This is a genomic window from Pseudooceanicola aestuariicola, from assembly GCF_045763785.1.
Lineage (GTDB): Bacteria > Pseudomonadota > Alphaproteobacteria > Rhodobacterales > Rhodobacteraceae > Pseudooceanicola.
Window position 1 is genome coordinate 1 of the sequence record NZ_JBJGSF010000007.1, and the last position, 55,065, is coordinate 55,065.

The following is a 55,065-nucleotide window of genomic DNA, read 5'->3' on the forward strand; positions in this document are numbered from 1 at the left end:
GACAGCGGCATCGGGTCGATGATCGACGCCAACATGGAAGAAGAAGCAGCCCGCCTTCAGGCCCTGCAGGTTCAGCAGCAGCTGGCCACGCAGTCGCTGTCGATCGCGAACTCTTCGCCTCAGAATATCCTGAGCCTCTTCCGCTAACCCGGAGTTGCATTTTTCGAACATTAGAGGTCGCAGCCCCTGCGACCTCTTTTCGACGACTACCGTTAAAGTTGTGTATTCTTGTTCTTGGTGAATCCTTGCAATACACAGTTATTACACTGTTTTTGACTATTCTTGCCAATTCTTGAATAGTCCATTCCACGTGCCAGACAGGCAACACCACACCAAATAATTGAAAAATTGTTTATACATTAGCGACAATCTTTGGTAGGTTGATGCCACGGGCAGGCCCGTCTTTTCGACAGAAGTCGTCAAACGATAAAAATAAATCGGAGCAGTAGAGATGTCCTCTATCCTTACGAACCACAGCGCGATGACCGCGCTGTCGACCCTTAGGCAGATCAATAACAATCTGACCGACACGCAGGGTCGTATCTCGACCGGTCTTAAGATCGCATCGGGTAAAGATAACGCAGCCTATTTCTCGATTTCCAAGACCATGTCCGGTGACTCCGGCATGTTCAAAGCAATCGACGAAACCCTGACGCTGCAGAAAAACGCCGTTTCCACCGCCCGTCTGGGTGCGGAAACCCTGGTCGATCTGGCCAAAGATTTTGCTGAACGCGTTGCTTTTGCGCAGGGCGGTACCGAAGAGGTCCGCGCCGACGTTCAGGCTGAACTGGATGAGCTGGCCGCACGTATGTCGACGACCATCGCCCAGTCGACGTTCAACGGGACCGACTATGTGAACACTGCAGCCGCAGTGACGCTGGTCACCGGGATCAGCCGCGCCGCCGGCGGCACGATTTCGACCACGACGATGACCTTCAACCAGCAGGACCTTGGTGCCATCCAAGCCGCGCTGGACGCGATCGACATGACCGCTGCGGATTCCGCAGGCGCTCAGGTCACCGCACTGCAAACCGCCGAAGCACAGCTGTCTGCCGCCGTGGCCGCCGCGACGTCGCTTGGTATTGCCGAACGGTCCATCGAAACCCAGAAAGAATTCCTTGCTGAACTGACCGACCGTCTGGACAGCGGCATCGGGTCGATGATCGACGCTAATATGGAAGAAGAAGCCGCCAAGCTTCAGGCGCAGCAGGTCCAGCAGCAGCTGGCCACACAGTCGCTGTCTATCGCGAACTCGTCGCCGCAGAATATTCTGAGCCTCTTCCAGTAACGCGTCTGGCACACGCAGTCACAGAGGGCCGGGACTCATCGGCCCTTTGAAACAACCTCGGATCAACCGAGGGATCGAACCCTAAAACAATAAAAGCGCAGAACGCGCACAACGAGGACAGGCAAGATGAGCATCGCTGCGTACAAGCGTACGATCAGGGAAAGTGAGTCCCCCCGACAGATCGAGCGGAGGGTTTTCCTCCGTGTGACTAGCGAACTTGAAAAGCAGGCTCAGGAATTCGACGGCGCATCCGCCAAGGAAACGCGCGCCGATTTGCTGGCCATCGGACTGCGGTCGACGATCGCGGAAAACCTGAAACTCTGGTCGACGATCAAACATGATCTGTCACAACCGGACAACGGTCTGCCGTTGCAACTCAAAGCCGGGCTGATTTCGCTGGCGCTGTTCGTCGAACGGCAAACGGCCACCGTGCTGGGCGGCGGGTCCGGGCTGGGTATTCTGGTGTCGATCAACCAAAGCCTGATTTCTGGCCTTTCCGGTCAGTCTCCGGGTCCGAGGGGGTGAACAATGGCGCTTCAACTGACCCTCAAGCCCTTTGAACGTCTGGTGATCAACGGCTGTGTCGTGCGCAATTCGACACGCAAGTCGACCATCGTCATTGAAACCAAGGCTGACGTCGTGCGCGGACAGGACCTGCTGTCCAAAAAGGCCGCCGTCACCCCGGTGAACCAAGTCTATTTCCTGGTTCAGACCGCGCTGACGGATCCGTCGCTGCAAGACAAGCTGCGCAAACCGATTCAACAGCAACTTGCCGCATTGGCGACAACATTTGGCCCTCCCACCGTGCATTGTGTGTTTGAGGCCGCGAACTTTGTCAGCCAGGGCGATTTCTACAAGGCGCTTCGGTCGCTGCGTCCGCTGATGAAACGCGAGGCTGAAATTCTGGGCGCAAACGTTCCGCGTCCGGGTGGTCTGAATGGCGATCCTGCGCAGCAGGACGTCGGTAAAGAAGAGGAGCGGCGGTACGCCGTCAAATAGGATGATACCAATCTCTGGTCTTTCGTCTCTTGTCGGGCTGAACCTGGTCGATGCGACCCGTGACAGCCAGCTTGAAGCTATTCGATCCTCGGCGCGTGACAGCCGGGCGATCGAGTATTTCAAAAAGAACATCAAGAACGTCGAGACGGTCGACCAGTTGATCGATGATCCTGACCTCTATGGCTTTGTCATGCGGGCCTTCGACCTAGAAGACCAGATGTTCGGCAAGGCCATGATCAAAAAGATCCTCGAAAGCAATATCGAGGAATCCGATGCCTTGGTGAACCGCCTGACCGATCCCCGGTTCCGCGAAATGTACAACGAACTGGGGTTCCAGGCGGACGGGCAGGGCAACATCAATACCATTCTGCGCAGCTGGCAGGACCGTATGGTTGACCGCTACGTCGAACGGAAGTTCATGAACTCGGCCGAGGAACAGAACCCCACCGTCGCCACGGCGCTGGAATTCCGCGCCAAGGCCGCCGATATCTCGAACGTGTATGAGATCCTGTCGGACAGTGGCCTGACGCAGTTCTTCCAGACCGCGCTTGGCCTGCCGTCGCAGATGTCCGGGCTGGACATCGACAAACAGGCGGCGATCCTTGAATCCAAGATGGATCTGGAAGACCTCAAAGACCCCGAGTACGTCGAGAAGATGATCCGCAAATACGTCGCCATTTCCGACGCGCTTAGCGGGACGGGCACCGCCAACAACGGTGCGCTTCAGATGCTGACGGCCAATGCGAACAACGCGTCGCAGAACATCATTTCGATCACGATGAACATGGATCGCGTCGGATATTCCGCGTCGCGTTACTTCTAAGATCAGACACTAAACCGAGCGAACTGGCCCTTAGATAAAGTCTTCGTCGTCCGCCATCGGCAGGGCGATGACCTCTTCGTCGGCCAGTTCCTTGGCGTAATCCACCATGCCCGCCTGTGCGTCGCGCACGTCGCGACCACGCACCGGGCCCATGGTGTTCATCTCTTCTTCCAGCATATCGCGGGACCGGCCCGGAAGGGCCGCAAGGAAGACGTCGCGCACCTCTTTCTTGGCACCGCGCAGGGCGATGGGCAGGGCATTGCCCGGCGCGCCACGCATCACGCGGGCCAGATCCATCGCCTCCAGCTTGGCCAGATCGTCAAAGGTGAACATCTTGCCCTTGATCGCGCCAAAGGTTTCCGGAATGCGGCCTTCCAGCGTTTCCGACAGTTCCTGAAACGCGACGACGTCCAGCTTGTTGAACAGGTCCGCCATCTTCTGCTGCATCTCGTTCGCGGTCGGCTGGGCCGGGGCGCTGATGATGTCGGTCTGAAGCGTTTCTTCGATCTGCTTCATCATGTGGTGCGGCACGGCTTCCATACGGATCATCCGTTCGACCACGTTTTCCATCTTTTCCTGACCCAGCAGCGGCAGCACCTTGGCGGCCACGTCGGTTTTCACGTTCGACAGGATCGCCGCGACGGTCTGTTCGTGTTCGTTCTTCAGGTAGTTCGCGATGACGTTTTCCGACAATGACGAGAAGCGCGCCCAGAGGTCCTTTTCCATAAGCGGGCCGCGGATGTCCTTGAGGATACCATCGACCTGTTCGGTGGGCAGGAAGGCGCGCAGCATTTCTTCGGCCACGCTGAACGACCCGACCACGCTGCCACCATTGGCCAGCCCTTCGACGAAATCCGACATGACCTGTTCGACCTGTTCGGCCTCGATCACGCCAAGGCCCGACATGGCGCGGGTCATGGTCTGAATTTCTTCGTTCGACAGGCGCTGCATCATGTCGGACCCGCGCTGTTCGCCAAGGCACAGGAACAGGATCGCCGCCTTCTCCGGGCCCTTCAGCGGACGCTTGGTCGGCAGACGGCGTTCGGTCGTTTTGCGTTGTACTTCGGTAACGGCCATGGCGTTTCCTTTCCTATCCCCCGCCCGCAATGGGCAGATAACTTTCCATCAGCGATCCGGCCAGCATGTACCAGCCGTCGATGAGGACGAAGAAGATGACTTTGAAGGGCAGCGAAATCAGGACGGGCGGCAGCATCATCATGCCGGCGCTCATCAGGATCGATGCGATGATTAGGTCGATGGCCACGAAGGGCAGGTAGATCAGAAAGCCGATGGAAAAGGCCCGGCGCAGTTCTGAAATCATGAAGGCCGGCACAAGGCTGCGCCACGTGGGCAGCCCGTCTTCGTTGAACCCGGTATTTTCGTCCAGTTCTTCGCCTGCGCTGCGCGCCGCGATGTCCTGAAACAGCGCCAAGTCCTTGTCGCGCACGTTGGCGGCCATGAAGGTGCGGAAGGGTTCCGCCGTGCGTTCCAGCGCCTGTTCTTCGGTGATCGTGTTGTTGATCAGCGGACGGATGCCCATTTCCCAGGCGTCTTCGAACACCGGCTGCATGACGAAAAAGGTCATGAACAGCGCCATGGACGACAGCACCATGTTGGGCGGCGTCTGGTTCAGGCCAAGCGCCGACCGCAGCATAGAAAAGACGATGACGAACCGGGTGAAGGAGGTCATCACCACCAGAAGGCCCGGCGCGATCGACAACACCGTCATCGCGGCGATCAGCTGAAGGATACGGCCTGACAGGGTGGCGCGTTCGTCGGATCCCGGGGCGGCGTCGGACAGCGCGTCGGTGATCGACGACAGGAACGACCCGCCGTCCTGCGCCATCAGGGGTGTGCTGAATCCAATCAGCCCCACCGCCAGAAGCGTCGGGGCAAGGACACGGACGGTGGCAGCCGTCCGCATCGCTTATTTCTCCGACACGTAGTCTTTGACGATCTCGATCAGGGACACGCCGATGCGGTCTTCGTCCAGTTTGACGAGGTCCCCGCGCGCGACCAGACGGTCGTTGATGACGATATCGACCGGTTCCCCGATCTTCTTGTCCAATTCGATGATCGACCCGCGCGACAGCTTCAGCAGTTGCGAAATCGGCATGCGGGTCTTGCCCAGAACGATCTGCACGTTCAGGCCGACGTTCATCATCGCGTCGATGTTATAGCCAGACCCATCTTTGGGCGCGGACATCATCGCATCCATCACCGTTTCGGCGGCCTCGCCCTGAGGCGCGGCGGCAGGAGCTTCGGTTTCGGTGTCTTCTGGTTTATCGGTGTCTTCTGCCACGGGTTACTCCAATTCCGATTTCCGACGCGCCATGGCGTCTTGGGTGGCATCCCTCAGCGCCCTTAGCGTGCGGTCGCACAGTTCGGTCAGGCTGAATTCCATGCCGCCGTGATCCCATTCCACCCGTGTGTCGCCGGGGCGCAGGCGGTGATCGGCCTGAATCTGAATGCGGCCCGCAAAGCCCGAGGCCTGCACCTGCTGTTCGATTGCCACGCTCATCTCTCCGGCCACTTCGGCCGGGATGTGGATGCGCAGGGACGACGCCCCAAGCGCCATCTTGATCGCCTTCTTGATCTCGCCTTCGGTCCGGATGATCGCGGTCTGGGTCAGGATTTCCGGCAGCAACTGGCGCGCGACGGTCAGTACGTAATCCAGAACCTGCGCCTCTAGCGCGGCCTGATGCTGGTCGGACTTGGTCAGGATTTCCTGCAGCTTGGGTGCCAGCATCACCAGCGTATCGGCGGTCTTGGAGGCGGTGGTGTCCTGATGTTCGACAGACGCCTCGGCGCGGCCTGCCATGCGGCCGTCCTCATAGGCGGCGGCGCTGGCCTTTTGCACAGCCTCTTCCAAATCCTCGGGCGTATAGATCGCCCGTTTTTCGTGGATACGCTTGCGGGCTTCGAATTCCTCTTCTTCATCGAAGTCGCGATCAAAGACAAAGCTCATGGATTACAACCCCTCGGCTAGCCAGGTCTTCACGACCTTAAGCGAGTCATCAGGCTGAGATTCCACCAATCCCGTGACGGTGTTCAGCCATCCTTTGTGGACCCCGCCATGCACGGCGCTGATGTTGATGATGTCGTCTGGTCCGGCAAAGCCCATCGGTTCCAGCGCAGGCTGACCCATCTGCTGCACGCGGCGGGGACGGGGGGCCTGTGCGGGGGCGGGCAGCCCCTCGGCCTGCTTGTCGGCTTCCAGCGCGGCGACCTCGCCATCTTCGCCTTCAGCGGGCTCGGCTTTTTCGTCGTCGCCTTCGGTCTTTTCGATCATCATCGATGCGACCACCGGCTTGACGCCAAACCGCAGGATCGCAGCCAAGGCGATCAGGACAAAGACCGCGCGCAGGATCGACATCAGGTTATCCTTGATGATCTGCACAAAGCTGGTGCTGACCGGTTCGCCCACATCCATCGAATAATCCATGAAGCGCAGGCTATCGACGGAAATGCTGTCGCCACGTTCTTCGTTGAACCCAATGGCGGCCTGCACCAGTTGGTTCAGGCGGGCCAACTCTTCGGGGCTACGCTCTTCGTAGGCGACATCGCCATTGTCCTGAACGTTGTAGATGCCGTTCACCAGCACAGCGACCGAGATGCGTTCGATCTCTCCGGGTTCGCGGATCGTTTCGCTTTGCGTGTTGCCGATTTCGTAGTTCACCACCTCGTCCGTCTTGGACAAAGAGTTCTGGCTGGTCGCCGTGCCGTTTTCCGCGAGCGAGGCGGGAATATCGTCGTTCACGCCAACTTCGCCAGAATCCCGGTCGGTGTCTTCGCGGGTTTCTTCGCGCGTTTCGGTGGACCGCACGACGCGCTGTTCGGGATCATAGCTTTGGGCGCGGATCACTTGGCGTTCGGTCGTCAGATCGACACTGACCTGCACCCGCGCGTTACCCGCGCCCACACGGGCGGTCAGGATTTCGCGGACGTTGTTGGCGATGCGATCCTCGACCGAGGCGCGCAGGGCCTGCTGGGTGACCTCGGCGACATCCGTGCCCTCTTCGGCCAGAATGGTATCGCCGCTGGCGGTCAGAACGGTGACGCGGCCGGGGGCCATTTCCGGCACCGCGGACGACACCAGCGCACGGATCGACTGCGCCTGACGCACGGTGATCTGAACGCCGGGGCGGGCGCGGATGATAACCGACCCGGTGGGCTGCGGACGCTCGCGGGAAAAGGCTTCACGCTCGGGCAGAACCAGATGGACGCGGGCGGCATCCACACCGTCCAGCGTCTGGATCGACCGCGCCAGTTCGCCTTCCAGCGCGCGCAGGCGATTGATTTTCTGCATGAAGCTGTTCATGCCAAGGCCGCTGGCCTCATCGAACAGCTCCCACCCGGCGGTGCCGTCGCTGACCAAGCCCTGACCAGCCAATTCCATCCGAGCGCGGGCAAGGTCTTCTTGCGGCACGGAGAGGATCGACCCGGAGGCATCGACGCGGATGTTGAACCCGGCGCCTTCCAGCGCGCTGACCATGCGCGACGCCTCTGACGCCGTCAGATCACGATACAGGGTGGAATAGCTTGGCTGCATCAATGTGCGCACGCCAAAGAAGGTCGCAAGGACAAGTACAGCGCCCGTCACGCCAAGGGCGATCAAACGCCCCTGACCCAATGCCCTGAGATTTTCAAGCAAGGCTTGCACTGCTGTCCCCAAACTCTTTGCCCTTTTGACCAAGAATAGGCCAATCTATTCTTGAAAGGCAAGCTAACTTTACAGTTTATACTTGCCAATCTACGCTCAAATCGGCATGTTTCACAAGAAATAACCACGCACTGTTCTTGGTCAGGTGCGGAAATGGCAACGGGCAGACTTGGGGAAAGAAATGAAGAAGCGGGTCGTCTCTCTGGTCCTCGTGACGGTCGTGGGCATTATCGCCCTGATCGGCGGACTGGTCGCGGCGATGGGCTTTGATGACGCGCTGGCGCTGGTCACCGGCGGCGACGAACCCGCAGCCATCGAAGTGACCAAGGCCGAAGGCAACCCCACGGATGAGGTCGAGATCACCCATTCCTCTGCGGATGGTGAGGCATCAATCATCGTGACGCCCTTCAAGGAAATCATCGTCAACATCCACGCCACCACCGCGACGGGCCGTCAGACGACGCGGTTCCTGAAGTTGAACACCGCGCTGGTCTATGACGAAAACCGCCCCGGCGCGTCCTACATCGAAGAGCGCAAGGTCTTTGTCCGCGAGTCCTTTCAGGATTACCTGCGCCAACTCTCAGAACGTGACGTGCAGGGCAGCGCCGGTCTGGCGACGCTCAAGGCCGAATTGCTGCGCCGCGCCCGGTCTGTGGCCGACAGCGACGCGCCCCGTGAAATCCTTATCTCTGACCTGATCGTGCAGTAACCATGTGTGCAGCTAAAGCCAAATCCCAGCTTCCTGCCAGTGCCCCGGTTGAGGAAGAAATCATCCAGAAGGCCAAGCGGTCGTATGAACGCCTGCCCATCCTCGAGGTGATCTTGGAACGCTTTGCGCTGGCCGTCGGCCCGGCGCTGAAATCCTACGTGGGTGCCATCTGCGAAGCGAACATCGACGGTATCGAATACCTGCCCACGGGCGACGCGCTGGAAAAGGTGCCCAGCCCGGCGCTGATCTCGGTCGTGGAAGAAATCGAATGGGACGGCCCCTTTGCGCTGGTGCTGGACCCGACGCTGCTGATTTCGGTACTGGAACTGACCTTTGGCGGCCGCATGGCCGATCGCACCAACTGGGCCCCGCGCAGCTTTACCGCCATCGAAAAGAAGATCGGGTCCGAGGTTACGGCGCTGATCCTTGCCGAACTGGCGGAAACCTTCGCCCAGCTAACCACCGTGGCCTTTACCGTGTCGCATATGGAAACCAACGCGCAGGCGATGGTGCTGGCCCCGCCGAACACCGGCTGCGTCAAGGTTCGCATCCACATCACGATGGATGACCGCGACGGGTATTTCTATCTGGTCGCGCCCTTCAACGCCCTGTCGTCGATCCGCGGCATGCTGGTTCAGCCCTTCCACGGCGGATCGCTTGGCGGTGACAAAAGCTGGCGGCGCAACCTGACCGAGGTGATTTCGGATACCGAAGTGCTGGTCAGCGCGCATCTGCACGACAGCAAGGTGCCCTTGCAGGACATCCTAAGCTGGAAAAAGGGCGACGTTCTGGACCTTGGGATCGAACAGGATCAGCCCGTCACGCTGATGTGCAGCGGGCACGCCATGTACACCGCCCAGACCGGCAAACGCAAAAACGGGCGCATCGCGCTGAAAATCACCGAGCAGCTGAAAGACGAAGAGGAAATGACCAATGTCCTACCTGATTGATGTGGCCATCCTTGTGCTTTTGGTTGGAACGCTTGGGTACGCCTATCTGGTAGATCGCCGCGTCAAGGCGCTGCTGGCGGTGTTGAAAGACATGGGTCCGGTCGTCGGCCAGTTTTCGGAAGCGGTGGATAAATCGGAAAACTCTGTCTCGATGCTGCGGTCCGTTGCTGAAAAAGTACGCAACCCGATCCCGCTGCCTCAGGCCGAGGAAGAGCCGCAGGTCGTGTCCTTCCGCACCAGCCGCGAGAAGGTCAAGAAACCCGCAGGCGTCACCAAGGTGTCGGGCAAATCCGATCTGGTGCGCGGCTTTTTTGAAACCGCACGGGCTCGCAACTAATGGCCATTCGTCCCTTTCCCATGCTGCTGATCGCGCTGGCCAGCGTCGGCGTGGCCAAGCTGGGCTTTGCGCTGGCTGAAGGCGACGCGCCGCTGCCCGCCGGGGACAGCCTGTTTTCCAGCGCCGCCATCGCCGCCAGCCCCGAACCCGAGGATGAGGCCGCCGAAGACGCCGATGGTGACCGAGATTTGCCGCAGGCCTGCGCCATGCCCGAAGAAATGCTGCAGATCATCAACACCGAACGCCAGTTTCTGGAAGAGCAGAAGGCCAATCTGGCCCGCCGCGAAGCCGAGGTCGCGCTGGCATCGGAAAAGCTGCAATTGGAACAGGCCCGTCTGGATGAATTGAAGGGCGCGCTGGACGACATGTTCGCCAAGATCGAAGCGGCCAAGACCGACGATGTCCAACGCCTTGTATCGCTGTATTCGAACATGAAGCCCAAAGACGCGGCCGCGATCATGAACGATCTGGATATCGAGGTGACGGTGATGGTTCTGGGCACGATGTCCGAACGCAACGCCGCGCCGATTCTTGCCAGCCTGAACCCTGTGCGGGCGCGGGCGATTTCGCGCATCATCTTGGAACGTTCCAAGCTGCCGGGCGATCAGCGTCTGGACAATATCGTTCTGGACTAAGCGCCCGGTTCTTTCAGCTTTAACCGCGCGGCATAGCTTTGGCGGATATGAAAGGCGGCAAGGTCTTCAGCCTTGGTGACATCCCGTGCTGCAATCGCCTCGGCAATATTTCGGTGTTCGTCGATCACGGCGCGGCGGCGGTCCAGATCGACAAGCGACGTGCCGCGCCGGTCAGCGGCCACGATATCCTCTAGCGTGCCAGAAAATTTCATCAGATAGCGGTTGTGCGCGCAGGCCCGGATCATGCCGTGAAATTCGCGGTTGTGCCGGATCATTGCGGCGCGGTCGTCGATCAGCCCCGGCTCTGCCGCGACCAGACGCATCAGCTGGTCCAGCTCAGGCCCCGAGGCATTGCGCGCGGCCAGCCCGGCCAGCATCCGTTCCAATCCTTCGCGGGCGACGAAGATTTCCTTCAGCGCCTCGCTGTCGATGGACGCAACCACCAGCCCGCGCCGGGGATGTTCGGCCAAAAGCCCCTCGGACTGCAGGCGCAACAGGCCTTCGCGGGCGGGCGTGCGGCTGATCTTCAACCACTCTGCCGTCTTGTATTCGGAAATCCGATCCCCGGGCGCCAGCGTGCCATCGCCAATCGCGTCGCGCACGGCCTCATAGGCGTGTTGCGCAAGGTTCGGGTTGCTGGATCTGGACAAGGCGGCCCCCTTAGGTGGTGGCGGTAATCTAGGGCAGGGCGCGATTGCGGGTCAAACCCAAAGGCGGCTTTTCGGTATACCGTTTGTCCTAGCGCGGGGTAAATCCCGACAGCGTCAGGTCCAGAAACTGATCCGCGACCTCTTCGACCGTCATCTTGCCTTCGGGCTTGTGCCACCGCGGGGTGTAGTTCAGCCAGCTTAGGATCATCCGCGTCATCATCCCCGGATCCGCGTCGATCAACTGGCCCGTGTCGATGGCTTTGACGATCTCGGCCTTCAGCCGCCCTTCGTAATCGTCGCGCAGGGCAATGACCGCATCCCGATCCGCAATCGCATCGATCGACCAGAAAATCCGCGACCCCACGACCCAGCCCGCACGATCCCGGTCCATATGTCGCCCACTGGCGCGGACAAAGGCGCGGATACGCTCTAACGGTTGGTCTTCGGCTATGTCCTGCAAGGCCTCGGCGATCGTGTCGTTTAGACGGGACATGCGATATTCCACCACCGACCGCAGCAGCGTTTCCTTGTCGGTAAAGTGGTAATACAGCGCGGCTTTGGTCATCCCGCAGTGTTCGGCCACGTCCCGCAGCGACGTGCCCTCATACCCCATCCGGGCGAACAGGTCGGTCGCGACGCTAAGGATCTGCGCCCGGCGCTGTTTGCCGGGCATCTTGGGGGTCGCGCTGGTGCCGCCGTCGCTCATATTGTGGGTCCGTCCCTTGCAGGCCCCAAGTCTACCCTGTTCACCCGCCACGGGAAAGCCCAAGGCGCAGCGGGGCAGTTGACCGCCCGGTAAGCAAGCGATACTGCTAGGTCAAAATGGTATGCCATTTTGTCCGCACCGCGGAAGGAGGAGCGATGGATTTTTCCCTGACCGACGAACAGCAGATGTTGAAAGACCTCTGCGCCCGCTTCAGGACCGATTTCGTCCGACCGCTGGAATCCAAGGTTCTGGCCCGCGAGGCGAACGGCGGATCGAACTCTTTGACGCCCGAAGAACAAGAGTATCTGGACGGCCGCGCCAAGGACCTGGGCCTGTATGGTCTGGACAGCCCCGAGGAATACGGCGGTGCGAACCTTGATTGCACGACGATGGTCGGCGTCTGGGAAGAACTAAGCCAGACCTGCATCGAATACACCTTCCCGCCCGACAGCCCCAATCTGCGAATGCTGATCCAGACGGCGAACGAAGAACAGCGCGCCAAGTATCTGGAACCCTACAGCCGAGGAGAGCTGATCAGCGCCATCGCGATTTCCGAACCCGGCGGCGGCGGCGATCCGGCGGCGATGACAGCCCGCGCGGTGCTGGACGGAGACGAATGGGTCATCAATGGTCGCAAGATCTGGATCTCAAAGGCCGACAAGGCGGATTTCACCATCCTGATGGCCTCGACCAACCCCGCCAAGGGCGCGCGCGGCGGCATCAGCGCCTTTATCGTCGACCGCGACACGCCGGGATACATCCTGCAGCGCCGGATCCCGATGCTGGGCGGGCGCACCACGCATGAAATCGTGATGGACAACCTGCGCCTGCCGAAATCCGCGCTTCTGGGCGAAGAGGGCAACGGCTTTGGCCCCATGCAACTGCGGCTGAACACGCGGCGGGTGCAGATGGGCGCGTGGTGTGCGGGGAAAACCCGCTATGCCCTTGATCTGATGAAGGATTGGGTGAAACAGCGAAAAACCTTTGGCGACCTTCTGGCCAATCGTCAGGCGATCCAATGGTGGATTGCGGATGCCGAAATGCAGCTGCACGCCCTGCGCCTGATGATCTACAACACCGCCGACAAGGTGGACCGCGGTGAACAGGCGCGGACCGAGTGTTCGATGGTGAAACTGATGGCCACCGAACTGGCGTGGGACACGATCGACAAGGCGATGCAGGCGCATGGCGGGATGGGGATGACACGCGAACTTCCCCTTGCCATGATGGCGAACCATGTCCGCCTGATGCGCGTCTATGAAGGGCCGAGCGAGGTGCACCGCATGTTGATCGCGCGTCACGCGCTGCAAGACAGAATACCGGGCCTGTAAGCCCCGAGGGAGGAAAAATGAGCGACGTAACTATCACCCGCGACGGCCATATCGGCATTGTCGAACTGCACCGCGGCCCCAACAACTTTGTCGATATTGCCGCGATTGCCGCGCTTGGCGACGCCTATGACGAACTGGACGCGGACCGAGAGATCCGGGCGCTGGTCCTGTGTTCCGAAGGCAAGCATTTCTGCGCCGGCGCGAACCTTGCCGAACGGGTCAAGGACGACAATGACACCATCACCCAAGAGGCCGGACGCCACCTGTATCAAGAGGCGCACCGCCTTGTGTCCAACGCCAAACCCGTCGTCGCCGCCGTTCAGGGCGCGGCCGTGGGCGCGGGCATCGGGCTGGCGCTGACCGCCGATTTCCGGGTGGGCTGCGAGGCGTCGCGCCTGTCGGCCAACTTTGCCCGGCAGGGCTATCATCCGGGCTTTGGCACCACCTTCACGTTGCCCCGCATCGTCGGCCAGCAAAAGGCCGCATGGATGTTCATGACCGGCGAACGCGTACCGGGGGATGAGGCGCTGCAAATCGGGTTGCTGGACCGCTTGGTCGATGCCGACGCCGTCCGCGACACGGCAATCGAGATGGCGCGCGACATCGCGACCTCTGGCCCGCTGGCGGTTCAGGGCGTGCGCCGGACGCTTCGGATGGGCTTTGCCGACGGCTTCAAACAGGCGACCTATACCGAACATTTCGAACAAAGCCTTGTCCGCCCGACCCATGATTTCAAGGAAGGCGTCGTCGCGATGAACGAACGGCGCACCCCGAATTTCAAAGGGTACTAAGGCTTGGACGGCGTCACGCTTCCGCCGGACCTGACCGCCCCGGACCCGGACTTTGACGCGCTGGACCAGTCAGCCCGGCGCCATGTCACCGGGCCCGAGGGACGGCGCATCCACTGGGCCGAATGGGGGCCTGCGGACGCGACGCCCTTGGTTCTGCTGCACGGCGCCTATGGGTCGTGGCCGCATTTCATTCGTAATATCAACGCCTTCTCAAATGACCACCGGGTGCTTGTGCCCGATATTCCGGGCTACGGCCTGTCGGACCTACCCGCGCCACTGTCCATTGCCGCCATTGGCGAAGCCGTGGCCGACGGGTTAGTAGAGCTGATCGGCAACAGGCCCTATCGGCTGTTCGGGTTTTCCTTCGGCGGGGCAATTGGCGGGCGGCTGATGCTGCATCACCGCGATCAGATCACCCATGCCATGCTGGCCGCCCCCGCGGGCATCGCCACCGCCAAAGTTCCCCCGATGAAGGGCGTCCGCTTTAAACAGGGGGAGGAGCTGGTGCAGGCGCTGGCCTTCAACCTGCGCTCCATCATGTTCGCGCGGGATGAAACGGTCACACCACAGGTCATCGCACTGCAACACCGCGTGTCCATGGCCGCGCGGCTGCGGGTCGAACGCGTCGATTGGGGCGAGGGGCTGCGCGCCCCCGTCACCGATTTCCCCGGCCACCTGTCGGTGATCTGGGGCGCGGCCGACAGCTTTGTCGGTCCTGCCGAAATGCCTGACCGTCCCACATGGATCAAACGCTGGAACCCTCGCGCGGCGACCCATGTGATCGATAACGCCGGGCACTGGGTCCAATACGAGGCCGCCGATCAAGTCAACGACCTGCTGCGCGCCCATATCATGCTGTGACCGCCAAGCGCCCTCGACAAGACTGCGAAAAACACTGACCATCCGGTAAGTAGAATTGCGATTCTGCCAAGGGAGGAATGGCCATGCGCATGGAAAACCGGATCGGGCTGGTGACAGCCGCAGCCTCGGGGATGGGTCGGGCCGGAGCGATACGGTTCGCCCGCGAAGGGGCCAAGGTCGCCGTCGTGGACATCGACGCGGACGGAGTTGATGCGGTAGTCAAACAGATCACCGACGCAGGCGGAGAGGCCATCGGCCTGACCGGAGACCTGACCGACGACGCCTTTTCCAAATCCATCGTGCATGACACCGTCGCGGCCTTTGGCGGCATCGATTTCGCCTGGCTGCACGCGGGCCATCCCGGCCCTGCCAAGGTCGAAGGCATGGACATGGCCACATGGGACATCGCGGTCGATCTGAACCTGCGGACCATCGCCCTTACCACGGCCGAAGCGCTGCCCGAGATGCGCAAACGCGACAACGCCGCGCTGCTCTACACCGCGTCGATCGCGGGGATCAAAGGATCGGACCGCAGCCCTGTCTATTCCGCGATGAAATTCGGCGTCGTTGGCTGGACCCGGTCGCTGGCGCAGCGCGTCGCCAAGGATGGCATCCGCGCCAATGTGATCTGCCCCGGCGGGGTCGATACGCCCATGCTGCGCACCTTTGTCGCGCGGCCCGATCAGGACAGCACCCAAGGCATGGACGTCGAAGAGGTGCTGGCCACCCGCCGCGCCGCCTATCCCCTTGGCCGCCCGTCCCAGCCCGATGAACAGGCCAACGCCGCGCTGTTCCTTCTGTCGTCCGAGGCGTCCTATGTCAGCGGATCGGTTCTGGCCGTCGATGGGGCGATGACCGCCTAAAGCGTGTCTTCCAGCGCGTGGCGCAACCGGTCAAAGCGCAGCGCGAACCACGCCACCACGCACAGCGTCACCATCACGCCCGCGATCAGCGGCGGGCGCATCCCCCAGATGTCCGACGCCGCGCCCATCACCAGCGCGCCAAGCGCGGGCGACCCGCGCACCGACAACCCCCAGATGCCCAGCACCCGGCCGCGCACGTCCTCGGCCACGATAATCTGCGTCAGCGTCTGGGCCGAGATCGCGCCCACCACCATCGCAGCCCCCGCCAGCATCGCCAAAGGCAGTGCCATCCACACATGCCACGACGCTGAAAATGCCAGCAATACCAAACACATCGCCGCCTGTGATCCCAGCATGATCCGCGCCAGCCCGCGCGCCGATCCGCGCCCCGCCAGCCACAGCCCGCCGATCACCGCCCCGATCCCAAGGGCCGAGGTCAACGCCGCAAAATCCCCCGACGATCCGTTGAAAATCTGCGCCGCCCAGCCCGGCAAAAGCTCCACCACCGGGCGCACCATCAGGCCCGCGACGACCGTCAGCAACAACAACACGTTCACCCCCGGCGTCGTCACCGCGTGGCGCACGCCGACCATCGTCTCCGCCATGAAACTGCCGCCCGCGCGCTTCTTAGGCTGGTTGTGGATCGTCACCTGCGTCAGGCACAGGGCAAAGATCGCAAAGGTCACCGCGTTGACCATATAGGTGGTCCCCAGCCCGCCAATTGCGATCAACACGCCTGCGACCGCGGGGCCCACAAACCGCGCCAGATTGAAAGTGACCGAGTTGATGGCAATCGCCGTGTTCAACCATTGCGTCGTCACAAGGCCTGAGGTGATGGCAAGGCGAAACGGCTGCAGGAACCCGGTGACCGTGCCGTGGAACAGGGTGATCAGGAACAGCGGCCAGATCGACAGCATGTCCATCTGGTACAGCGCAGCCAGAACAACCGCCTGCATCAGCCCAAGGATCTGCCCGATTTTCAGAACGTGAAGCCTGTTCCACCGATCCGCCGCGGCGCCAGAAAACGGCCCCAGCAGCACGCAGGGAAAAAGGTCCGCAAAGGCAATCGCGCCGACCCAAGTGGCGCTTTCCGTCAGCGTCCAGGCCAGCCACCCGCTGGCGATCCGCTGCATCCATGTGCCGATCAGGCTTAGGGAATTTCCAAGGGTGAACAGCCCGTAATTCCGTTGTCTCAGCACATCGATGATACGGTCGAAACCAAGGCGCGGCATGGGCGGGGCTTTCCATCGGGGCATCGAAATAGATGCTATGTGCATGGAATACCATTTTGCGCCCGGAACTCAATACCCCGAGCGTGGAAACGTTTTCATATTACGTGATTACAGTGACTTACCTAGTCGCGGACAAGCCGTTCAAGGTACTTCCCATACTCGGTCTTGCCGAACAGCTTGGCCCGTTCCAGCAGGTCTTCGTCGCTGATCCAGCCCTGTTCATGCGCGATCTCGTCCGGGTTGCCCACATGCAGCCCCTGCCGCATCTGCAAGGTCCGGACAAAGTTCGACGCGTCCAGCAGGCTGGCGTGGGTCCCGGTATCCAGCCAAGCGTAGCCGCGTCCCATCTTCTCGACGTTCAGCAACCCGTCCTTCAGATAGCTATCCAGCAGCGACACGATCTCCAGCTCTCCGCGGGCCGAGGGGGTCACCTGCTTCGCCCGCTCCGGCGCGGACCCGTCCAAGAAGTAGAGCCCGGTGACCGCATAATCCGACGGCGGCACCTCTGGTTTTTCGATGATCTCGCGCACCGTGCCGTCGGTGTCGAAATCCACCACGCCGTACCGCTCCGGGTCCGCGACGTGATAGCCAAAGACCGTTCCGCCCACGTCGCGCGCGTCGGCGGCGGCCATGATCTTGGGCAGCCCGTGCCCGAAAAAGATGTTGTCGCCCAACACCATGGCCGAAGGTGCCCCGGCCAGAAACGCCTCTCCCAACAGATAGGCCTGCGCCAGCCCGTCGGGCGAGGGCTGCACGACATAGTCCAGCCGCAGCCCCCATTGCGATCCATCGCCCAGCAGGCGGCGGAACTGCTCCTGATCCTCCGGCGTGGTGATGATCAGCACCTCTCGGATCCCCGCCAGCATCAGCACCGACAGCGGGTAATAGATCATCGGCTTGTCATACAGCGGCAGCAGTTGCTTCGACACGCCCATGGTGATCGGAAGCAGCCGCGTACCCGACCCACCGGCCAGAATGATGCCCTTGCGCGTGGTCATGCGGATACCTCAAGCTCTTGTAAAACATCTGATAAATCGCCGCGCCAATCAGGGCGGGGCAGGCCAAAGACCTCTCTGGTCCCGCTGCAATCCAATCGGGAGTTCAACGGTCTGGCGGCGGGGGTCGGGAAGTCCGCTGTCGGGATCGCGGTGACGGTGACCTTGCGCCCGGACATCTGGAAAATCGCCCGCGCAAAGCCCGCCCAGGACGTGTCTTCGGTGCCCGAGAAATGGTAAATCCCGCTGACCTCGGATCTGGTTTTTAGCGCCTCAACCATCGTCAGGCAGGTCGCCGCGATCGACCGGGCCGAGGTCGGGCCGCCGATCTGGTCATCCACCACGCTAAGTTCATCCCGCGTCTCCGACAGCCGCAGCATGGTCTTTACAAAGTTGGCCCCATGCGCGGAAAACACCCAAGAGGTCCGCAGGATCGCAAAGCGCCCCCCGGCATCGGATACGCCCAGCTCTCCGGCCCGTTTGGTGCGGCCATAGGCGTTGATGGGATCGACTGGATCTTCGGGTGTCCATGGCGTCTCTCCGCCGCCCGGAAAGACGTAATCCGTTGAGATCTGGACGAAAGGCACATCCAGCGCCGCGCAGGCCTGCGCCATCGCGGTGGGGGCCTCGCCGTTGATGATCCGGGCCTGCGCCTCATGCTCTTCGGCGGCGTCGACGGCGGTCCAGGCGGCGGCGTTGATCACCGCCTTTGGCTGGCGCGCGGTGATGGCGGCGGCGCAGGCCTCAGGGTCCGACAGGTCGGCCAGATCACGCCCCAGAAACTCCGCATCGGGGCGCAGTGCGCGCAGCTCTGTCGCCACTTGCCCGGTTTTGCCAAAGACCAGCAGGCTCATCCCGTGCCCAGCCTTTTGCCAACCCCGTCGCGCGCCTGCAGCGGCCGCCACCAGTCCTCATTGTCCAGATACCACTGAACGGTCCGCTCCAGCCCCTCTTCGACGGTGACAGACGGGCGCCAGCCCAATTCTTCACGAATACGCGTCGGATCAATGGCATAGCGCGCATCATGGCCGGGCCGGTCGGTCACAAAGGTGATCTGGTCGGCATAAGACCCGGCCTTGGGCCGCAGCCGATCAAGGATTGCGCAGAGGGTCTGGACCAGTTCCAGATTGCTGCGCTCGTTCTCTCCGCCGATGTTGTAGGACCGCCCGATGACGCCCTTTTCCAGCACCAGCAGCAGCGCGTCGGCGTGATCTTCGACGAACAGCCAGTCGCGGATATTGTCTCCGGTGCCGTAAATCGGGATCTCCTTGCCCGCCAGCGCGTTCAGGATCACCACGGGGATCAGCTTTTCCGGAAAGTGGAAGGGCCCGTAATTGTTGGAACAATTGGTCAGGACGATGGGCAGCCCATAGGTTTCATGCCAGGCGCGGACCAGGTGGTCCGACGATGCCTTGGACGCGGAATAGGGCGACCGGGGGTCGTAAGGCGTGGTTTCGGTGAACTTCACATCCGGGTCTGCGGGCAGAGAGCCGAAGACCTCATCGGTCGAGATATGGTGGAACAGGAACCCCGCGTGCCTTTCCGCCGCTTCCCAATAAATGCGGGCGGCTTGCAGCATGTTGTAGGTGCCGGTCACGTTCGTCTCGATAAACGCGCCGGGGCCATCGATCGACCGGTCCACATGGCTTTCGGCGGCCAGATGCATGACCTTGTCGGGCCGGTGCGCGGCAAAGATGCGCTGCAGTGTCACGGGGTCGCGAATGTCTGCCTGTTCAAAGGCATAGCCGGGATGATCCGCCACCATCGCGACGTTTTCAGCACAGGCGGCATAGGTCATCGCGTCAAGGTTCACGACCTCATGCCCCCGCGCGATGGCCAGCCGGACAACGGCCGATCCGATGAACCCCGCGCCGCCGGTGACGAGGATCTTCATGGCTGCCTTCCCATCTGGGCCTCATAGTCAAAGGGGCTGTCGAATTGGTCCAAGGGCTGCGCGGCGGCATCTTTGTCCGACAGCAAGGGGTCGGCAACGTCAGGCCAGTCAATGCCGCAAGAGGACCAGAGCACCGCGCCGTCACACTCTGGCGCGTAATGGTCGGTGCATTTGTAGACGATCTCGGTATCCGGCTCTAACGTCATGAAACCATGCAGGAATCCCGCGGGGATCCAAAGCTGTTGGCCATTGTTGAAACTCAGCTCTTCCCCGATCCACTGGCCGTAGGTTGGGCTGCCCTTACGAACGTCCACCGCCACGTCGAACAAACGCCCGCGCCCGCAGCGCACCAGTTTGCCCTGCGCATGGGGCGGGGACTGAAAGTGCAGCCCGCGAATGGTGCCCGCCTGCGCCGACAATGAATGGTTGTCCTGAACAAACTCCGGCAGGTGCAGCCCCGCCTTGGCCAAGGTCCGGCGGTTCCAGCTTTCCGCGAAGAAGCCCCGCGCATCGCCATGCCGCGCGGGCGTCAGACGATAGACGCCGGGAAGGGCTGTTTCCTCGATCTGCAACGGTACCTCCTGACTGCGCCCGCCAAACCTGACCGGTCTGCTTTCATCTTCAATAAGCCTCTGACAGGGCGAAATATCCACCCTATTCTTCGACCAGTTCCCTCAACCGTCCGATCAGCGCGTCCCGGGACAGGCTTGGGCCGTCACGCCGCATCGGCGTTAGGGCAGGGGCGGTCAGCAGCGTCCTCAACGCATCCGCATCTTGGGCCACATGCACCCCGATCCGTCCGGCGACCGCGCGGGTGGTGGCGGTCTGGTGGTCGTTGCGGTGTTCGCCCCTGTCCGCCCGCCGCGGCATCAGGATCAGCGGTTTGCCCGCCGCCTGCGCCGACAGAATGGTACCGATCCCCGCATGACCGACGATTACCCGTGCCTGATCCACAAGCCGCGCGAAATCCTTCGACGCAAGCGATCCGTGCACCTCCAGCGCCCGATATTCCCCCGGATCGGGGCCGATCTGCGCCACGATCCGCAGCCCCTTCTGCGCAGCCAGATCATCCAGCGCGCGGATCAGGCGCGGAAACCCCAGCTGAGTGCCCACGGTCGCGAAAATCACCGCCCAGACCTCACAGCACGGCCCCTGCGAATTCCGCGCCTTCGGCTCGGGCGACGTGGTCCCATTGGCTGAGCCTGTGATGCGCGAACCGGCCCGCGATCCGGCCCGACATCGACATCGCCTCAGCGTTGGCGACACTGTCGAGCCATATGGTCCGCGCGCCGATCACGCGCCCCATCAACAGGGCCAGCATCCCCGGCAAGGCCCCCGTCGTCACAATGACTTGCGGGCGCAGTCGCCAGACCAGCGCCGCCATCGTGCCCGCGCAGCGCAGCATCGCCAGCGGCGTGTCGCGGTTGCAATCCGGCACGCGTACTGCCCCCGGAACGCCGTCTAAAGTCGTTGCGAAATGTACCTCATGCCCCGCGAACGCCGGACGGATCAGCATCAGCTGTTGCCAATGCCCACCAGAAGACGCCACGGCCAGAACCCGTTTGCGCATATGTCAGCCCCTGTTTTGGCGATGCCCCTTGGAATCGCCTCTGCCTGCCCAGATTGCGCCATTAACCTTAAAAATCTCTTACCGCCCCTTGGCCTGTCAGCCGGACCCGCGCTAAGCTGAGGGCGGGAGTGGAATGTAGAAAAGGCATTCCGATGCGTGATCACGCAATTGATCCCCCTATCGATCCCCCTGTGGCGCAGACCGCTCCGCCCCTCTCAATCCTGATCGTCAGCTACAATACCCGCGCCCTGACGCTGGCCTGTTTGCAGTCGGTTCTGGATCACACCGCCACGCCCGTGCAGATCATCGTGATCGACAACGCCTCCTCCGACGGGTCAGCCGCGGCGATCCGGGCGCAGTTCCCGCAGATCGACGTGATCGAGGCGACCGAGAACCTTGGCTTTGCCTGCGCCAACAACCGCGCCGCCCAAGTGGCGCGAGGTGAGCATTTGTTGCTGCTGAACCCCGATACCCTGCTGCGCCCCGGTGCGATCGACGCCGCCCTGCGGGTGGCCAAGGCGCAGCCGAAGGCCGGGATCGTCGGCGGGCGGTCGCTGTTTCCCGACGGACGGCTGAACCCAGGATCCTGCTGGGGCCGGATCACGCCATGGTCATTGTTTTGCAGCGCCATCGGCCTGACCGCGCTGGCACCGCGCAGCCGCCTGTTCAACCCCGAAGGCATGGGCGCGTGGCGCCGAGATCGGGACCAAATGGTCGACATCGTTCAGGGCAGCTTTTTGTTGATCAGCCGCGGCCTCTGGGACGACCTGCAAGGCTTTGACGAGGCCTATTTCATGTACGGGGAAGAGGCCGACCTATGCCACCGCGCCCGCGCCTTGGGCTATCGCCCGATGATAACCCCGGCGGCGGAATACGTACATTACGCCGGTGCCTCGTCGCCCAAAGCGGCGGCAAAACGGATCATGGTGGCACAAGGGCGGGTGACACTGATCCGCGATCACTGGGTGCCTACGCTAGTGCCTGTGGGGCTGGCGCTGATGTGGCTCTGGGCGGCGCTGCGGCGCGGGGCGTCGGCTCTGTTGGCGCTGATCTGGCCGCAATACCACCCCAAAGCGCAGACATGGGCAGAGGTCTGGACCGCCCGCCGCACATGGCTGCACGGGTACCGGTCAAGCCCCCACCGCGCGGGGCTATAAGGCCTGATTAACCAAGCTGCGCCACCCTTCCGGACCTTACCAAGCCCCCGCCAGAAGGACGCCGCCATGATCTTTGCCACAGGCCCCATTCCCCAAACCCGATCCCACGGCCCAGCCGTTCCGGTCACGCCCCGCACCTGCGTTCTGCTGGCCCTTGGGCAGTCGAACATGGTCGACCAATCGCCCGCCGACGGAACCCCTTGGCCCGCGACGGTGCAGGCGATGGATACCCAAACGCTGGCCTATGCCCACCCCGGCACCGGCCCTTTGACATGGCTGGAAAACAACCCCGGCAGCAGCGCGGACTGGCAGTCCGGTCCCGGCCAGCAGGTTAAAACCTTCGCCCGCCATTGGTGCGCCGCCCACCCTCACGACACGCTGATCGTCGTGCCCTGCGCCCGGGGCGGCACCGGGTTTCTGGACGGCGCCTGGCCTGCGACCGGGGCGGGGCGCCTATACAACGAAACCATCCGCCTGCTGGATCAGGTCTTTGCCGACCATCCGGGGGCCGAATTCACCGCCGTCCTGATCCAGAACGGCGAACGCGATGGCAACATGGGCAACGTGCTGTTCCAGTTCGACCTGATGCGCCTGATCGCAGGCCTGCGCACGCGCTATACCACCCCCGATCTGCCCGTGATTGTCGGAGAGCCGGGACCAACCCCCGCCTTCACCGCCAATGACACGCCCGCCCATGACCTGATCCGCGCGCACATCCGCCGCAGCCCCGACACCGCCGCCCATCTGGCCGTGGCCAGCGCGGTGGATCCCGAAGGGTTCGAGACGCTGCAATCGGTTGGCGACGGTCTGCATTTTGATCACGCGGCGCAAAAGGCCTTGGGCATGATGGATCACAGGGCGCTGTGGCAGGCGCGGCTACGCAACCGCCAGACGCTGCCCGATGTCGCGCTGGTCTGGCAATCGCATGACGGCGGCAATTGGGACGCGATGGAATTTGTCTGCGACGGGGTCGAGGCGGGCGATACGCTTGTCGTTCTGACCGCCGCGAACCTTGCCAGTGCAGCACCCCTGCCCACCGCCATGGCGATCGAGGGCGAGGCGCTGACGCTGCACCTGACGCAATCGGTGACGCAAGATCGGCTGCTGGGTCTGGCCGTGGGCAGTGTCACGCTTGCTGCCACCCCCGCCACCGATCTGCTGACCCTGACCGCCAGTTGGACCATTGCGCCCGCAGGCGGCGCGCTGTCGATCTGGCGGGTGCGCGGCGGGCTGGCCCTTGACGCGCCGCGCATCGATTGGGCCGCCGATCAAAGCGGCGCGCCCCTGGCGGCCAGCCCCGCCACCTCCGGCCCCGTGGCGATGATGGCCTATGCGGTGAACGGCGCGGGCGAGGTCAGCTTTACAGGCGATGGCACCGCGCTGGTGCGCGGGGCAGGGGGGCGACCCTCGACCTATTTCGCGACGCATCTGATCGGCACACCTTCGGGACCTGTGTCCATGACGCCCTCAACCGCCAGCGACAAGGTCTGCGGGATGATCGCGGTCACCCTCGGCTGATCCAAGGCTAATCCACGGAAATTAACCCCGCCTTAACCATCCCCGCGGTCCAATCGCGGGGCCACAGGACGGCGGCAGGGGGCTGCACATGAGTATTCCGTACCGGGCCGAGATTGACGGGCTGCGCGCCATTGCCGTTCTGGCCGTGGTTCTGGACCACGCGGGCGTGCCGTGGCTGGCGGGCGGCTTTGTCGGGGTGGACGTGTTTTTCGTCATCTCGGGCTTTTTGATCACGTCGATCCTGTTGCAAGATCCGCCCGGGCTGCGCCAGTTCTACCTGCGCCGCGCCCGCCGCATTCTGCCGGCGCTGATCGTGGTTTTGCTGGGCTGCCTCATCACCGGCTGGGTGATCCTGCCGCCCGACAGCTACAAGGCGCTGGCGCAATCGACGCTTGCGACCTTGGGCTTCGGCTCGAACCTCTGGTTCTGGCTGCAAACCGGCGACTACTTTGCCCCGGCCGCAGAAAGCGCACCACTGCTGCACACATGGTCGCTCGCCGTTGAAGAACAATTCTACATCCTCTTCCCGCTGATCCTCTGGGGCCTGCTTCGCGTAGGGCGACGTGCGGCGGCCCTTGGGATCTTGGCCCTGTCGATTGCCTCTTTCGCCCTGTCCGTCTGGGCCACTGGTCAAGCTCCCACGGCGAACTTTTACCTGCCCGTGACCCGCGCGTGGGAACTGGGGATCGGCGCGATGCTCGCCGTCCTGCCAGCCACCAGCCACTCTCCGACACCCAAAGTCGCCGCACCCTTCGGCCTGATCCTCATCGCGGCCAGCGTGATCGGCTATGACGCCCAGACCCCGTTTCCCGGCGCGGCGGCGCTGTTGCCCTGCCTTGGCGCGGCGCTGGTGATCTGGGCGGGGTCCGACGGCTGGGCGGCGCGACTTCTGTCGCGCCCTAGCCTGCGCTTTGTGGGTATCATCTCTTATTCCCTCTACCTCTGGCACTGGCCCGTTCTGGTCTTTGCCCGCACCCTGCGCGGCGGCGCCCTGACGCCTCAGGCAACCGCGGTCTGTGTGCTGCTGTCCTTCGCTCTCGCCACGCTTAGCTGGGCCATGATCGAACGCCCGTTCCGGCGCGGATCGCCCAAGTGGCCGCTTGCCATTCCCGCAACCGTCGTCGCGCTGGCCCTGACGGTCACCGTCACCCAAGGCCTGCCCAGCCGCATCGCGCCCGAAGTTCTGACCCGCTATACCAAGGCCACCCAACCAACCCCGACACAGGCGCACTGCCTAAAGGCCCCCTGCCAGATCGGCGCGCCATCAGCCAAGCCGTCGTTCCTGTTGTGGGGCGACAGCCACGCCAATGCGCTGATCCCGGGGGTCGAGGCCTGGGCGAACCGCACCGGCCAGTCGGCCATCGTCGCCACCCGTGTCGCCTGCGCGCCCCTACCGGGGATGATCCGTCTGGATGATGCAGCGGCCCAGGGCTGCGCGGATCACAATGACCGGACCCTGAAACTGGCGGTCGAAGACCCGCAGGTCGTTCTGCTGCACGCCCGTTGGGCGCTGAACACCACCGGCACCCGCGCACGGTTCGAGGCCGGGGAAGACGTGCGCCTTGCCCTCCGCGGTGACGGGCAGATGCGGACCAATGCGGATGTTCTTAGCGCCTCGCTGACCCAGCTTGCCGACCAGCTTCTGTCCCATGGCAAGACACTGATCCTGCTGGGGAACGTCCCCGAAATCGGCTGGTCCGTCCCGCAGGCGATCTTTGTCCGTGACCGTCTTGGGTTACCCCTGCCTGCCGCGCCGGACCTGCCGGAAACCAAGCGCAGGACCCAAGGCTTTCGCACCGCCGTCGCGCCCCTGATCACGTCGGGGCACCTTCGGCTGGTGACTATGTCAGACAAGCTCTGCACGCCGCGCTGTAGGACTGAGGACGACGGACAGTCCCTTTATCGCGACGATGACCACCTTAGCGCCCATGCCGCCCGACACCTGATCCCGCCGCTGCTCGACACACTTTTCAACTCAGCCCCCGAAAGGACCGCCAGATGGTAGCGCCGCGCCTGCATGTCGTCGGATCCTCACCACGGTCGGGCACGACGCTGATGTTCGAACTGCTATGCTACGGGTTCGACGTCACGCGGCTGGGCGATCACGAACACAGTCTTTTTGACCGTCCGCCAGTCACGGCCAGACCGGCGGCCTCAAAGACCCCCAACGATTTCGTCCACGTCAAACGGCTGCTGCCTTGGGATCGGCATCTGCACTGCCTGTTCATGGACCGCGACCCGCGCGATTGTATCGTGTCGCGGCACGGGCAGGCCCCGGATCGCTATTGGTGCGACTTCGAGACATGGGCGAAAAACCATGCGCTGATTGATCGGCTTGGTCCGCATCCACGGGTCTTGGTGTGCCGCTACGAAACGCTCGTCACTGACCCGGACAGGGTGCAGGACCAGATCGCAAGCGCCTTTCCTTTTCTGCGGACCACCCGGCGTTTCTCCACCTTTGGAGCCAAGGCCGATGTGTCCGACGCGACCCGGCTGGCACTGAAGGGCGCGCGGCCTGTTACCGCCGCAAGCCGTGGCGCATGGCGACAAAACCTGCCCCGCATCGCCGCCCAACTGGCCGAGTTTCCCGAGATGGCAGATCAGGTCGTCAGGGCCGGATATGACACCCCCGGCTGGACGCGGATCTGTGACGGCATCCCCCCCGATCCGGCGCTGTCGGTCCGGGCAGAACATGATCCCTTACGGCAGCGATCAGGTGCCGCGTGGGTCACCGCCCGCATCGCGCGGCGGCTGGGCAGCCTTGGGAAAGAGCTGCGTTATGCCGCCCATGCGCTGCGCGAAAACTCATAGATATAACCGCTGCACCCGTCGCCGCACCCGCACCGCCAAGGGCACCCGACGATCGGTGCCGGCGGCATTGGCGTGGGGAAAAGGCGTGTCGGGGCGCGGCTGATCCAAAAAGGTGCATAACGGCCGCCAAGGATCACGCTCTGCCCCCAGATCAAGTTCCAGCAAGGCGCCGGGACGTGTCGCGAAATGCGCACGCACGGCTGCATTATGTGCCAGATACCGCGCCTTGTACTGATCCGGGGCGTTCAGCGGCGCGCCCTGCGCCGTGCCATAGATCAGACGGCGCATCGGCGTCTCCTCGGCCCCGAAATGCGCAGTGGCCGAGGCAAGCCAGCGGTCCGCATCGCGGGTGGTCAGGATAAAACGGGCGGTTGGCCACATCTCCTCCATCTCGGCGTAGACCAGCGGCCATGGGTTGTCTTGGAACGCGTCGAACAGATGCGATACGGCCCGGCACCGGCTGCGATAGCTGCGCGCGATATTGCCGTGATAGACCCAGTTCGGTCCCGTCACGCGATAGCCCAGTTGCGCCAGCGCCGCGCCAAGGCTGGTGGTTCCCGTCTTGTGAAAGCCGATGCAGAACACCTTTGGGCGGGGGCTGTCAGGCATGGGCCAGATCCCGGAACGCCGCGTCGCCCTCGATCAGCTCGGCATAGCTGCCGCGGGCGACGATCCGGCCCTGTTCCAGCATGACAATCTGATTACACCCACGAAGAGAGCCCAGTCGATGCGCGATCATGATGATGGTGCGGCCCGGATCCTCGGCCCGGATCGCGGCGATTACCGCCCGTTCGGTCACCGCATCAAGGGCCGAGGTCGCCTCGTCCAGCACCAGAACCTGCGGCGCGTGATACAGCGCGCGGGCGATCCCGATCCGCTGTCGTTGTCCGCCCGACAGGCGCACACCGCCTTCGCCGACCAAGGTGTCAAACTGATCCGGCAATTGCGCGACCACATCCGCCAGACAAGCCAGCCGCGCGGCGCCGCGGACGGCGGCAGGGTCCACATCCTCGGGCGCAACGCCAAAGGCGATATTGGCGGTGATCGTGTCGTCCGACAGGAAAATCTGTTGCGGCACGTATCCCAGCCCGCGCTGCCAATCCGCCAGACGGTCTGGCGTCACAGGCTGATTGTCCACCCGCACCTGTCCGGTCGTCGGCGTCAGAAGGCCAAGGATCACATCGACCAGCGTGGTTTTGCCCGAGCCTGTGCCCCCCACGATCCCAAGTGTCGCACCCTTGGGCACATGGACCGTCACGCCGCGCAGGCTGGGCCCGTCGGCCTTTGGATAGCGATAGGCGATATCGGTGAGTTTCAGGCTCTGTTTCAGGGGAATTGGCTGCGGATTGCCCGTAGCCTGCGGCATGGTGAGCCGCGTCAGCGTGTCATGCAGATGGCGCAGCGCGGGCAGGGTAAAGCGGATCAGGCTGGCCTGCGAATACACCTGCTGCAACGCCGGGAACAGCTTGATCGCCGCCACGCCGATCAACCCCAGCAAGGGCATCAGCGCCGCCAGATCCTGCCCGCGCCATGCGACCAGCATCAGGATCAGCGCGACGAAACTGCCGTAGATCACCGCCTCCAGCACATAGCGGGGCAGGCGGCCTAAGGCCTGTGCCACGGCATGGGTCTGCGCCACGCCCTGCGCCGGGGTGGCAAAGCGGGTCAGCGCGCGATCCTCTAGCTGGCGCAGCTTGATATCCTTGATAGACCCGCCGATTTCCTGCACCGCGCGAAACCGCGTTGCATTATGTCCGATCCGCGCCCGGCCCACCCGGTCCAGCGGTCGGCGCAGCAACACGAAGACCAGCGCATAGGCCAGCCCCAGCCCGCCACCCAGCCCAAGCGCCACGCCGGGATCGGCCAGCACCAGCACGCCAGCAATCGCCAGCGTCATCGTCAGGCCAGAGGTCAGCACCATCGCAGGCAGGATGGATTGGCGGGCGATCATGTCGACCTCGGACAACAGATCCTTGGACAGGTCAGAGGAGTTGCGGGACAAAAACCATGCGTAGGGCTGGGCCAGCGTGCCCTGCAACAGCCGGACCGACAGCGCATACCCGCAGGCCGTGGCAAAGCGCAGCTGCGCATAGGTGCCCACCGCGCGCACGGCCATGCCCAGCACCAGCAGCACCAGAACCGCTGCGCCGACCACCAATGTCAGGCGGGTGGGATCGTCGCCCAAGATGCCGGCCAGCGGGCCCAGCCACTCTGCCCCTGCCTTCGTCGGATCGCCCACCAGCGACAGGAAGGGCCAGATGGCGGCGACGCCCGCGACCTCGAACAGCGCCATCAGGACCGACAGGCCCAGCATCAGCGCAAAGCGTCGCCTTTCCCCATCGCTCAGCATCGCCCAGATCAGGGATAAATTTTCCCGCATATGGCCCCCTATTAATAAACCGTTCAGAAATTTACCGGACATTTACCAATAAGGAGTTTGCGCCCAATTCATTGCCAAAGGGTTAAGGGGCCAAAGCGTTAAGGGGCCGCAGGGGTAACTGACCTAAGGGACGGACACATGACCAAACCGCTCGTCACCGTGATCATCCCCGTCCACAACAGGGCGGATCGGCTGCCCCGCGCGGTCGGCAGCATCTGCGCGCAAAGCTATCCAGCGCTGGATATTCTTGTGATCGACGACGGCTCTGACGATGACGTGGCGGGGGCGCTGGCGGGGCTGAATGACCCACGCATCCGCGTGATCCGACGGGCGCAGAATGGCGGGGCGGCCGCCGCACGATCAACCGGGTTGGACCATGCCAAGGGCCGCTATATCGCCTTTATGGACAGTGACGACGTCAGCCTGTTTGACCGGATCGAACAACAGGTCGCGCTGATCGAAACTCTGCCAGCCGACTACATCGGCGTCTATTGCGCCGCCCTTGCCATCACCGGCGCGCAGGCCCGCCTGCTGCCCGGCAAACGCGCGGATCAGGGCGATCTAAGCCGCGCAACGCTCAGGGGTAATTTCATCGATCTGCCCACCATGCTGCTGCGGGCCAAGGCCGCCCGCGCCGCAGGCCCCTTTGACAGCCGCCTGCGCAATAACGAGGACTGGGATTACACGCTGCGCCTGACCCAGCTGGGCAAGATGGCGTTCATTCCCCAACCGCTTTACGTCTTTTCCTACGCCGCCAAAGGCGCGGCCACGAATGATCACCTGTCGCATAACGCGCGTTATTCGGCCCGCAGCTACGCGCGGATCACCGGCAAACTGCGCCGCGCTGGTATTCGGGGGCGCGATCTGGCGCGGCACTACAGGGCGGCGGGCAGTTACCTGATGCGGCTGGGTCAGCCGGGGTGGGCGCGTCCGTTCTTTGCCGCCGCCCGCGCGCAGCATCCGACCAATCCGCAGGGCTATCTGCACCTGATGCTGTGTCATATGCCCGGACTGCATCGCGTCGCCCGCAGCGTCACGCACCGCCTGCGCCACAGGGGGTCGACCTGATGCAAGGGGGGGAGCGTACGGTGCCCACAAGGTTTCTTTGGGAATTTCGGCGACACCTGTCGCCACCTTCACAACCCCGGAGATCCTCATGGACCCCTTTGCAAACCATAGCCAAAGCCTCGACGCCCCGATCCGCGGGGCCGAGGCCATCGTCCCCGACGACGCCATCGACCTGCCGACCCTGCCGCGCGCCATCTACGTGGGTGCGGGCGGCGATATCTCTGTCACGTTGGCTGATGGCGATACGGTCACGCTGGCGGCGGTGCCTGCGGGCAGCTTCCTGCCGCTGCGCGTCTCGCGCGTGTTCACCACCGGCACCACGGCTGGGGCGATGCTGGCGCTTTGGTAGGCTGGCACTGGCGATCTGCCTGACGGCGGGTCCGGGGGGCGCGCGCGATCTGCACGTGACCCCGGACCAATCGTTGCAGGCCATTTTGACGACGGCGAGGGGCGGGGATCGGGTGACGCTTGCCCCGGGCGATTATGGCGTTCTGCGCCTGACCGACCGCCACTTTGACCCGCCGCTGATCCTGCGCGCTAACCCGCATCAAACCGCCAAGCTCTCAGGGCTACATCTGCACGGCGTCAGCGGCGTGACCCTCGCCGACATGACCCTGCGCACCCCACCGACCAAGGGCCGCGACGACCACCGCCCCAATGTGATTGAGGACTCGTCGAATATCACCCTGACCGGGCTGCACATCATCGGTGGCAACGCCTTTGGCACCGGCACCCCGGCGGATGGCTTTGGCGCCGGCACCGGGCTGGTCATCCGCCACAGCCAGCAGGTGACCATCCGCCAAACGAAGATCCGCACCTTCCTGCGCGGGCTGGTCGTCGCAGGCGGGCAGGGGGTGACGGTCACCGACAGCGATATCGCCGATATCCGCTCGGACGGGATCAACATCCTCTTTAGCGATCACGTCACCATCGCCCGCACCCATATCCACGATTTCCGCCGCGCCTTCGGCACCAAAGACCACGCCGATATGATCCAGCTTTGGACCCGCGGCCATGATCGGCCCAGCAGAAACATCACCCTGATCGACAACGATCTGGACATCGGCGCGGGCGATGCGACGCAATCCATCTTTGCCCGGAACGAGGCGGCAGAGGAGGGGCGCGCCCAGATGGGCTATCGCGCCCTGCGGATCGAAGGAAACCGGATCCGCAACGCCCATAGCCACGGCATCACGGTGGGGCAGGTCGATGGCCTGATCCTGCGCAACAACCGCCTGCTCGCCGCGCCACATCCCCGGCAGGGCGGGCGGATGCATCCCGATTGGGCACCGCGGATCCGCCTCTCTCCGGACGCGCGCAACGTGGTGAGCGCGGGCAATGTCCTGCAGACCGAAGGGGCGATGCAATGACCCAAGGCCGCCCGACGCTGGCGCTGATCTTTCTGACCCTGATCTTCGTCCCCATTCAGGCCGAGGTCGCGGGGCTAGTGCTCACCCCCCTGCGCCTATTCCTCCTTGCCTGTGTGCCGGTGCTGTCGGTCGGTCTGCTGATGGGCCGCTTTGGCCCGCTCAGGTTGGTCGACGGGCTGGTCATCGCCTACCTCGGCTGGGCGGCGCTGGCGCTGGCGATCAACAGCCCGGCGCAAGCGGTCCAGAACGCAGGCGCGGGCACGGTGGATTTCCTTGGCGGCTACCTGATCGCGCGCGCCAGCCTGCGCCGCGCCCGGGATTTCGGGATCGCGGCAGGGTGGCTGGGCGTGCTGGTGACGCTTAGCCTGCCGCTAGCGATCTGGGAAACCCAGACCTCGACCGCGCCGCTGATGGCCTTGGCGGATGCGCTGCCGGGCGTCACGTCAGACACGGATTTCACCTACCTCAGACTGGGGGTCGACCGGGCGCAAATGGGTTTTCCGCACCCGATCCTTTACGGTCTGGTCTGCGCCTCGGCCCTGTCGCTGGTGGTGCTGGGCACGACATGGTCGATCCCCCTGCGCGCGTCGATTGCGGCGACGGTCTGTGCGGCCACGCTGACCTCTGTCTCCAGCGCACCGGCGCTGGCGCTGGTGATGCAGGCCGGGCTGATCGGCTGGGCCTGCGCGACGCCGGGGCTGCGCAACCGCTGGCTGGGGCTGACGGCGGTGCTGGCGCTGGCCTACCTGGCGGTGATGATCGCCGCGAACCGCCCTCCGCTACGACTGTTCCTTAGCCTCGCCACCTTCACGCCGGAAACCGCCTTTACCCGCCTGTCGATCTTTCACTGGGGCATGGTGAACGTGCAGGCCAGCCCCCTGTTTGGTCTGGGCCTTGGCGACTGGACCCGCCCACAGGGGATGAGCCGTAGTCTGGACAATTTCTGGCTGCTGACCGCCATGCGCCACGGCCTGCCCGCGCTGGTCTGTCTGGCCGGGGCATGGGTGCTGCTGATCGCCCAAACCGCGGGCATGCGCCTGACCGGAGACCCCGATCTGGCCCGCGTCAGACTGGCTTGGATATTTTCGCTGCTGGGCGTCGGGTTCTGTCTGGTGACCGTGCACACATGGGACGCGGCCTATGCCTATATCGCCTATCTTCTGGGGGCGGGGGTCTGGCTGCTGGACGCCGCGCCCGAGCGTCGGACGGAAAGCCCCCGTCGCCATCCCGCGCCGGTCTATGCGCGGGACTTTCACGCCGCGGGTCAAAGGCCATATCGCAGCACCCTGTGATCTGTCGAACGGCAGCCAAAGCTGCGCGGCGCTTGAACCCTCCGCCTTGCGCCGGAACGCCCCAATGAACGCCGCGCCGTTACTGGGCAGAGAGCACATCCCGGCTCAACGTTACGAACAGCGTCGTCGATCGCCCAAATGGTCCGGGCCGGGACACCCGATGATCGATCCCGCCTTCCAACCGCCAGTCCGAGGTCACCGCAACACCATAGCTTGCCCCGACGCGCAGCCTTTGCCGCGCCCCGACCGTCCGGTTCAACGTGCGAATATCCGCGATCCCCAGATCGAACGTGATCCGCCCGCCCCGCAGAACCTCATGGCTGATCTTGGCCGACCCTTCGGTCACCACCTGCACCGCACCGCCATCCTGCACGCGCAGCTCTCGCAGCGCACGAACCTCGAACCGACCTTGGCTCAGCCGGCGCGTGTACCGCAGATCACCGACAAAGACGCCGCCCACGGTCGCATCCCGCATCAACCCGAGCCGAGCCGAAATCGCGCCGATCCCGGTCCGGCTTTTGCCCCCGAACATCAAGCTGTCGCGCGCCCCGTTCGGCGCGATCTCTCTTTGATAGGACGCCCGAACCTGCCCCGCCTTGCGATCACGCGTGACCGACAGGCTCCAATGCAGGCCGGTCTGATCGCCCCAGAACCCGCCCCTTTGGCGCAGCACCGTATGACCCACGGCGACCTTGGCGCGCGTGATCTGGTCCAGCTCGACCTCCAGCCCAGTCGTCACATCCAACCGTCTGGAGGTCAGGGCGGGCTGGCTATCGGCGCGCTCCCTCTCTGCCGTGACCCGATTGGTCCAGGCCAACCGCCCATGACGCCCCGTGACACCGACGCTGACCCTCGTCCGATCCGATCCCACGTAGCCCGCCGCGCCAGAAAACCTGCGCCCTGCGTGCACCAGCCCGATCGACCCTTCCAGCGGGCCGTCCTTACCGACCCTCGCCCTGACCTCCGCGCGGTAGGCCAGACGATGCCCCGGGCTTTCCCTGTCCAGCGCGGCGCCCGTGACGGGATCGATAAAGCTGGTCAAGCGCCGCAGGTCCGTGCGCTGAACCCGAATTTTCGCCGCAAGATCTGCGCCGCCCGTATCGCGCCGGTAGGACAATTGTAGGTCAGGAACCCGCGCCTCAGCGCCGCCTGTCGTTCGCCATCCCAGCTCTCCGGCGGCCAGTATTCTTAACTGGCTCAGCGGGCGGGTCCGCTGCAGGTCAAGCGTCAGACCGCTGGCAAATTCCAACGCGCCCCTTGCACGCCCGGGTCCAGCCTCCGTTCGAACGGTCTGAGCAAAAGTCAGGGACACCCGGTCAGCCGTATCCTCGGCCCTCGGCGCGCTGACGGTCACCGCGCAGACCCCGCAGATCCCTGCGACAGCCCGCCAGACCCTGATGCGCCCCCAAGCCATTCCTATTCAAACAGCCGACGTTCAGGCACGACCAGCACGTCCCCCGGCCGCAAAGGCGTCGCCGCCGAAATCCCGCGGCCGCGGTGATAATCGAACAGGAAAACCTGTTCCTTGCCGCTAACCACGCGCCGCAACTCAATCCGCTTGGTCGCTGCGAACTTGGTGAACCCGCCGACCATGGACAGCCCCTGCAACAGGGTGACCCCGCTGGCGGCAGGCATCGCGACGCGCCCGGGCTTCGCCACCTCACCCATGACATAGAACCCGTCTTGAGCCATGGGTTTTGCGACCTGCCGCGGCGCTTGACGGACCACGCGCCCGGGCCGCTGCGCCTCTGCCACCGACTTGACCGAGATGAAGATCGTCGGCCTGATCGCAAAGCTGGGGGCCAGTTGATCCGCCAGCCTGCGCTGCAGCCCGGTGACGCTGGACCCAGCCGCCGGGATCGACCCGACGAAGGGAAACGCGATGGTCCCGTCTGGCAGGACCAAGACCGTCCGGTTCAGGCTCTCATCCTCGATCACCTCGATCCGCACCTCATCGCCCGGCTGCAACTGGTACGCGGACCGCGCCTGCGCCATCGCCGCGCCCAGAACCAAAATGACAGTCAAAACGATCCGCAGCATCGACGCCTCCCGATCAGGCCCCTCAACGACCTCAGCCCGGGGTCGTTTTTGGGGTACCTTCAGCACATCAAAAGACGGTTAATAAACTCCTAACCTACGCACCTCTTGTGACACCTCCTTTCCAAAAAGCGGCCACTAACGACCTGCAGCCCGTCACCAACCCGTGCCGCGCAGAACCACGAAAAGCGTCCGCCACAGGATCGACAGGTCACCCATCAGGCTAAGCGACCCACGATATCGATCATCGTACTGCGCCCGTTCCGCAAAGCCGGTGGCGTTGCGGGCAGACACCTGCCACAACCCGGTCAACCCGGGCCGCAGCGTGTAATAGGCGCGCCCCGGATACAGGCCGACCTGATCCACCATGATCGGCCGCGGACCGACCAGGCTCATGTCACCGCGCAGGACGTTCCAAATCTGCGGCAGCTCATCCAAAGAGGTCCGCCGCAGAAACCGCCCCAGCCGCGTCACGCGCGGGTCATTGTGCAGCTTTTGCCGCTGCTCCCACTCCCGGCGCGCCTCCGGGTCGGCCTCAAGATGCAGGGCCAAAGCCTGTTCCGCCCCCGGAACCATCGTCCGGATCTTCAGCATCCCGAAGACTCGGCCATTCCGACCGATCCGCCGCTGCCGATAAAGCGCCGGATGCCCATCCGCCGAGACCCACGCGAGCACGACCGCCAAGCCCGGGATCAAAATCGGCGCCGTGACCACCACCAAAAGCAACGTCGCAACAATATCGAACAGCCGCTTGTAGGTGCGCGCATATGGCCGTGACAACGAAGCGAGTCTGCCCGCAATCACAGTCTGCGGTGTAAATCCTGATTTTTCGTAAAACATAGGGTGGAAACCTAAAATAAATCCGGAGAGACCGGATTAATTACAGAATTCCCCCTGCCTTGTTCAGGCAGCCACCCAGATGCAACGTTGGCGTTAATACTCCAAACCAAGTCATTGCGATTCTCTTTATTTCACCGAATTAACATCAATGTCCATACGGAGTCGAAATTTTGGCAAATTTGCCTGAGGCGTTAATAGCTTGTTAAGAAAGAGCCGGTAGTTATTGGTTGGAATTGAATTGGAGCGCTATCCCCATGCCGTGGAAGGACCCTTGGCATTCAAAACGTTAACCTTTGAGGTTGAGAGCTTCGACGTTCGAAAGGAATTGCCATGCAAGCCCTCCGGTACATCTGGAGATTAATTATCTATCGGAAGTTCTGGCTTGCCGCTGCCTTCGCGGCACCTTTAATTGTCGCAATTTTTATTTCCGCCACATTAGCGGATATCTATGAATCACGAGCCGTTATAAATTTTAAAAATTATCCAGAACTCTACCCTGATTCGATTAGCTCAGAAGGAACATCAAAGTCCGAACTGGATTTGGCCAAAACGTTTTTGTTAACGCGCCATAACCTGCTGACAATAGCACGAATGCGGAGTGTTTTCCGCACTGGCGACCGGTTGGCCGATGATCAGATTGTCGCCGCCATGTTGGCCAACACGAGTGTCACAATATCTGCCGGTCGAAACGACGCGACCTTGATGACCATCGCCTTCCGTGCGGACGCCGCTGCGACGGCTTCCCAAGTGGTTTCAGACTACGTGGACACCCTCCTGGCTCAGAACACCACGACGCAAACCGAGGCCGCCACTCAGACTGCGGATTTCCTGCGGACCGAAGTCGACAGGTTAAGGCTGGCCGCCGAAACAAGCCGCACTGCCGTTCAGGCCTTCCAGCAGGCGCACCAGCAAACGCTGCCGCAGACCCTTCCTCAGCGGCGGGTAGAGTTGGAAAGGCATCAAAATCAACTGCGCCAATTGGAGCGGGATGTCTTCGATGTGAAGAGCCAAAAGGCAGCCTTGGTTGCACAGTTGCAAACCGGTGCGCTTAGTGCGTCCGCTCCGACCACGGCAGAGCAGGAGGTGTCGCGTTTGAAGCGCGATCTTTCTACGGCTCTGGCCATCTACGCAGCTAAAAATCCAAAGGTCATTGCGCTGCAAGGACGGCTGGCTCAGGCAGAGAGCCTTCTGGCCAGAGAGAGGGCTGCGGCGCCCGGGCGAAAGCTGATTTTGATGGAGATTGAGACGCTGGAAGCGCGGTTGTCAGACGCGACATCGAATCGAGCCGCCCTGCAAGATAAGATTGACGCACTAGAAGCGTCCTTACGGAATACGACGACGGCATTGGAACTCGACCGCCTCAGAAACGATCTGACTGCGGCGGAGGACGGCTATCAAAAAGCCTTGGCCAAGCTCAGCGCGGCAGTGACCGGCGAACAACTGAGCGTTTCCGAAACAGGCCAGCGCATGACCGTGATCGAGCCGCCGACACGTCCAACGATGCCCTCTGGCCCGGACCGCAAAGCGATCGTTTTCGGGGGCGGCTTGGTCGGGCTTTTGGCCGCGGCAGGTGTGTTCTTGGTGTTGGAGCGGGGAAACCGCATGATCCGACGGTCTCAGGATCTGATCGAAAGCCTTGGTCTGACGCCGATCGTCACCATCCCACAGATCGCGCCCCGCCCGCAGCCCGTCGCGGCGCAGCGCGTCAGGTATTGAGGGGCAAACATGACCGCGTTTCAAACCACACTGGAAAAATCGCAGGCGCTGAAGGATCAAATTCCAGACGATGCACAGCCAGATCAGCCGACAGGGCGACAGGCATTGGCGCAATGGCTGGCCTTGCCAGAGCTTTGGTTGGACGTGGCCTATCTGCGCTCTCAGCTGGTGGTCACTGCGACACCGGACGAGGCCGCTGTGCCGTTCGATATCCTGCGCACGAGGTTGGTCTGCTTGGCGCGGCAGCACGGGTGGCGGCGCATTGCAATGGTGTCCCCGGCGGGCGGGGCTGGCAAAACCACCACTGCGGTGAACCTTGCCTTTGCGCTTGGCCGTCAGTCGGGGCTGCGGACTTTGGCGCTGGACTTCGATCTGCGTAAACCGACTATGGGTCGCGTTCTGGGTGCGCGGGTTCCGTTGAATATGACCGACCTGATGCAGGGACAGGGGCATTTGTCTTCGGTCCTACGCCGCCATGGTCAGGGAATGGCGTTTGGGCTGAATGATGGTAGCGTCGGGCAGTCGTCGGAATGGTTGCAATCCGTCGAAGCCGTTGACCTGACAGCGAGGTTTGAGGCCACATATGCTCCGGATCTTATGTTGATCGACCTGCCGAACCTCGCTCAGGCCGACGATGCCATCGGGTTTCTTCCCAACGTCGACGCCGCCCTGATCGTGGTCGAGGCCGGGCGGCATTCCTCTTACGACATCGACGTCATCGAACGCCAAGTAGCAGAGCAGACCCGCGTCGCGGGGATCGTTTTGAACAAATGCACATTGCCGGACAGCCCCTTTGGACCCCGTCGCACCAATTGACCCTGTCGCCGCGATCATCATCCCGCACCTGAACGACGCGGTGCGGCTTAGGCGGTGTCTGGGTGCGCTGGTCGAGGGCCTTGATCCAAAGGTCAGACCGCAGGTCGATATCGTGGTTGTCGATAACGGCTCGGACCCGCCGGTCGATTGGGTGCGCACCTCCTTTCCCGGTGTGCGCCTGATGACTGAACCACAGAAAGGGGCCGCCCATGCGAGGAACCGCGGGATGGCAGAAACCTCTGCGCCGATGGTGTGGTTTCTGGATGCCGATTGCGTTCCCGCGCCGGGATGGGCCGCGCAGGCGCTGCGGCATGATGACCCTGACCAGATTGTTGTCGGGCCGGTTACGATGTTCGATGAGACCGGGGGCACGCGCACCGGCGCACAAGCGTTTGAACATATATTCGCCTTTGATACGAAAGCTTACGCCAAGAAGGGGTTCGGGGTGACGGCCAATCTGATCACCTCTCGGACGCTGTTTGATCGGGCTGGGCCGTTCCGGGATGGCGTGCCAGAGGACAAAGAATGGTGTCAGCGGGCCCGGGCGGCGGGCGGTCAGATCATCTATGACCCGCAGCTTGTTATGCAGCATCCGACGCGCGCCGATTGGCCAGCGCTTCGGGCCAAATGGCGGCGACTGGTGACAGAGGAATGGGGGGTGCATCAGGCGGCGCAGAAGAGCCTCTGGCGATGGCGCCTTCGCGCCGTGCTGGTTGCGCTGTCGGGTCCGGCGCATGTGCCGAAGGTTGCGCTGGCTCGGGGGCTAGGCCCGGCAGAGAAGGCAAGGGCAGCGGCTACCTTATTGAAATTGCGTTTTTATCGGTCTGCTTGGATGTTAAACCACGCGCTAAATTTACCGCAGAATCCGTTTTATGTGAACAAAGCCACGAACAACCAGCCCCCTAATCCGCCCCAAACAGATCGCGCGTAAAGACCTTGTCCGTCACGTCCGACAACTCGTCACTCCGCCGGTTCGCAAGGATCACATCCGCCTGCGCCTTGAACGCGTCCAGATCGCGAATGACGCGGGAATTGTAGAAATCCTCGGCCTCCAGCGCGGGTTCATAGACCACGACTTCGACACCCTTGGCCTTGATCCGCTTCATGATCCCCTGGATCGAGCTTTGGCGGAAGTTGTCAGACCCCGCTTTCATGGCCAGACGGTAGACGCCCACGACTTTAGGTTTGCGGGCCAGAACCTCGAAGGCAATGAAATCCTTGCGGGTGGTATTCGCATCGACGATCGCGCGGATCATGTTCTGCGGCACGTCGGAATAATTTGCCAGCAACTGCTTGGTATCCTTGGGCAAACAATAGCCGCCATAGCCAAAGGACGGGTTGTTGTAATGCATCCCGATCCGCGGGTCCAAGCCGACGCCTTCGATGATCTGGCGGCTGTCCATGCCCGCGGCCATGGCATAGCTGTCCAATTCGTTAAAATAGGCCACTCGCATGGCAAGGTAGGTGTTGGCGAACAGCTTGATCGCCTCGGCCTCGGCCGGTCCGGTGAAAAGCTGCGGTGCTTCGGTCACGGCCCCTTCGGCCAGCAGCGCGGCGAACCGGCGGGAGCGGTCACTGTCTTCGCCGACCACGATCCGGCTTGGGTGAAGGTTGTCGTAAAGCGCCCTGCCCTCGCGTAGGAATTCCGGCGAAAAGATCACCTGATCCGTCTCTAATTCAGCGGAAATGCGGGTGGTGAAGCCGACGGGCACCGTGGATTTGACCACGATCGTCGCAGCACCGTTCAACGCGATGACGTCGCGCACCACCCCCTCGACCGAAGAGGTGTCGAAATAGTTGGTCTTGGCGTCGTAGTTCGTGGGCGTCGACACGATGACGAACTCTGCCCCGCGCACCGCGTCGGCCAGTTGCGTCGTCGCACTCAGGTTCAACGATCTGCGCGCAAGGTACTCCTCAAGCTCCGGGTCGACGATCGGGCATTCCCGCGCGTTCACCGCTGCCACCCGGTCCGCGTCGATGTCCATGGCCACGACCTCATTGGCCTGCGCCAGAAGCACCGCGTTCGACAGGCCCACGTACCCGATCCCGATGACGGCTATCTTCATCGCCCTGCCCTTAATCCCATGACCGCAGCATCGACCCATCCGGCGGCAGACGCTGGATGTTGTGCTTGAGGTCCAGAACGTACCCGATGATCTCTGCCACGGCCTGCCAGTGTTCAAACGGGATTTCTTCGTCGATCTCGGCCACGTCGTGCAGCGCCCGCGCCAGCGGTCGGTTTTCCACCAAGGGCACGTCGTGATCGCGGGCGACCTTCCGGATTTGCGCCGCCATCAGGTCCGCCCCCTTGGCCACGCAGACCGGCGCCTGATCCGTCCCGTTGTCATAGCGCAGCGCCACGGCAAAGTGCGTCGGGTTGGTCAGCACCACGGTCGCCGTCGGCACGGTGGTGGTGATGCGCTGTTGAGCGCGGCGGCGGCGCTGTTCGGCCCGCTTGGCCCGGATCAGCGGGTCGCCTTCCATGTCCTTCTGTTCGTCCTTGATGTCCTGGATCGACATCCGCAACTTCTTCAGCCACTGGAACCGCTTCCAGATGACATCGGCGATGGACAGGATCACCAGAAGCACCGTGATGATGATCAGCAGCAACCCGGCAAAGCGAGAGATATAGGGAAGGATCGCCTCGGGCGCGATGCCGTCGGTCTGCCAGACGCCCCGCACCGCCATCTGGGCGAGGTAAATGGAAATCCCGCCCACGACCAGCACCTTGGCGACGCTTTTCAAGAACTCGACGAATGAATCGATCGAGAAGATTTTCTTGAACCCTTCCAGTGGGTTCACCTTGGACCACTTGGGCGTGATCCGGTCCAGCGCCACGACGACTTCGCCTTGGATCAGCACGGCGGCAAAGGCCGCGACAATCATCGCCAGCGCCACCGGGGCCAGCACCACGGCCACGCCGCCCGACAATTCCGTCGTCACCTGCCCCACGTCATGGATGCCCTGCAGATCGGTACCGATCCGCACCTGACCCGCGTTTTCGAACACCCGCCGCAGGGTGCCCACCAGCGTCGGCCCAAGCTGCGGCAAAAAGAAGATCGCGATCAGGAACAGCGACATGACGGACGTCATGTTGCCCACTTCTTTTGATGACGGAACGTCGCCTTTCTCGCGCGCCTCGCGCAGCTTTTTCTCGGTTGGGGCTTCTGTCTTGTTTGACTTGTCTTCGTCGGCCATCCGCGCCCCCCTAGAAGCTCATCATACCAAGCCACTCAACAAAGTGGCTGATGAAGGTGCGAATGGCTGTCGGGACAGCCAGAACAAGAACGAAAAGCCCCGCGGCGATCAGGACCGGCGCGGCGACAAAGAACACCGGAAGGCTGGGCAGCATCCGGTTGGTCAGGCCAAGGCCGACGTTCAGCACGACGCCCATGACGAAAAACGGCGCGGCCACAGAGACCCCGATATAGAACGCGTTCTGACCCGCGCGGATCATCTGTTCGGCCAGATCACCGGGCATCATCGTGCCGGGTGGAAAGGTGAAATAGCTTTCGATCAGCGCATCGATGATCACATGGTGGATGTCGGCGGCAAAGATCACCGCGATGGCCCCCAACAGCAGCGACGTGGCAATCAGGGTCGATCCCTGAAACGACCCGATGTCCGGCGCAAAGGCGTTCGACAGGCCCGAAACCATGCCGATCTGCGCCCCCGCCACCTGCATCGCTGTCAGCAGGACGCGGCTGACCAGCCCGATCCAGATGCCCAAGGTCACCTCGATCCCGAAGGCCAGAACCAGATCGACACCGCCCGTCGGCACCGGCCCCTGCGCCACGAGAGGCGTGATGACCAGCGCGATCAGCAGCGATGTCGCCAGACGGTGCCGCGGGGTGATAAAGCTTTCGCCAAAGCCCGGCATGAACATCATCGCCGCGCCGATCCGCGCAAAGACCAGTGCCACCGAAAGGAACTGAGTGGTGAGCAGCGCGCCCAGATCCATCAGTCTTTTCCGATGGTGGTCAGGGTGCGCAGGTTGGCGTTGCGGTGCACTTCGTTATGCGAAATCACCTGCGTCATCGGGCTGACCCGTTCCAGCATGTTACGGATGAAACTGCGCGCCTCGGGGGCGACCAGAATGGCGGGCCAGCGGTCTTCGGCGGCGTGGGTCTGGATCGTCCGCCGCGCCTCCAGCACGAACTCTTGGATACGCTGAGGCGACATGATCAGCGTCTTGTCTTCGCCGTTCTGGCGAATGGATTCCATGAACTCCTGATCCCATTTGTTCGACAGCGTGATCACCGGGATCGACCCGGTTTCATCCACCAGCGCCTTGCAGATCTGGTTCGACAGGCGGCGGCGCACGTGTTCGACGATATTGGTGACGTTGGACGTGGTGCGCTTGGCCTCGGCGATGGCTTCGACGATCAGCGGCAGGTTGCGGATCGACACGCGTTCGGTCAGCAGCCCCTGCAGCACATGCTGGATCAGGATCGCGGGGGACGAGCCAAGTTCGCCCACCAGTTTCTGGTAATCGCGGTCGAGGTTTTCGATCAGATGCTGCGTCGCGCCATAGGTCAGCAGATCGGGCATATGTTCCTTGACCACCTCGGTCAGATGGGTGGTGATGACGCTTTCCGGGTCCACGACGGTATAGCCCTGCCGCTCGGCCTCGGAGGCTTGGCCCGGCTGAATCCACAGCGCGTCCAGACCAAAGGTCGGGTCTTTCGCCGCCTCGCCCGGCATCTTCAGTGGATTGTCGGACGGGTTCACCACCATCATGCCGTTGGGCCGCACCTCGCCCCGCGCGACCTCGACCCCCTGCACCAGAATGGCGTAGGTGTTGACGGGCAGGTTGGGTTCATCCGTGATGCGGACCGATGGCAGCACGAACCCGAACTCGCGGGCAAAGAGGTTGCGCAGCGATTTGATCTTACCGGGCAGCGCGGCGTCGGTGGCGGACATCAGCTGCACCAGCGTCTCGCTCATCTCCAGCCGCAGATCGTCCAGCTTCATGGTCGACGATACGTTGTCTTCCTTGCTGACTTCGCCCGCGCGTTCCTTTTCGATCTCGGCCCGGCGCGCGGCCTCTTTGGCGCGGCCTTCCTGCTGCAGGATGTACCAGCCCAGACCGGCCATCAGCCCGCCCAGTGCAAAGAATACCAGCATCGGGAAACCGGGCAGCAGACCCATCGCGGCCAGCAGACCGGACGCCATAAACAGCGCCTTGGGAAAGCGCGACAACTGGCCCAGAACCGCCTCGTTCGCGGCGCCTTCGGTCCCGCCCTTGGTGACGATCAGACCGGCGGCCAGCGATACGATCAGCGCGGGGATCTGCGTGACCAGACCGTCGCCGATGGTCAGCGTGGTATAGGCGTTCGCCGCGTCACCCACCGACAGATCATGCTGCAGCACACCGATCAGGATGCCGCCGATGACGTTGATGAAGGTGATGATGATGCCCGCAACCGCATCACCGCGCACGAACTTGGACGCACCGTCCATGGCCCCGAAGAACCCAGATTCGTCTTCCAGTTCCTTGCGGCGGCGCTTGGCCTCAACCTCATCGATCAGGCCTGCGCCCAGATCGGCATCGATCGCCATCTGCTTACCGGGCATCGAATCCAAGCTGAAGCGGGCCGAAACCTCGGCGATCCGGGTCGAGCCCTTGGTGATGACCAAAAAGTTGATGACCACGAGGATCGCGAAAATCACGATCCCGATGACAAAGTTGCCCGACACGATGAAGCGCGAAAACCCTTCGATCACGCCGCCCGCCGCCGACGATCCGGTGTGCCCTTCGGACAGGATCAACCGGGTCGAGGCGACATTCAGCGACAGCCGCAACATGGTCACGACCAGCAGCAGCGTCGGGAAAGAGTTGAAGTCCAAAGGCTTCGGGATCCACAGCGCCACCATCAGCACCAGCACCGAAATCGACAGCGAAATCGCCAGACCAAAGTCCAGGATCACCGGCGGCAGCGGGATGAACAGCACCATCAGAACCATGACGACACCAAGCGCAAAGCCGATGTCGCGGTTCTTCAGGCCAAAGCCCATCATCTGGTTTTCGCGGGGGGCGCCGATCAGGTCAGAATTCGCCATTACGACCCCCTGCTAAAGACGGGCAGGATGGGGGCGATCTCTCCGGGGCCGAACAGGCTGCGCCCCCCTGCCCCGGTGCCATTGCCCAGATCAGCCGCCCAGAAGACACCCGTCGTGGGCATCCGCGCGACCTGCACCCGGTCTTCGCGGCTGGTGGCACCCACAAGCGCCTTTAGCCGATCGTATTGCGTATTGGCGACGGCCACGTTCTGTTCCAACCGCGCCAGATAGGCCTGACCCAGTTCCGCCGTGCCGGAATGATAGGCCGACGCCGCCGCGCGCCAATCGCCCTTGGCCTTGTACAGGCGGGACAGATAGGCTGCCGCGTAATCCACGTTGCGCACCGGGTTGAACCCGTCGGCCACGCTGTCAAAGGCATCCGGGTGCCAGTGCATGTTAATCTGCATGCAGCCCAGATCGACCGATGTCACACCGCTGGCCCGTTCCCGGTTGACCCAAGCGACGGCCTCGGCCTCGCTTTCGAAATACTTGCCGCGCCCTTCGGCGTTGGCGGTAAAGGGCCAGACGGTCAGCTGCCCATCGCGGTACAGCCCGCTTTCCTGCAACCCGATGCCCAGAAGCAGATTGTCGGGGATGTCGTACCGCATCTGCGCCAGCAGGATTTCCCGCACGCACAGCCCCGCCGCGCCCGTTTGAACCGGCGCAGGCGCGGCGCGCTCGGTGGGTTTGTAGAACCCCGCCCATTGCGCGGCCCCAAGGCTCGGCATCAGACCGGCGATCAGGGCGATGGCATACCGCAGCCGCATCACACCGTCCCGCTTGCGATCAGGTCGAACACGCGGTCCGACAGGGTTTTGACGGTGGAATAGATCAGCGGCGTCGCGATCAGAAGCACGACGAAAATCGCGGCGATCTTGGGCACGAAGGTCAGCGTCATTTCCTGAATCTGCGTCAGCGCCTGGAAGAACGCGATAAACAGCCCAACGGCCAGCGCGACCCCAAGAACAGGGGCCGAGGCCAGAAGCACTGTCAGGAAAGTGTCCGACAGGATGTCATATGCGTCCGTTTCGGTCACTTGCCCCCGCTAAACGTGTCAGACCGGCATCTGCATGATCTGCTGATAGGCCTCTACCAAACGGTCCCGAACGGATACGGCCAGCCGCAGCGTCGTTTCCATTTCCATCGTCGCTTCGACCACCTGCTGCGCCGACACGTCCCCGGTTAGACCCATCTGCTGGATCTGCTCGGCCTCGCGCACCGTGGTCACCGAATTCTGCGCCGCGTTGCGCAGCATGTCGGCAAAGTTGACCTTCGTCTCTTCTGGCGCGGCAAGGGCCCCTGCCCCGCCCTGCAGCTTGGACGACGATCCGTAGGCGCTATTGACCAGACCGGTGGTGATCAGCTTTTCCATCGTTCAGCCCTTACTTCAGCAAATCGATGATCTGAGAGCGCATCTTCCGCGCCGATTCAAACATGTTCATGTTGGCCTCATAGCTGCGGGCCGCTTCGCGCATGTTCGCCATCTCAAGGATGGGCGACACGTTCGACACCTTGATGAACCCCTGATCGTCCGCCGCCGGATGCGACGGCTCGTACCGCAAGGAGAAGTCGGACCCGTCGCGGTCGATCGACGACACGGCCACGGTCGACACGCCGGTATCGCGGTCCAGCAGTTCTTCGAAGGTGATGGTCTTGCGGCGATAGGGTTCGTCCCCCGGCGCCATGCCCGAAGACGAGGCGTTCGCCACGTTTTCCGACACGACCTTCAGCCGCTCGCCCTGTGCCAGCATACCGCTGGCGGAAATCTGTAGGATGGATTTCAACGGATCCATTTATGTCCCCTGCTCTGCTCTATGGCCCCTTGCCTGAGGGCCGGATTATTTACCGAACGCCGGTTGCCGCCAGCGTCAGCATTTCGTGCCCTTTGCGGTACAGCTGCGCCGCAAGGCGATAGTTCTCGGTCACCTCGGTGGATTTGATCGTCTGCTGTTCCAGCGCGACGTTGTTTCCATCCAGCGACTCTTCATAGGCATCCGGATCGTCGTTCACGCCGACGCCTTCCGCCCGCGCACCGGCCAGGCCCGCGATGTGGCGGCTGTTGGTCGTGCGGACACCAGACGCGCCGGTGGATCGCAGCACGTCGGCAAAAGGCGTCACATCCTGCGCCCTGAACCCTGGCGTGTCCGAGTTCGCGACGTTCTGCGCGATGACTTGTTGACGGGCCCCCAGCCAGTTCATGCGACGGGACGCCAGATTGAAGAAGGATAGGTCGCTCAGCCTCACAGCAAGGTTTCCTTTACGCTCTTCCAAGAATATACTAAGTTGATATTAAGATTAGCATGAATAAATCGCAAAGAGCAATGGATAGTTCTCATGAAGACAGCCTTCTCTCAGCTCTCTACCCTTGCTCGCACCGCTGAAGGCGCAAGAATAGCCGGTGAGGTCAGTTCGATTGTCGGGCTCACCCTGACAGTCGTCGGTCTGAACCGCGCGTTGGGCATCGGACAGCGCTGCACCATCAAGGGCCGCAAGGGCGAAGTCCTGGCCGAAGTCGTCGCGGTCACCGAAGACGGCACGCAGGTTTTGCCATTTGGCAACTGGGACGGCGTGACCATCGGCGACCGGGTTGAAATCTCTACCAATGGCGAAACCATCCGCCCCGACCTGTCGTGGATCGGCCGCGTGGTGAACGCGCTTGGCGAACCCATCGACAACATGGGCACCCTGCACGAAGGCCCCGTCGCCTGCCCGCCCAAGAACACGCCGCCCAATGCCTACTCTCGCCGTCGCGTCGGCGACCGGATCGATACGGGCGTCAGGGTGTTCGATGTCTTCACCCCGCTGTGCAAAGGTCAGCGGATGGGCATCTTCGCGGGCTCTGGCGTGGGGAAATCCTCGCTGTTGTCGATGATGGCGCGACGTGCACAGGCGGATGTGATCGTGGTCGGCTTGGTCGGGGAACGGGGCCGAGAGGTTCAGGACTTCATCCAGAAGGACCTCGGCTCCGAAGGTCTGTCGCGGTCGGTCATCGTCGTGTCCACCGGGGACGAACCACCCCTTATGCGCCGACAGGCCGCTTGGACCGCGACCGCCGTGGCCGAGTTCTTCCGCGACCAAGGTCTGCAGGTCATGCTGCTGATCGACAGCGTCACGCGCTTTGCCATGGCCCAACGGGAAATCGGTCTGGCGGGCGGTGAGCCCCCGACCACCAAAGGTTACCCGCCGACCGTCTTTGCCGAACTGCCGCAGCTTTTGGAACGCGCGGGTCCCGGCACTGGCGATCGCGGCGACATCACCGCGCTGTACACGGTGCTGGTCGATGGCGACGATCTGAACGAACCGATCTCGGACGCGGTGCGCGGGATCATGGACGGCCACGTCGTGCTGGACCGTGCGATTGCCGAACAGGGGCGTTTCCCGGCGGTGAACCTTCAGCGGTCGATTTCGCGGATGCTGCCGGACTGTCACAACCCCGGCGAATACGCGGTGCTGAAAGCCGCCCGTCGCGCGCTGGCCCGTTACGCCGACATGGAAGAACTGATCCGCATCGGGGCCTACCGCGACGGATCGGATGCCGAGATTGACGCCGCCATCCGTTTCGCCCGCCCGGCTGAAAATTTCCTGACCCAAGGCAAAAGCGAAAGCACCCCGTCCGACGATGCCTTCGCCAAGCTGTACGAACTGCTGGGTCACGCGGGGATCGAGGTCGAGGTGCCGCGGGACGCCGCCGAATAAGCTCCCTCCAGAGCCTAAGTTGACAGCTGTCAACATCACGCCGCCCGAACCTCTTGGGCGGCGTTTTTCATCCGCGCAATCGCGTTCAGCATCGGCATTACCGTAAACTCTCCCTGCTCTGCCTTTTGGCTGAGAACTCTGAAATAAGCTCCGGGGTTGGCAATCTGATCAATCCTCTGCACGATGGCGGCAACGGTGGTCGCTGCGTTCTCTGGCCCCATCTCTTTGCAAGCCCTGCCCCAAGACTGGGGATCGACTCCGATCATGGGTGCGACGTTGCAAACCGCATGGACGAACTCATCCCAATTTCGGCACTGATGGGCCAAATAGGGTCTAATCTCGGAACAGGTTTCTAGAACCATCCCCAAGTCTGGTGGTCTCTTATCAGGTACTTCTTTTTTTGAACTCTGATAGTGCCGCTCATTTTGGACGGGGCTGCCGCTCAGATCGTCTGATTCAGGGACGATTTCAGGGGAATTGTCCGCAGCCTTGTCCACACCCAAACGTTGACAGATGTCATCCAAAAGCGACTGCATGTCGTCCCGCATGTGGATCAGCTGAGCCTCGTCCAGCTTCCGCCGCAGATACCGACGGGCCAGAGCTGCGCGATCATCCAGCGCGTCCCAGTGGCCACCCTGCCCGCTTTCCTGCGCGAAAAGGATCAGCTTCACCGCGTCGCGCAGCATCAAAGACACCTCTTCCCGCAGCGCTTTGATCCGGTCACGGCGTACGATTTCTTCGGCGGCTTCGGCCATGATTTCGTGACCCATGACCAGCAAGGGCCGCAGGTCGAACCCAAAGGCGCGCGTGATCTGACCACCCTGTCCGCGCCGGGCATAGCGTTTGCCGTTGGGGCTGTCGTGGCGCAGGATCAGGCCGGCGTCGACCAGCGTGGCGATGTGCCGACGCAGGGTGCTTTCCGGCATCCCGTGCGCACGTTGCGACAGCGAAGCGTTAGAGGCGAAGACCACCATCGGTTTGCCATCCACCAGCTCTCGATCAGGGTGAAACGACAGCAGAACCTGAAGCACCGCAACCGCCCGATCCGACACGCCCCGAGACTTGGCGATCAGGGACAGCGCGTTCAGCACCTCCCATTTATCGACGCTCTCCATCACGGGTTTTTCCGTCGCGCGGCGCTGATTTTCCATCAGGCAAGCCGTCACCGGTCGCGCCCCGAAGGGCGTCGTTGTCACTGTCCGCATTTTTTCTTCACGAAAGGCAAATCTTTCCCGTTCTCCGCCTGTGGCGGAGTTGACAGCTGTCAACCGGAGGGGCTAGATTCGAGGTGCTAGAACGAACAAGGCCTCTTGGGATGATATGTCCTGGGGGGTCTTTTCTTTTGGAATTGCCTTGGGTCGTGCCTCCGTCTGGTTGCTGCTGCTCTGGTTATTCGCCGCGGGCTTTCAGCCAGTCGCGGTGAATGTCGGAAAGGTTATCGATCAGCCAGTCTTCGAAACCGTCTGTCTGTTTGGCGTCAAAGGTCAGCGTGGTTTTGCGACCCGAGGTTTTGGCCTGCGCGATCACCTGATCCTTGGCCCCGGCGATGGTGCGGGGCTCGGGTTTTTCGGGCTTGGGCTTGGCCTTTTGATTTTCACCGGAAAGGGCGGCCAGCGCGGCCTCGAACCGCTGATCTGACGGTTCATCGGCGGCAAGCTTCATCGCGCCCGCAACGGGAAAACCGGATCCGCGGTTGGCGTAAAGATCGGCCAGTTTCATCCAGCGATCCCGCCCGGCCGAGGGCGCGGGGCCGATCGCGCGTATCAGTTCCAAGGGCAGGGCATCCACCACCGACAGCATCCGAGAGATCACGGTTTTGTCGATGTGGAGCGCGTCGCAGATCACCTTGCGGTCGTAGCCTTCGTCGCGCATCTGGCGGGCGAAGTTGGCCTTTTCGATAAACGTCAGATCACGACGGGCGGCGTTTTCCTGACCCTGCGCGATGACCAGATCGTGGTCCGTCATGTCGCGGACCATCGCCTTGACCGGCATGTTCAGCGCCCGCATCGCGGCGATCCGGCGGCGGCCATAGACGATCTGGAACCGGCCTTCGGAGTTCGGATCGGGGCGCAGCAAAACCGGCACCTGCTGGCCATAGGCCTTGAGAGATGCCTGTAACTTTTCCTGATCCGCGCGGTCTTCTTCCAGACGGTCTTCGATACCGCCGGGGTCGATCATGTCGGGATGAACCTCGACCAGCGCGCGGCTTTTGAGTTCCGCAATCGACTGGCTGACCGCGCCGATCGCGCCCTTGGAATAGCGCGGGCGGGCAGGGGAGGGGGCGTCGTCGCTGGAATTGACAGCTGTCAACTTGTCGGAGGTCACGCTTTCGGTTTTCGGGAGAGGATCCCCCATCAAGCCCTTGAGCAGATCCTTTCGTGCCATCCTATCGTCCCCACGCCTGTTGGATGAGGCCTTCGATTTCCCCGTTCACCGCGTCCAGGCTTTCGCGGGCCCGGTCATAGGTGGTGCGGGTGAACTGGCTTTTTTCGACCTCGTACAATGTCTGTTTGGTGATGCCCGCGTCAGAGATCGCGGTGGATTTCAGGACCGTGTGGTTCAGCACATGATCCCCGAACATCGACCGCATGAAGCTGACCATCTGGTTCTGCGGACCGTCGCCCGGTTCGTACCGGGTGACGACATAGCGCAGCCAGTCGTAGTCCATGTTGCCGCCCGCTTCGCCGACGACGCCCAGAAGGTTCGAGGTCATCAGCAGGAACTGGCACATCGACATCACATCGAGCATCTGGGGATGCACGGTGACCAGAACGGCGGTGGCGGCGGACAGGGCGGACATGGTCAGGAACCCAAGCTGTGGCGGGCAGTCGATGACGACGATGTCATAGTCGGCTTCGACCTCGGCCAGCTTGTCGCCGATGCGGGTGAAGAAGAGGTTCCCCGACCGTTCGCTAAGTGCGCGGGGGGTTTCGTGTTCGAACTCCATCAGGTCGAGGTTGCCGGGGACAATGTCGAGATTGGTGAAGTAGGTTTTCTGGATGACGTCACTAAGAGGGCAGGGGTCGTCATAGCGGATGGCGTCATAGAGGGTGCCGCCGTCGAGTAGGTCGAATTCAGGCTGGTAGCCGTGCAGCGCGGACAGCGAGGCCTGCGGGTCAAGGTCGATCGCCAGCACGCGGTAGCCATCAAGTGCTGCCTTTTGCGCCAGATGCGCGGCGGTGGTGGTTTTGCCGGACCCGCCCTTGAAGTTGATGACGGTGATCACCTGAAGATGGTCGTCCCCATGGCGTCCGGGCATATAAGTGCCTGGAACCTTTGCACCTTTTTCCAACTGCTCGCGCAGCGCCTGAATATCTTCGGAGGTGTAGTAGCGCCGACCATTGCCGCGCATTTCAACCTCGGGCGCTTTGCCGTCGAGGTGGAGTTTACGCAGATAGCTGTCTTTGACGCCCAGAAGGTCGGCGACCTCTCCGGCGGCGAATTTGCGCATTTCCTTTGAGGCGTTCGGGGGGAACAGCTGGGCGCGGTGCTGTTGAAGCCGTTCGGACAGCCTTTCGGCATGGTCACCGATAAGCTTATCAATCCGTTCACTGCGGCGCATGTGCCAATCCCTCTGCCCGGGCCTTTTGCGGCCCTTAACCCTCTGCCTTATCCGTTTGTTACGGATTTTCGCGTTCTAAACGCTTCTTAGCGTAATTAGATGAGGGGTTTTGCAGATTCGGGCAAGACAATTCTTGCAAGGATAGGGGGTTTTATCCTTTTCAGCGCCAGATCCCGTGTTTTAAGGCCACATTTCGGGTCTGATCGCCGTCCCCCGCGCCTATGTGGGGCCGGTGGACCGGGGCGCGCGGGGTCAGCGATTCCAGCGCAGGATGGTCAGTTCTTCGATCTCTTCCTGTTCCTTGCGGGCGCGTGTTTCGCGTTCGTCGCGCAGATCCTTCAGGCGGAGCGTTTCATACATCTTCTGTTCGCGGAAATGGTCGCGCAGCTGGTTTTCGTATTTGATCAGCTTTGGCTCCAGCTCGTGCATCTTGGATTCGATGCGGCGCATTTCCTTGCTGATAGCGTCGGTAAAGGCGGCGACGTAGGGCCGGGCCTCCATGCTGGTGACCATGCGTTCGCGTTTCAGACGATCCTGCAGATCCTCGCGGGATTTGCGCAGGGCGATCACCTCGGTCCGCAATTCGGCCATGTCGCGTTTGATCTGGTCGATGTCGAGCCCGCGCAAGCGTTCCATCACGGAAAAGGCGCGGCGGCGTTTGGCGGACATCAGTGACCCCCCGCGGTTTTCTTGGCGGGTTTGTCCCCGCCTTGCATCGCGACGAGTTTGCCGCGCATCGACATGACGATCGGGTCGGGCAGCGCCACGTAGGATCTGCCGTAAGACGCCTTGAACGGGGCGAATTCTTCCAGTTCCTGCGGGGTGGGTTCGGTGCTGGTGGATCTGGACAGCGCCTCTTCGTAGGAGACCAGCTGTTCGGCTTCTTTCGGCGGCGGGGGCGGTTCGTCTTCGTCCTGAAAATAGGACAGGTCGCCAATGCGTATCCCCAATTGGTTTGCGACCACGGACGGGATGGATACCGTCGTGGCCGCAATAAGGAGGTACGTCACGATCCGCATCAGGCGGCCGGCAGTTCTTTCTGTGCCGCCTCAACTTCGTAGAAGTCGGGCTGCATCCGGGTGGGGATGTTGCCGCGGCCAATTTCGACACAGATGTTCGGCGGCTGGTTCGACACCATCGCAACAAAGATGTCGCGGATGACGTGGTAGAAGGCGCCGTCTTCTTCTTCGATCTGGGTCAGACGACCCGAGATCGGCTGCACCATACAATAGGCCAAGAAAACGCCGAGGAAGGTACCCACAAGCGCGCCACCGATCATCGCGCCCAGAACTTCTGGCGGCTGGTCGATGGACGACATGGTTTTGATAACGCCAAGAACAGCGGCCACAATCCCGATGGCGGGGAGACCATCGGCCATGGATTGAATCGCATGCGCCGCTTCGAGCGTTTCGTGGTGATGTTTCTTGATCTTGCGGTTGATGACGTCTTCGGTGGCGTATTTGTCATCGAACTGCATCGACAGCATCCGGAAGCTGTCGCGGATCAGGTCGAGAGAGAAGTGATCCTTGAGGATCTTGGGGTAGCGCTGAAAAATCTCGGATTCCTTCGGGTTCTCGATGTGATCGTCGAGAGCGAGGATACCCTTGGCCTTATAGATGCGCGTCAGTTCGTACATCAGCGCCAGCAAATCGTTGTAATCTTTGGCCTTCCACTTGGGGCCCTTGACCACCTTACCGACACCTTTGGCCGATGCCTTGATGACGGTGAAAGAGTTCGCGATCACGAAAGAGCCGAGGGATGCGCCCCCGATCATCATACCTTCGAAGGGAAGGGCGTGAAGGACGATGTCCATCTTGCCGCCCGAAAGCATGAACCCGCCAAAGACGAGGCCAAAGACCATCGCCAGACCCAGGAACATAGTCATTGTCTGCCACCTATATGCTGCTCTGCCGCTTTGGCGCGGCTTGTTGTGTGTCCACCATATGTATAATTGACTTCTGATCAAGTATAAACAAGAATAGCGGGCGATTGTTTCTTGCTCAGATGAGGCCGTTTTCATGGATCAGACAGACAAACTGGCGTATTTCCTTGAAGCGGATCAACTGGCTGGCGTGTTCGCCGACTGGCCGGACGATATGAACGTGGTGCTGTGCCTTGAGGATTCGGGCGACTGCGAAATCGTCGTGTATCACCGGGACGAAGGGCACATCGTGCTAAGCCGCGTGGCGGGCGTTTTCGGTCGGTCCGTGGGTGAATTCATGGTGGTGCCGGAGATGCGCGGGTATCCGACGCGGCGGGTCATGTTTTCGGAAGAGCAGAAGCTGCTGTCGCTGGTTGCGGATTCCATCGATCTGCCCGAGACGGCCTTGGATTACGCGATCAACTATCGCTATGCGAAGGATCAGGGGCTGAACCCCGACACGATGAAGCCAAAGTCGTCGGTGGTGGCAGAGGCGGCGCCCGAGCGGCCCACCGCGCAGGTGATTACGCCGACCTTCCGCCACCGTGAGCCGAAGCTGCCGCAGCGTGTGCCCCCGGAAATCCGGGCCAAGGCGCGCCGCCCCGAAGGCATCGTGCCACGGATCAACCTGTCGATGGGCAATGTCGCGGTGAAGAACGTCGCCGCCCCTGCGCCCCGCGCGCGGCCCGTGCCGACGCCGGTGGCGGCACAAGCTCCGGCCCCGACGGCAGCCCCGACTCCCGCGCCCAGCTATCAGCCGGGCTATGCGCCCGCTGCGGAATTTCTGGCCCAGCCTGCCGTCGCGGTCGAGGCGATGCTGATCCCGCAGGGCGATGTGCTGCGTCTGGTTCTGTCGCGCGACCGTCTGTCGGTGAACACTGCGCCGACGCGGGTGGACAACGTGCTGCTGCGCGAAGATTTCACCAGCTTCATGCTGCCGCGCGATGTGCTGACCAATTGGACCAGTGGCCGCGCCGCCGTGCTGGACATCCCGCTGTCCCAGTTTCCCGACCCGATGGCGCGGCAGTTTCTGGCGTCCGCGTTCGAGGCGCATGTCGTCGTCAATGCCAAGGGTGTGTTCGTCACCCCCGGCAACCAGCTGATCGACACGATGCCCGCCAATGAACCGCGCCGTCCAGTGATCCGCCGCGTGGTCACGCCGTTGCGTGCGGCGATGCTGGCGCTGGTGGCTGTCGGTGCGGCGACGGGCGCGTTGCTCAGCACGCAGCAGGGCGCCGAATTCACCGGCACCGCCAATGGCGCGGATCCAGAGGTCACCCGGTTCATCGGCACGCCGCTGGATCTGATCGGAGAGATGGCCCGCGAGGACGGTCAGTGACCTCTCTGACCATCATTACGCCCGTTGGTCCGGGCCATGCGGAACTGTATCAGCTAAGCTGTGCGCCCTCGGTCGAGCAGGCCAAGGCATATAGCATGGGTCCGTTTGACGCGGTCACCCATCTGATGATGGACGACACCTTGGGCGCGCATGGGCGGTCTGCCCGACGGAACGAAGCGCTG

At 62.5% G+C, this 55,065-nt stretch carries 61 protein-coding genes (1 of these 61 only partly in view); 27 read left to right on the top strand and 34 right to left on the bottom strand.

Going from position 1 to position 55,065, the window contains the following annotated elements:
* From ACI3GR_RS17580 to ACI3GR_RS17600, 5 genes are all read left to right on the top strand, one after another.
* Positions 1-147: flagellin (locus ACI3GR_RS17580; RefSeq protein WP_407496453.1), on the top strand; the 147-nt coding region annotated here is incomplete at its 5' end.
* A gap of 304 nt (positions 148-451) precedes the next feature.
* On the top strand, positions 452-1,288 hold the full coding sequence (locus tag ACI3GR_RS17585; RefSeq protein ID WP_407496325.1) for a flagellin N-terminal helical domain-containing protein: 837 nt from the start codon (positions 452-454) through the stop codon (positions 1,286-1,288).
* A gap of 126 nt (positions 1,289-1,414) precedes the next feature.
* Positions 1,415-1,813, top strand: a complete 399-nt coding sequence (locus tag ACI3GR_RS17590; protein ID WP_407496326.1) for a flagellar biosynthesis regulator FlaF — start codon at positions 1,415-1,417, stop codon at positions 1,811-1,813.
* Positions 1,814-1,816: 3 nt separating this feature from the next.
* Positions 1,817-2,287 (top strand): flagellar biosynthesis repressor FlbT, encoded by a 471-nt coding sequence (locus ACI3GR_RS17595; protein ID WP_407496327.1) that lies wholly within the window; start codon positions 1,817-1,819, stop codon positions 2,285-2,287.
* A 1-nt stretch (position 2,288) separates the two neighbouring features.
* Positions 2,289-3,110: a DUF1217 domain-containing protein gene (locus ACI3GR_RS17600; protein ID WP_407496328.1), complete on the top strand. Its 822-nt coding sequence runs from the start codon at positions 2,289-2,291 to the stop codon at positions 3,108-3,110.
* A 30-nt stretch (positions 3,111-3,140) separates the two neighbouring features.
* Here ACI3GR_RS17600 and ACI3GR_RS17605 read toward each other — a convergent pair whose 3' ends face one another.
* The 5 genes from ACI3GR_RS17605 to fliF form a co-directional block, all read right to left on the bottom strand.
* A complete protein-coding gene (locus ACI3GR_RS17605) occupies positions 3,141-4,187 on the bottom strand; it encodes a flagellar motor switch protein FliG (RefSeq protein WP_407496329.1) in 1,047 nt (348 codons plus the stop codon).
* Positions 4,188-4,200: 13 nt separating this feature from the next.
* Positions 4,201-5,034, bottom strand: coding sequence for a flagellar type III secretion system pore protein FliP (gene fliP / locus ACI3GR_RS17610; protein WP_407496330.1), 834 nt, complete (start codon positions 5,032-5,034; stop codon positions 4,201-4,203).
* Between the two features lie 3 nt (positions 5,035-5,037).
* Complete coding sequence (gene fliN / locus ACI3GR_RS17615; protein ID WP_407496455.1) at positions 5,038-5,328, bottom strand: flagellar motor switch protein FliN; 291 nt, start codon at positions 5,326-5,328, stop codon at positions 5,038-5,040.
* Positions 5,329-5,415: 87 nt separating this feature from the next.
* Positions 5,416-6,078 (bottom strand): FliH/SctL family protein, encoded by a 663-nt coding sequence (locus ACI3GR_RS17620; protein WP_407496331.1) that lies wholly within the window; start codon positions 6,076-6,078, stop codon positions 5,416-5,418.
* Positions 6,079-6,081: 3 nt separating this feature from the next.
* Positions 6,082-7,773: a flagellar basal-body MS-ring/collar protein FliF gene (fliF, locus tag ACI3GR_RS17625; protein ID WP_407496333.1), complete on the bottom strand. Its 1,692-nt coding sequence runs from the start codon at positions 7,771-7,773 to the stop codon at positions 6,082-6,084.
* Between the two features lie 181 nt (positions 7,774-7,954).
* On the opposite strand from fliF, the gene ACI3GR_RS17630 reads away from it, so the two are divergent.
* The 4 genes from ACI3GR_RS17630 to ACI3GR_RS17645 are packed head-to-tail and all read left to right on the top strand — an operon-like array spanning position 7,955 to position 10,404.
* A complete protein-coding gene (locus ACI3GR_RS17630; protein ID WP_407496334.1) occupies positions 7,955-8,482 on the top strand; it encodes a flagellar basal body-associated FliL family protein in 528 nt (175 codons plus the stop codon).
* A 2-nt stretch (positions 8,483-8,484) separates the two neighbouring features.
* Positions 8,485-9,432: a flagellar motor switch protein FliM gene (locus ACI3GR_RS17635; protein ID WP_407496335.1), complete on the top strand. Its 948-nt coding sequence runs from the start codon at positions 8,485-8,487 to the stop codon at positions 9,430-9,432.
* Positions 9,416-9,769 (top strand): flagellar motor switch protein, encoded by a 354-nt coding sequence (locus ACI3GR_RS17640; protein WP_407496337.1) that lies wholly within the window; start codon positions 9,416-9,418, stop codon positions 9,767-9,769. Before ACI3GR_RS17635 ends, ACI3GR_RS17640 begins: the two co-directional genes overlap by 17 nt.
* Positions 9,769-10,404: a MotE family protein gene (locus ACI3GR_RS17645; RefSeq protein WP_407496339.1), complete on the top strand. Its 636-nt coding sequence runs from the start codon at positions 9,769-9,771 to the stop codon at positions 10,402-10,404. Before ACI3GR_RS17640 ends, ACI3GR_RS17645 begins: the two co-directional genes overlap by 1 nt.
* Here the strand turns inward: ACI3GR_RS17645 and ACI3GR_RS17650 are convergent.
* Positions 10,401-11,054 (bottom strand): GntR family transcriptional regulator, encoded by a 654-nt coding sequence (locus ACI3GR_RS17650; RefSeq protein WP_407496340.1) that lies wholly within the window; start codon positions 11,052-11,054, stop codon positions 10,401-10,403. The two genes, ACI3GR_RS17645 and ACI3GR_RS17650, sit on opposite strands and share 4 nt — an antisense overlap.
* Before the next feature lie 88 nt (positions 11,055-11,142).
* Complete coding sequence (locus ACI3GR_RS17655; RefSeq protein WP_407496341.1) at positions 11,143-11,760, bottom strand: TetR/AcrR family transcriptional regulator; 618 nt, start codon at positions 11,758-11,760, stop codon at positions 11,143-11,145.
* Between the two features lie 155 nt (positions 11,761-11,915).
* Between ACI3GR_RS17655 and ACI3GR_RS17660 the strand changes: the two genes are divergently transcribed.
* The 4 genes from ACI3GR_RS17660 to ACI3GR_RS17675 all read left to right on the top strand — a co-directional run bounded on the left by ACI3GR_RS17660 (position 11,916) and on the right by ACI3GR_RS17675 (position 15,606).
* Positions 11,916-13,091 carry an acyl-CoA dehydrogenase family protein gene (locus tag ACI3GR_RS17660; RefSeq protein ID WP_407496342.1) on the top strand — a complete coding sequence of 392 codons (1,176 nt, stop codon included), beginning with the start codon at positions 11,916-11,918 and terminating at the stop codon, positions 13,089-13,091.
* A gap of 17 nt (positions 13,092-13,108) precedes the next feature.
* Positions 13,109-13,882 carry an enoyl-CoA hydratase/isomerase family protein gene (locus ACI3GR_RS17665; RefSeq protein ID WP_407496343.1) on the top strand — a complete coding sequence of 258 codons (774 nt, stop codon included), beginning with the start codon at positions 13,109-13,111 and terminating at the stop codon, positions 13,880-13,882.
* A 3-nt stretch (positions 13,883-13,885) separates the two neighbouring features.
* Positions 13,886-14,743: an alpha/beta fold hydrolase gene (locus tag ACI3GR_RS17670; protein WP_407496345.1), complete on the top strand. Its 858-nt coding sequence runs from the start codon at positions 13,886-13,888 to the stop codon at positions 14,741-14,743.
* An 83-nt stretch (positions 14,744-14,826) separates the two neighbouring features.
* Positions 14,827-15,606, top strand: coding sequence for an SDR family NAD(P)-dependent oxidoreductase (locus ACI3GR_RS17675; protein ID WP_407496347.1), 780 nt, complete (start codon positions 14,827-14,829; stop codon positions 15,604-15,606).
* Here the strand turns inward: ACI3GR_RS17675 and ACI3GR_RS17680 are convergent.
* From ACI3GR_RS17680 to ACI3GR_RS17710, 7 genes are all read right to left on the bottom strand, one after another.
* Positions 15,603-16,838 carry an MFS transporter gene (locus tag ACI3GR_RS17680; RefSeq protein WP_407496349.1) on the bottom strand — a complete coding sequence of 412 codons (1,236 nt, stop codon included), beginning with the start codon at positions 16,836-16,838 and terminating at the stop codon, positions 15,603-15,605. The genes ACI3GR_RS17675 and ACI3GR_RS17680 overlap by 4 nt on opposite strands.
* Before the next feature lie 122 nt (positions 16,839-16,960).
* Complete coding sequence (gene rfbA / locus ACI3GR_RS17685) at positions 16,961-17,836, bottom strand: glucose-1-phosphate thymidylyltransferase RfbA (protein WP_407496350.1); 876 nt, start codon at positions 17,834-17,836, stop codon at positions 16,961-16,963.
* The gene (gene rfbD / locus ACI3GR_RS17690; RefSeq protein ID WP_407496351.1) at positions 17,833-18,687 is read right to left on the bottom strand and encodes a dTDP-4-dehydrorhamnose reductase; all 855 of its coding nucleotides are present in this window, start codon (positions 18,685-18,687) and stop codon (positions 17,833-17,835) included. The genes rfbA and rfbD overlap by 4 nt, the downstream gene beginning before the upstream one ends.
* The gene (rfbB, locus tag ACI3GR_RS17695) at positions 18,684-19,727 is read right to left on the bottom strand and encodes a dTDP-glucose 4,6-dehydratase (protein WP_407496353.1); all 1,044 of its coding nucleotides are present in this window, start codon (positions 19,725-19,727) and stop codon (positions 18,684-18,686) included. The genes rfbD and rfbB overlap by 4 nt, the downstream gene beginning before the upstream one ends.
* Positions 19,724-20,299, bottom strand: a complete 576-nt coding sequence (gene rfbC, locus ACI3GR_RS17700; protein ID WP_407496354.1) for a dTDP-4-dehydrorhamnose 3,5-epimerase — start codon at positions 20,297-20,299, stop codon at positions 19,724-19,726. The genes rfbB and rfbC overlap by 4 nt, the downstream gene beginning before the upstream one ends.
* Before the next feature lie 82 nt (positions 20,300-20,381).
* Positions 20,382-20,855: a glycosyltransferase gene (locus ACI3GR_RS17705; protein ID WP_407496356.1), complete on the bottom strand. Its 474-nt coding sequence runs from the start codon at positions 20,853-20,855 to the stop codon at positions 20,382-20,384.
* A gap of 10 nt (positions 20,856-20,865) precedes the next feature.
* A complete protein-coding gene (locus ACI3GR_RS17710) occupies positions 20,866-21,297 on the bottom strand; it encodes a UDP-N-acetylglucosamine--LPS N-acetylglucosamine transferase (protein ID WP_407496358.1) in 432 nt (143 codons plus the stop codon).
* Positions 21,298-21,449: 152 nt separating this feature from the next.
* Between ACI3GR_RS17710 and ACI3GR_RS17715 the strand changes: the two genes are divergently transcribed.
* From ACI3GR_RS17715 to ACI3GR_RS17730, 4 genes are all read left to right on the top strand, one after another.
* Positions 21,450-22,454: a glycosyltransferase family 2 protein gene (locus ACI3GR_RS17715; protein WP_407496360.1), complete on the top strand. Its 1,005-nt coding sequence runs from the start codon at positions 21,450-21,452 to the stop codon at positions 22,452-22,454.
* A 66-nt stretch (positions 22,455-22,520) separates the two neighbouring features.
* A complete protein-coding gene (locus ACI3GR_RS17720; RefSeq protein WP_407496362.1) occupies positions 22,521-23,972 on the top strand; it encodes a sialate O-acetylesterase in 1,452 nt (483 codons plus the stop codon).
* Between the two features lie 88 nt (positions 23,973-24,060).
* On the top strand, positions 24,061-25,977 hold the full coding sequence (locus tag ACI3GR_RS17725) for an acyltransferase family protein (RefSeq protein ID WP_407496364.1): 1,917 nt from the start codon (positions 24,061-24,063) through the stop codon (positions 25,975-25,977).
* Positions 25,971-26,783, top strand: a complete 813-nt coding sequence (locus tag ACI3GR_RS17730; RefSeq protein WP_407496365.1) for a sulfotransferase family protein — start codon at positions 25,971-25,973, stop codon at positions 26,781-26,783. The genes ACI3GR_RS17725 and ACI3GR_RS17730 overlap by 7 nt, the downstream gene beginning before the upstream one ends.
* On the opposite strand, the gene ACI3GR_RS17735 is transcribed toward ACI3GR_RS17730, so the two are convergent.
* A complete protein-coding gene (locus ACI3GR_RS17735; protein WP_407496366.1) occupies positions 26,778-27,392 on the bottom strand; it encodes a sulfotransferase family protein in 615 nt (204 codons plus the stop codon). The two genes, ACI3GR_RS17730 and ACI3GR_RS17735, sit on opposite strands and share 6 nt — an antisense overlap.
* Positions 27,385-29,163, bottom strand: coding sequence for an ABC transporter ATP-binding protein (locus ACI3GR_RS17740; RefSeq protein ID WP_407496368.1), 1,779 nt, complete (start codon positions 29,161-29,163; stop codon positions 27,385-27,387). Before ACI3GR_RS17740 ends, ACI3GR_RS17735 begins: the two co-directional genes overlap by 8 nt.
* A 138-nt stretch (positions 29,164-29,301) precedes the next feature.
* Here ACI3GR_RS17740 and ACI3GR_RS17745 point away from each other — a divergent pair, with 138 nt between their 5' ends.
* The 4 genes from ACI3GR_RS17745 to ACI3GR_RS17760 all read left to right on the top strand — a co-directional run bounded on the left by ACI3GR_RS17745 (position 29,302) and on the right by ACI3GR_RS17760 (position 32,893).
* Positions 29,302-30,231, top strand: coding sequence for a glycosyltransferase (locus ACI3GR_RS17745; protein ID WP_407496370.1), 930 nt, complete (start codon positions 29,302-29,304; stop codon positions 30,229-30,231).
* A gap of 88 nt (positions 30,232-30,319) precedes the next feature.
* Positions 30,320-30,580 (top strand): spike base protein, RCAP_Rcc01079 family, encoded by a 261-nt coding sequence (locus ACI3GR_RS17750; RefSeq protein WP_407496372.1) that lies wholly within the window; start codon positions 30,320-30,322, stop codon positions 30,578-30,580.
* 112 nt (positions 30,581-30,692) lie between these two features.
* Complete coding sequence (locus tag ACI3GR_RS17755) at positions 30,693-31,601, top strand: right-handed parallel beta-helix repeat-containing protein (RefSeq protein ID WP_407496374.1); 909 nt, start codon at positions 30,693-30,695, stop codon at positions 31,599-31,601.
* Positions 31,598-32,893, top strand: coding sequence for an O-antigen ligase family protein (locus ACI3GR_RS17760; RefSeq protein ID WP_407496376.1), 1,296 nt, complete (start codon positions 31,598-31,600; stop codon positions 32,891-32,893). Before ACI3GR_RS17755 ends, ACI3GR_RS17760 begins: the two co-directional genes overlap by 4 nt.
* A 79-nt stretch (positions 32,894-32,972) precedes the next feature.
* Here the strand turns inward: ACI3GR_RS17760 and ACI3GR_RS17765 are convergent, their stop codons facing one another.
* The 3 genes from ACI3GR_RS17765 to ACI3GR_RS17775 form a co-directional block, all read right to left on the bottom strand.
* Complete coding sequence (locus ACI3GR_RS17765) at positions 32,973-34,142, bottom strand: hypothetical protein (RefSeq protein ID WP_407496377.1); 1,170 nt, start codon at positions 34,140-34,142, stop codon at positions 32,973-32,975.
* Positions 34,143-34,309: 167 nt separating this feature from the next.
* A complete protein-coding gene (locus tag ACI3GR_RS17770) occupies positions 34,310-34,933 on the bottom strand; it encodes a polysaccharide biosynthesis/export family protein (RefSeq protein ID WP_407496379.1) in 624 nt (207 codons plus the stop codon).
* Between the two features lie 153 nt (positions 34,934-35,086).
* A complete protein-coding gene (locus tag ACI3GR_RS17775) occupies positions 35,087-35,710 on the bottom strand; it encodes a sugar transferase (RefSeq protein WP_407496380.1) in 624 nt (207 codons plus the stop codon).
* Positions 35,711-36,100: 390 nt separating this feature from the next.
* On the opposite strand from ACI3GR_RS17775, the gene ACI3GR_RS17780 reads away from it, so the two are divergent.
* From ACI3GR_RS17780 to ACI3GR_RS17790, 3 genes are read left to right on the top strand one after another with little or no spacing between them, the layout of a single operon-like run.
* Positions 36,101-37,486 carry a GumC family protein gene (locus tag ACI3GR_RS17780; protein ID WP_407496382.1) on the top strand — a complete coding sequence of 462 codons (1,386 nt, stop codon included), beginning with the start codon at positions 36,101-36,103 and terminating at the stop codon, positions 37,484-37,486.
* Positions 37,487-37,495: 9 nt separating this feature from the next.
* Complete coding sequence (locus ACI3GR_RS17785; protein ID WP_407496383.1) at positions 37,496-38,302, top strand: nucleotide-binding protein; 807 nt, start codon at positions 37,496-37,498, stop codon at positions 38,300-38,302.
* Positions 38,280-39,233, top strand: coding sequence for a glycosyltransferase family 2 protein (locus ACI3GR_RS17790; RefSeq protein WP_407496384.1), 954 nt, complete (start codon positions 38,280-38,282; stop codon positions 39,231-39,233). Before ACI3GR_RS17785 ends, ACI3GR_RS17790 begins: the two co-directional genes overlap by 23 nt.
* Here ACI3GR_RS17790 and ACI3GR_RS17795 read toward each other — a convergent pair.
* Genes ACI3GR_RS17795 through ACI3GR_RS17835 form a run of 9 tightly spaced genes read right to left on the bottom strand, consistent with a single transcriptional unit; the run spans position 39,205 to position 46,609 of the window.
* Positions 39,205-40,368, bottom strand: coding sequence for a nucleotide sugar dehydrogenase (locus tag ACI3GR_RS17795; protein WP_407496386.1), 1,164 nt, complete (start codon positions 40,366-40,368; stop codon positions 39,205-39,207). The genes ACI3GR_RS17790 and ACI3GR_RS17795 overlap by 29 nt on opposite strands.
* Positions 40,369-40,378: 10 nt before the next feature.
* Positions 40,379-41,500, bottom strand: coding sequence for a flagellar biosynthesis protein FlhB (flhB, locus tag ACI3GR_RS17800; protein ID WP_407496388.1), 1,122 nt, complete (start codon positions 41,498-41,500; stop codon positions 40,379-40,381).
* Positions 41,501-41,510: 10 nt separating this feature from the next.
* Entirely contained in the window at positions 41,511-42,263 is a 753-nt protein-coding gene (locus ACI3GR_RS17805) for a flagellar biosynthetic protein FliR (protein ID WP_407496389.1), read from the bottom strand.
* Positions 42,263-44,365 carry a flagellar biosynthesis protein FlhA gene (gene flhA / locus ACI3GR_RS17810; protein WP_407496390.1) on the bottom strand — a complete coding sequence of 701 codons (2,103 nt, stop codon included), beginning with the start codon at positions 44,363-44,365 and terminating at the stop codon, positions 42,263-42,265. Before flhA ends, ACI3GR_RS17805 begins: the two co-directional genes overlap by 1 nt.
* Entirely contained in the window at positions 44,365-45,132 is a 768-nt protein-coding gene (locus tag ACI3GR_RS17815; RefSeq protein ID WP_407496392.1) for a transglycosylase SLT domain-containing protein, read from the bottom strand. Before ACI3GR_RS17815 ends, flhA begins: the two co-directional genes overlap by 1 nt.
* The gene (locus ACI3GR_RS17820) at positions 45,132-45,401 is read right to left on the bottom strand and encodes a flagellar biosynthetic protein FliQ (protein ID WP_407496394.1); all 270 of its coding nucleotides are present in this window, start codon (positions 45,399-45,401) and stop codon (positions 45,132-45,134) included. The genes ACI3GR_RS17815 and ACI3GR_RS17820 overlap by 1 nt, the downstream gene beginning before the upstream one ends.
* 18 nt (positions 45,402-45,419) lie before the next feature.
* Positions 45,420-45,737, bottom strand: coding sequence for a flagellar hook-basal body complex protein FliE (gene fliE / locus ACI3GR_RS17825; RefSeq protein ID WP_407496396.1), 318 nt, complete (start codon positions 45,735-45,737; stop codon positions 45,420-45,422).
* Positions 45,738-45,747: 10 nt separating this feature from the next.
* The gene (gene flgC / locus ACI3GR_RS17830) at positions 45,748-46,158 is read right to left on the bottom strand and encodes a flagellar basal body rod protein FlgC (protein ID WP_407496398.1); all 411 of its coding nucleotides are present in this window, start codon (positions 46,156-46,158) and stop codon (positions 45,748-45,750) included.
* Between the two features lie 49 nt (positions 46,159-46,207).
* On the bottom strand, positions 46,208-46,609 hold the full coding sequence (locus ACI3GR_RS17835) for a flagellar basal body rod protein FlgB (protein WP_407496400.1): 402 nt from the start codon (positions 46,607-46,609) through the stop codon (positions 46,208-46,210).
* Between the two features lie 90 nt (positions 46,610-46,699).
* Here ACI3GR_RS17835 and fliI point away from each other — a divergent pair, with 90 nt between their 5' ends.
* Positions 46,700-48,061: a flagellar protein export ATPase FliI gene (gene fliI, locus ACI3GR_RS17840; protein ID WP_407496402.1), complete on the top strand. Its 1,362-nt coding sequence runs from the start codon at positions 46,700-46,702 to the stop codon at positions 48,059-48,061.
* Between the two features lie 35 nt (positions 48,062-48,096).
* Here fliI and repC read toward each other — a convergent pair whose 3' ends face one another.
* The 6 genes from repC to motA all read right to left on the bottom strand — a co-directional run bounded on the left by repC (position 48,097) and on the right by motA (position 53,508).
* On the bottom strand, positions 48,097-49,266 hold the full coding sequence (gene repC, locus ACI3GR_RS17845) for a plasmid replication protein RepC (protein WP_407496404.1): 1,170 nt from the start codon (positions 49,264-49,266) through the stop codon (positions 48,097-48,099).
* 184 nt (positions 49,267-49,450) lie between these two features.
* The gene (gene repB / locus ACI3GR_RS17850) at positions 49,451-50,446 is read right to left on the bottom strand and encodes a plasmid partitioning protein RepB (protein ID WP_407496405.1); all 996 of its coding nucleotides are present in this window, start codon (positions 50,444-50,446) and stop codon (positions 49,451-49,453) included.
* A 1-nt stretch (position 50,447) separates the two neighbouring features.
* Entirely contained in the window at positions 50,448-51,623 is a 1,176-nt protein-coding gene (repA, locus tag ACI3GR_RS17855; RefSeq protein ID WP_407496407.1) for a plasmid partitioning protein RepA, read from the bottom strand.
* A gap of 252 nt (positions 51,624-51,875) precedes the next feature.
* Positions 51,876-52,292, bottom strand: coding sequence for a hypothetical protein (locus tag ACI3GR_RS17860; RefSeq protein WP_407496408.1), 417 nt, complete (start codon positions 52,290-52,292; stop codon positions 51,876-51,878).
* Positions 52,292-52,633, bottom strand: a complete 342-nt coding sequence (locus tag ACI3GR_RS17865; RefSeq protein WP_407496410.1) for a hypothetical protein — start codon at positions 52,631-52,633, stop codon at positions 52,292-52,294. The genes ACI3GR_RS17860 and ACI3GR_RS17865 overlap by 1 nt, the downstream gene beginning before the upstream one ends.
* A gap of 8 nt (positions 52,634-52,641) precedes the next feature.
* Positions 52,642-53,508, bottom strand: a complete 867-nt coding sequence (gene motA, locus ACI3GR_RS17870; RefSeq protein ID WP_407496411.1) for a flagellar motor stator protein MotA — start codon at positions 53,506-53,508, stop codon at positions 52,642-52,644.
* Positions 53,509-53,641: 133 nt separating this feature from the next.
* Here motA and ACI3GR_RS17875 point away from each other — a divergent pair, with 133 nt between their 5' ends.
* A complete protein-coding gene (locus tag ACI3GR_RS17875) occupies positions 53,642-54,883 on the top strand; it encodes a hypothetical protein (protein ID WP_407496413.1) in 1,242 nt (413 codons plus the stop codon).
* On the top strand, positions 54,880-55,065 hold the 5' portion of the coding sequence (locus ACI3GR_RS17880; RefSeq protein WP_407496414.1) for an FkbM family methyltransferase. 1,161 nt of this gene lie beyond the right edge of the window; 186 of the gene's 1,347 nt are visible here — the first part of the coding sequence; it begins with the start codon at positions 54,880-54,882; its stop codon lies off the right edge, out of view. The genes ACI3GR_RS17875 and ACI3GR_RS17880 overlap by 4 nt, the downstream gene beginning before the upstream one ends.

What these genes read in the sequence shown, in the direction of transcription:
- ACI3GR_RS17710 (WP_407496358.1), bottom strand. Translation starts at nt 21,297, where the DNA reads ATGCGCAAACGGGTTCTGGCCGTGGCGTCTTCTGGTGGGCATTGGCAA.
- rfbB (WP_407496353.1), bottom strand. Translation starts at nt 19,727, where the DNA reads ATGAAGATCCTCGTCACCGGCGGCGCGGGGTTCATCGGATCGGCCGTT.
- rfbD (WP_407496351.1), bottom strand. Translation starts at nt 18,687, where the DNA reads ATGAGCCTGCTGGTCTTTGGCAAAACCGGGCAAGTGGCGACAGAGCTG.
- ACI3GR_RS17590 (WP_407496326.1), top strand. Translation starts at nt 1,415, where the DNA reads ATGAGCATCGCTGCGTACAAGCGTACGATCAGGGAAAGTGAGTCCCCC.
- ACI3GR_RS17750 (WP_407496372.1), top strand. Translation starts at nt 30,320, where the DNA reads ATGGACCCCTTTGCAAACCATAGCCAAAGCCTCGACGCCCCGATCCGC.
- ACI3GR_RS17605 (WP_407496329.1), bottom strand. Translation starts at nt 4,187, where the DNA reads ATGGCCGTTACCGAAGTACAACGCAAAACGACCGAACGCCGTCTGCCG.
- rfbA (WP_407496350.1), bottom strand. Translation starts at nt 17,836, where the DNA reads ATGACCACGCGCAAGGGCATCATTCTGGCCGGTGGGTCGGGTACGCGG.
- ACI3GR_RS17630 (WP_407496334.1), top strand. Translation starts at nt 7,955, where the DNA reads ATGAAGAAGCGGGTCGTCTCTCTGGTCCTCGTGACGGTCGTGGGCATT.
- flhB (WP_407496388.1), bottom strand. Translation starts at nt 41,500, where the DNA reads ATGGCCGACGAAGACAAGTCAAACAAGACAGAAGCCCCAACCGAGAAA.
- ACI3GR_RS17665 (WP_407496343.1), top strand. Translation starts at nt 13,109, where the DNA reads ATGAGCGACGTAACTATCACCCGCGACGGCCATATCGGCATTGTCGAA.
- flgC (WP_407496398.1), bottom strand. Translation starts at nt 46,158, where the DNA reads ATGGATCCGTTGAAATCCATCCTACAGATTTCCGCCAGCGGTATGCTG.
- repA (WP_407496407.1), bottom strand. Translation starts at nt 51,623, where the DNA reads ATGCGCCGCAGTGAACGGATTGATAAGCTTATCGGTGACCATGCCGAA.
- ACI3GR_RS17875 (WP_407496413.1), top strand. Translation starts at nt 53,642, where the DNA reads ATGGATCAGACAGACAAACTGGCGTATTTCCTTGAAGCGGATCAACTG.
- ACI3GR_RS17680 (WP_407496349.1), bottom strand. Translation starts at nt 16,838, where the DNA reads ATGCCGCGCCTTGGTTTCGACCGTATCATCGATGTGCTGAGACAACGG.
- ACI3GR_RS17600 (WP_407496328.1), top strand. Translation starts at nt 2,289, where the DNA reads ATGATACCAATCTCTGGTCTTTCGTCTCTTGTCGGGCTGAACCTGGTC.
- fliI (WP_407496402.1), top strand. Translation starts at nt 46,700, where the DNA reads ATGAAGACAGCCTTCTCTCAGCTCTCTACCCTTGCTCGCACCGCTGAA.
- ACI3GR_RS17860 (WP_407496408.1), bottom strand. Translation starts at nt 52,292, where the DNA reads ATGTCCGCCAAACGCCGCCGCGCCTTTTCCGTGATGGAACGCTTGCGC.
- fliN (WP_407496455.1), bottom strand. Translation starts at nt 5,328, where the DNA reads ATGGATGCGATGATGTCCGCGCCCAAAGATGGGTCTGGCTATAACATC.
- ACI3GR_RS17735 (WP_407496366.1), bottom strand. Translation starts at nt 27,392, where the DNA reads ATGCCTGACAGCCCCCGCCCAAAGGTGTTCTGCATCGGCTTTCACAAG.
- ACI3GR_RS17725 (WP_407496364.1), top strand. Translation starts at nt 24,061, where the DNA reads ATGAGTATTCCGTACCGGGCCGAGATTGACGGGCTGCGCGCCATTGCC.
- ACI3GR_RS17795 (WP_407496386.1), bottom strand. Translation starts at nt 40,368, where the DNA reads ATGAAGATAGCCGTCATCGGGATCGGGTACGTGGGCCTGTCGAACGCG.
- fliP (WP_407496330.1), bottom strand. Translation starts at nt 5,034, where the DNA reads ATGCGGACGGCTGCCACCGTCCGTGTCCTTGCCCCGACGCTTCTGGCG.
- ACI3GR_RS17720 (WP_407496362.1), top strand. Translation starts at nt 22,521, where the DNA reads ATGATCTTTGCCACAGGCCCCATTCCCCAAACCCGATCCCACGGCCCA.
- ACI3GR_RS17815 (WP_407496392.1), bottom strand. Translation starts at nt 45,132, where the DNA reads ATGCGGCTGCGGTATGCCATCGCCCTGATCGCCGGTCTGATGCCGAGC.
- motA (WP_407496411.1), bottom strand. Translation starts at nt 53,508, where the DNA reads ATGACTATGTTCCTGGGTCTGGCGATGGTCTTTGGCCTCGTCTTTGGC.
- repC (WP_407496404.1), bottom strand. Translation starts at nt 49,266, where the DNA reads ATGCGGACAGTGACAACGACGCCCTTCGGGGCGCGACCGGTGACGGCT.
- repB (WP_407496405.1), bottom strand. Translation starts at nt 50,446, where the DNA reads ATGGCACGAAAGGATCTGCTCAAGGGCTTGATGGGGGATCCTCTCCCG.
- ACI3GR_RS17805 (WP_407496389.1), bottom strand. Translation starts at nt 42,263, where the DNA reads ATGGATCTGGGCGCGCTGCTCACCACTCAGTTCCTTTCGGTGGCACTG.
- ACI3GR_RS17640 (WP_407496337.1), top strand. Translation starts at nt 9,416, where the DNA reads ATGTCCTACCTGATTGATGTGGCCATCCTTGTGCTTTTGGTTGGAACG.
- ACI3GR_RS17780 (WP_407496382.1), top strand. Translation starts at nt 36,101, where the DNA reads ATGCAAGCCCTCCGGTACATCTGGAGATTAATTATCTATCGGAAGTTC.
- ACI3GR_RS17595 (WP_407496327.1), top strand. Translation starts at nt 1,817, where the DNA reads ATGGCGCTTCAACTGACCCTCAAGCCCTTTGAACGTCTGGTGATCAAC.
- ACI3GR_RS17760 (WP_407496376.1), top strand. Translation starts at nt 31,598, where the DNA reads ATGACCCAAGGCCGCCCGACGCTGGCGCTGATCTTTCTGACCCTGATC.
- ACI3GR_RS17730 (WP_407496365.1), top strand. Translation starts at nt 25,971, where the DNA reads ATGGTAGCGCCGCGCCTGCATGTCGTCGGATCCTCACCACGGTCGGGC.
- ACI3GR_RS17745 (WP_407496370.1), top strand. Translation starts at nt 29,302, where the DNA reads ATGACCAAACCGCTCGTCACCGTGATCATCCCCGTCCACAACAGGGCG.
- ACI3GR_RS17620 (WP_407496331.1), bottom strand. Translation starts at nt 6,078, where the DNA reads ATGAGCTTTGTCTTTGATCGCGACTTCGATGAAGAAGAGGAATTCGAA.
- ACI3GR_RS17655 (WP_407496341.1), bottom strand. Translation starts at nt 11,760, where the DNA reads ATGAGCGACGGCGGCACCAGCGCGACCCCCAAGATGCCCGGCAAACAG.
- ACI3GR_RS17675 (WP_407496347.1), top strand. Translation starts at nt 14,827, where the DNA reads ATGCGCATGGAAAACCGGATCGGGCTGGTGACAGCCGCAGCCTCGGGG.
- ACI3GR_RS17740 (WP_407496368.1), bottom strand. Translation starts at nt 29,163, where the DNA reads ATGCGGGAAAATTTATCCCTGATCTGGGCGATGCTGAGCGATGGGGAA.
- ACI3GR_RS17645 (WP_407496339.1), top strand. Translation starts at nt 9,769, where the DNA reads ATGGCCATTCGTCCCTTTCCCATGCTGCTGATCGCGCTGGCCAGCGTC.
- ACI3GR_RS17660 (WP_407496342.1), top strand. Translation starts at nt 11,916, where the DNA reads ATGGATTTTTCCCTGACCGACGAACAGCAGATGTTGAAAGACCTCTGC.
- ACI3GR_RS17585 (WP_407496325.1), top strand. Translation starts at nt 452, where the DNA reads ATGTCCTCTATCCTTACGAACCACAGCGCGATGACCGCGCTGTCGACC.
- fliE (WP_407496396.1), bottom strand. Translation starts at nt 45,737, where the DNA reads ATGGAAAAGCTGATCACCACCGGTCTGGTCAATAGCGCCTACGGATCG.
- ACI3GR_RS17635 (WP_407496335.1), top strand. Translation starts at nt 8,485, where the DNA reads ATGTGTGCAGCTAAAGCCAAATCCCAGCTTCCTGCCAGTGCCCCGGTT.
- ACI3GR_RS17770 (WP_407496379.1), bottom strand. Translation starts at nt 34,933, where the DNA reads ATGCTGCGGATCGTTTTGACTGTCATTTTGGTTCTGGGCGCGGCGATG.
- ACI3GR_RS17785 (WP_407496383.1), top strand. Translation starts at nt 37,496, where the DNA reads ATGACCGCGTTTCAAACCACACTGGAAAAATCGCAGGCGCTGAAGGAT.
- flhA (WP_407496390.1), bottom strand. Translation starts at nt 44,365, where the DNA reads ATGGCGAATTCTGACCTGATCGGCGCCCCCCGCGAAAACCAGATGATG.
- ACI3GR_RS17715 (WP_407496360.1), top strand. Translation starts at nt 21,450, where the DNA reads ATGCGTGATCACGCAATTGATCCCCCTATCGATCCCCCTGTGGCGCAG.